Raw genomic sequence first — 57,671 nt, 5'->3', positions numbered from 1 at the left:
TTTTTAGCTTCTCAAGGTTTTCGCTTTCCTCCTTGTTGTATAATTGAGCAGTTTCATTTATTTTTTCGTTGTTGAAATCTTCTTCAGATACAAAGTTCACCAATTCTACTAAGGCATTATCTGAACCGTGGTAATTTGAGTAAGTTATGTATTTTATTATATTTAGAAGGAAATCCTCTAGGTTTGGGAGATTGAAATCAGTCTTGTGGGTAAATGCTGCAATTTTCTCCCCAAAACCCTCGTCAAACCTTCCCTTAATCAGTTCTCTGAATGTTAGTTCAGCACCGCAGAACTTATCATTGTCCCCCACAACAGCAAAATCACACATCTTTGCAACTTTTTCTACAGTTTCATTGCTCCAGTTATGATGATCCAGCCAAATTACATAGGAATCTTTATCTTTTAAATAGCTTATCAAGCTTTGATATGCAGGTATCAATGGTTCATCCAAACCAAGATCCGTTATTATCACGAACATTTTGCTTAAGTTCATCGCTTTTATCTTTTCAGTTATTGCATTTATTGTCGAACTCTTATAGTCTCCAAACATAAGATTACTGTCAGGAATGTTGAAGTAGTGTTTTATTATTGCTGCGGAGCCTATTCCATCGAAATCTTCTCTATGCGTAATGCTTATTATATGGTCCTTTCTATCGAGCATTTCCTTTACTGCTTTATCCATATTAAAATTGTCTTTGGCAAATTTCAATTCCATTATATCACCTTTAATTATTGTTAAGCTTAATTACGATTGATTCAATATAGTAACATAGGTTGTAGTCCTATCTGCACCTGTTTCCACAGTCCTAGTTTCATTTATAATTTCAAGTATGTTGGGCTTCTCATATATGCATGGTACTCCTGGATAGCACCTCGGTCCCATAGCCCCTTGCAGGGTTATTTTGTATTCTGAAAATGGCTTTAATCCCTCGAACTCTTGGGTCATCTGTATTATCGTGGTGGAGTTGCTTGTAGTTGAATTCACTTTATAACTTTCATTGGAACTGTTAAATGGATGATTTATCCCTACGGACCTCGTTATGCCCTCTCCTGAGAGGTTCAGGTCCAGAGAATAGAAGAATGTGTCTGGAGTCTTTATATAAACTATTATGTTTGCAGTTCCTTGTGTTTTATTTAACGGAATTTCATAGGATAATCCTACCAAAGCTAATACTGCTATTATAATTATTATGACTATAACGGCAATCCATATTGACTGGTTGCTTGCAGTTTTTTGGGATTTTGGCATTTGACTCATTTTAATTTATCAGTTCTGGATTAAATAATTTACCATTACCAGAATTAAAGGCATTGATTAAGAATTCTTGCTGTAAAATAAGCTTGTATTTAATTGTAATCAAAGGCAGCTAAATGGAATTGGAATATATTTACTTGATTGTCTTCATTGCGCTTATAATGCTGCTTAGGCTTAGGAGGCAAAAGAAAGGGTATAAAGCAAGCACGGCTAGGATATTCAGGTACCCTGCGATTTATATTGTGCTTTCTCTGATTCTGGTCGCCTCTGCATTTAATATAGTTATTTTTGCGGTTGCTTTGCTGGCTATATTGGTCGGCTATGCGGTTGGGACTATTTTTGGGTCTAAATCAAGCATATTCTATTCCAATGGAAAGATAATGTACAGGCGCTCAAATGAGATATTTGCAATATGGCTTGCTGCATTTGTGGCAAGGATAGTTATAGAGTTCATGCTTCCTGATGATTTAGGATTGCAGGCGCTTACCACTACAGCTTCGAGTGCTTTTTCGGGAATAGGTTTTTGGTACTCGTTGGTTGATATACTGCTTGCTTTCAGTGCAGGGATGCTTTTAGGGGAATCGATACACCTTTACAGAAAGTACAAAAATGCGAAACATGATGGAAGTGCATAACAGGTATTTGGTGCTTGGGCATAATTTGGTTTGACTTATTCCACTGTTAAAGTGTGTAGGGTTCTATGCCAACTTTTGTAAACAAAATAGGAAAGTGTAAAAGGATATCTAGTTTAGTTTACTTTAAAAAGGTAATAGTATGGCTTTTGTGGATTCGCTTGCAGTGATGCTTCTGGCAGTAGCGATGAGTGCTGCGTTTATTGCTTATTATCTTGTTGGGATAGCCAAAGGAAAAAAGATGGACAGCTTGGCAGGTCCTATATTTATGCTAGGAATTTTCGACTTCCTGAGTGGATTTTACATGAGCTTCTTCTGGCCGCTTCCTGGGGCATACAATATGCTTTTTGGAGACCCTATGCTTATGCTTGGGATCATAATGATTGCGGGAGGGTTTGCAATTTACAAGAATACTGATGGAAGGCCCATATCGTTAATAGGATTCTTTCTTGGCATTTACCTTTTTGCAGAAAGCTATGGAATGGTTGCTTACCACTTAGAGGCAGGAGCTGAACTGCTGTCAGCCCTTGGATTTTATCTTGTTTCAGGGCTTTCGGGTTTCCTGTCTCCTTTGGTTTACTTGAAGTCCAAGAATAATAATAAGAAGGCTTATTATCTCTTGGCAGCCTTGCTAGTTCTTGTGGTACTGGCAGCAATGTTCATAGGAACAGCTGCAATCATTGGGCATCTGAGTTCACCTCCTTGATTTTATGGCATCAGGTGAACTTTCTTTTCTTTTCTGCTTGATTTCTTAAGCTTATACCAAATTAGAGTACAGCTTCAAAATAGGAAAGTTACACATAGGAAATTTATAATTGAATAAGAATGCAAAGATTAACTGATATTATTTTTGGAAAGTAAAGTGCTAGGCACTTTACAGCGTATTGGAAGTTTTTCAGCGGGTAAGATTATGCTTTTTGGCTACGCGGTATATTTCCACCCCTCCAAAAAGAGGTACTCCCATACAACCTAAAAAGATGGCTGCATAAAGTAATCCCGAAGGTTCATTGGACTGGCTTATAAATGATGCAGAAATTATTACTATTACAATCCCTATGACTAGAGTAAGGAATATGCTAGAAGGACCGACAAAATAGAAAAGTATGCTATTCAAAAATGTATAGAATACAATATCTCCTACAATAGCGCCAAATATTATCATAACCACAAAACTTAAGCCACTTATCATTCCAATTTTAGAGGCCTGCATTCCCGTGCTTGAATCCTTAATCTGTCCATCCATAAGATTACCTCGAATCACTCTGTACTTTACAATAGAGCATTTAAATTACCGTCAACTTATTGCTTTATATTATTTATGATAAAAGGGGTTATAGTAATTTGGGTCTTTACACCCTAAAATACTTATTTCATATATTAACAGTATTACTTTTAGGATGTTACTTTTTGGGCTAATGCAGTCTTTATTTTTTCAAGTTGGTCATTAGATATATCTAAAACCTTTTTAAGTTCTTTACTTTTAAAATAGCTTAAAATTGTATCGATATAATTATTAGAACCCTTTCCTTTTTCCAATGACTTAAGATTAAAATAAATATAATAAACATCATGTTTGTTTTGTTTTCTTTTAAAATAGAGGATAAAATTCTTTTCAAAAAGTTTTGGTATCTGATCTTTTAATTTTGGTACTTCTTTATGTGCTTGAATTTTATTATTCAGTGGATAGAAATTTGTTTTAGTTATTAAACCAAATTTTATTACTTTTATTTTATTTTTACTTTTTGTTCTAGTTGGATCTTTAGGTTTAGGGAAGGCAGGCTTAATTTCCTCAATAGATGTATATGAATACACGTATGGTTCTTCTAAAATCAGCAAAAGAGGAGATATTTTATTAGATGGAACAAGAGTTTTGATAGTATTATATATCCAAGTAATTACGATAGGTGTTTCATCAGCTAATTTAGGCATTATTTTATTGAATATCTGGAGATCTAATAACATTTTGTCACTTAAAACTAAAATAATTTAGATATTAAAATTTAAATATCTATAATTATGACGTATTTATTAAATTAACTTATTTTACTAAACCCAATATTAAGTGAGTTGGTATTAAGTAATAGAGTTTTGAGATTTTAGATTTAAAGTGCGCCAGGGTAGGGATTTGAACCCTAAAGCCCTTTCGGGCACCGGTTGGCCTGTTTTGCATCACTAATCAGCTCTTGATGTCCTAAAAACTCAAGACCGGCGCGTTACCGGTTTCCGCCACCCTGGCAACATACCTATCTTTCAAAAAGAAAGTATTTAAATATACACTTTTTGATGAGTGAATGATATATAAAAAATTCCGTCGAATTTTTGGGTTTGGCCTTTGCAGGAAGCGTTCTGCAAAATCAGAAAACATTTTTGCCTTGGATTTTGGCAAAAAGCTTGGCACTTTGCACAGATACGAAAAAGTTGCTTTTAGTTTTTATGGGAAAAGCAGTTTGATTTATGAATATGGATGGAAGAATGCAGACGGATCCTTGATTTTGGATATGGAAAAGCAGAAAAACCTCAATATTTTAATTTCTGGGGCAAGCGGCTCTGGAAAAAGTACATTATTGAAGGACCTGCTTATACAGATGAAGGACAAGGTTCCTATATTGCTCTTGGATCCAAACGGAGAGCATAAGGAACTTGTAGAACTTCTAAATGGCACTTATAGAGATTCTGATTACAGTGGGATAAATCCGTTTGGCCTTGATGGCATTAGCGTTAATGACAGGATATCGGAATTGTTTTACCTTTTTTCAACTGTGTTAAACTTGGGTAGCCATCAATCTTATAGGCTAAATAGCATACTTAGGTATGTTTACAGAAATAAAGGTGTAGTAAATTTTGACCTTCCTGAGCTGCCCTCTACCCCTAATATGTATGATCTTTTAAAGGAGATAAATACTTTTATTGATAATTCTAGATCAAAGCCCGACTCTTACTCATTGGAAAATATGAAGAACAAATTTGAGCTGATAAATAGGCGCTCGCTAAATGATTCATCGTTTGATGTTAAATCCTTGCTTAAAGGCACCAATGGGATAAACCTTGCAAAGTTGAACAATAAAAATTTGAGATTTATATACCTGCATGAACTTTTCAGCAGAATTTACCAGCACATGCATTCTCTGGAATCGAAAGGAGGCACCAAACTGTATATTGTCATAGATGAAGCAGACACGTTGCTTGATGAAGATATTTACATGAAGGTGCTATCAAAATTCTTTGAAGAAGGGAGGAAGTATGGGTTTGGCATCATAGCTGTTACACACGAATCTTCGTCTTTGAACAAACAGATTATAGCCAATTCAAATTTAACACTGTCATTCCAGTCAAAGGAGCCCACAGAACTTAATTATCTTTCAAATATATTTTCCGGATCTATAAATGAGAAAAACAATGTTATAAAAGCGGCCTTAAGCTCACTAAATACAAACGAGTTCATAATTCATGACCCTGTTTCAAAAGGGCTTTTCAAGGTAAAGGGAAAGAGCTATAATGAAATTTCCAAGAGTATTTTTAACAGCGATTTTGCAGGTTATGCCAATTTGCTTTACAGATATGCAAAATATCCTGTGGAATTAAACTCTTTGCTCACACACCTGCCATTGGAATCAATATCCTACGGGCTTAAAAATGGTATTATAAGTAAATACCTCTATAAAGGAAAACTCTATATAATGGCCAATAAGTCAAACCTTAGCATCGAACATGAAATATCCGTAAACGAAATAATGAATTACTTAGATTTGGTCAGGGTAAGGAATTTCAAGGGAACGGGAAGGGGAAAACCGGACATAGTGGCTTATTATAATGGATTTAGGATTGCTGTAGAATATGAGACAGGCAAAAAGAATTTTGGATCTTCAAAAAGGATGATTGAAGAAAGGATAAAGCATTATTCTGCTGTAATAGTGGTAGTCCATGAAAAAAGTTACCAGTACTACAGGGATTATTTAAAACTAAATGATGTGCATGTTGTGCCCTCAAGCAATCTTCAGGCTATAGAGAGTATAATCAAATCTATTGGAGGATAGACTCTTTCCTGAAACTTTTTATTCCAAGATACATTATTATTGCATCCAATATTGCCAATATCACAATTGCAGACACGAGGAATTCGACATTAAGCACTGCCAGCCCTATTATTGATGCAAACGGGAGCACCAGAATAGGCAGTACAAGCAGTGTGCTTATCTGCTGCGCTTCTTTAACACCTTTGACGTGTGATGATACCAGAACGACAAGACCTATTGAGGCAGTTGCCAGAAACGGTGCGGTCCCAAGCATCAAAAGCCATGGTATGGTTGGTAGTATTGCAAAGTGAAAAACACTTATTGAAAAGTAATCGGTAACGGCTCCATATATTCCGAATATGGCAAGAGTCAACAATATTGTAGGCACAAAAGAGGCCAATATCTTTCCTGAAAGGAGCTCGGATTTTGAGATTGGTGTGGACAGCAATGATTCTGAAGTGCCTCTTTCCTTTTCTCCTGCAAAGCTGTCTGCCGCTATCACAGATGCTGTAAATATAGGCATTGTCAAAAATACCGGCCCTAGCACGTTGACAGAGAAGAATTCCATGAATTTTATGCTTCTTATGCTGCTTGACAGAACGGATGACGAAACCTTTATGGTTGTCGGAAGGAGCTTTGAAGTTATTGTAGGTGCCGCATACAAGGTTATGTAAAATGTCATTACTGGAAGGATTATCGCAAAGAATATAGGTATTCCGAGCATTGGCCCATATATTGATATGCTAGAGAAGGTTTCTTTTAAGTCCTTCTTCATCAACGTTAGCGCTTTGAAAAATTGCATGCTTATATATAAATTCCACATTTAAAAAATCTTTAGGTTAATTTGCAGAAAACTTCAAATCTGATAGTATATAGAGTTTAGTCAAAAACAAATACTTTTAATATTTAACATTATAATGTTATTTGGGGGTAATTAATAGGTGATAGTATGTTCGAAATAAAAATAGATGACGCAAAGTACTGGAAGAACTGCACAGACTCGATTGTCAGCTTGGTTGACGAAGGGTCATTTTACATTTCAAAAGAGGGCATCAATTTAAAGGCCATGGATCCATCTGGAATAAGTATGGTGTCATTCCAGGCCCCGAATAAGATATTTTCAAAATTTGATGTGTCCGCAAAAGCGGAAGCAAAGGCAAAATCTGCAGATTCTGATGGCGAAAAGGAAAGCAAGGACAAGGAGGAGAAGTCTTCAGGATACTATATAGGCTTGAATTTAAGCAATTTCAGCAAGCTTTTGAACAGCGCAAGGAGTGGAGAGCAGCTATCAATGAAGGATAAGGACAACAAGATGATACTGGAGTTCCTGAGCAGCAATGGACATAGGAGCTATATACTGCCAATGATAGATGTGAAGAAATCTACAGACTCGGAACCAAAGATAGAGTTTGATTCATCAATAAGCATAAAGAGCGACTATTTCAAAGGGATATTGAAAGATGCAGCACAGCTGTCAACCTATGTTGGTTTCAAGCTTGAAGAGGATACCCTTATAGTTTCCGCAAAGGGAGATGCAGGAGAGCTTGAAGAAGAATTCAAAAGCGATAATGAGCAAATACACAAGATCGACACTAAAAAACCTTCTTCAGCAACATTTAACCTTGATTACCTTAGCAGGATGATAAGCGCCTGTCCATCCAGCGAAACAATCACCTTGGAGATGAAGTCGGACCAGCCTATAAGGCTGAACTATAATATAGGGGACGCTAAAGTTTCTTACTATCTTGCTCCTTATATGGAGTGAATTTTTCATTTTTGGTGGTATGTTTTGGGAATTTACAGACGCTTATTAATGGTTGGATTGCTCGTGATAGTGTTGGCTTTCATAGTCTCCTATTTGCTTGGGGTTTACTCTAAATTTTTCGTCAATGCACATGTGGACCTTATATGGATACATGCATTGATAGTAGGTATTGCTGGAATAATAATAATAGAGATGGTAGGCAGGACCATAAAGGATAGAGTAAAGTCAAGGAACAACGAAACGAAAGTGGTCGGAGATCTTTTTGAGGTTGTTGCATATACCATACTTTTAATAGTAATACTTAATGAGCTGCAAGTCAATGTGATGGGGTTGCTGGTAGGTGCAGGATTCTTGGGCATAGTCCTTGGATTGGCAGCACAGAGCACGATAGGCAACCTTATAGCAGGATTTGAGCTTATGGCTTCGAAGCCCTTTTCCATAGGAGAGAAGGTAACAATATCAACATGGCAGTATGGCCTTATAGCACCCACATACCAGCACGATGTTATGGTCCCAGGATTTACAGGCACTGTAAGTAAAATAGGGATCATGTATACTGAGATGGTAGCGGACAACGGGACTCCTATAGTGGTGCCAAACAGCATAATGAACCAAGCGGTTATATTCAACAAGAAGAGAGTTGGCAAGATCAGGGTATTCAGCCATGTTGAAGTAGACATAAAGATAGATTACAGCAGGTTTAGGGATTACTTCAATGAAGGAGTAAGCAAAAGTACGGTCAAAAATGTTTCTATAGAGATAAAGAATATAACCCAGCTGGCATTTGGAGTTGACATATACGCGGATGGCAATTTGGATGATGAGCCCAAGATCAAAGACCAGCTCAGCGAATACGCATTGAAGGCAATATCAAGGATAATGAAAGAGGATAATGAAGCTAAGGACAAGGAAAACGCGGACAGCAAGGACAAGGCAGCAGAAGTTAAAAAATAATTTTATATTTCTTATAAGGTAGAGGTTTTATGAAGTTCATGATGTGGCATGTCGATTACTTCAAGGCAACACCTGCAGATCAAGGCAGGTCTACATTAGTTGGGGATTCAAGCAGTTTGGACGTCAAAAATGCCCTGCTTTTCTTCATAAGCTTTGAAAAAAGCGACAATGATGATTATGTCAATATTATTGACAAGGCCGTAAATGAAATACAGAGCATATCTTCGCAGCTTGGTGTCTATACACTGGTCTTGAACCCATATGCCCATATGTTTGCTGATTTGACCGACCCAGGCCACGCAATCAAAATGCTTGACCTGCTTGAAGAAAGGCTGTCCCAAAGGAATTTCAAGGTGTACAAGATGGCATTCGGCAGATTCTATGAGATAGAGCTCAAGGCCAAAGGGCACAAGCTGTCCCGCATTTCAAGAAGCATAAATTGAAATCCCAGATTGCAATTAAAGAAAGCATATATTAAATTTATAGTCCAATAATTTAATATTGCAAATTTGGTGTAGTCATGAAGTTTCTCGTATTTATAGAGCCTAAAGATTTCAAGGATGAAACCTTAAAATCAATCAAGATGTTTTTTGAGAGATGGGATGTCAATTATAAGATAAGCAGTTATACAAAGGACAGCTGCGTTGGCATGCATGGCGACGTGGTTGACATCGATTTCAATACCAACTTGGTAAATCCTGATAATTTTGACGGGTTAATACTGGTTGATGGGAAGGGCATAGACGAATACAAGCTATATGAATTCAGGCCATTGCTTGACCTTGTAATGCTCTTTAATAACTCAAACAAATGGATAATCGCTTTTGGTAATGCCGTTGGTTTGGTCGCTAGGGCAAATGTAATAAACAACAGGAAGATAGCCACTATAGAAAGCGACTCTGAAGTAACCAGGTTCGTGAAACTATTCCATGGAACGCCATCGCGTAAAGAACTGGAATTTGATGGAAATCTTATAACTATCAAGGATTCTTCAAAAAGCAATGAGCTATTTGATACCATATTGGAAAAGCTCAACATTGAATAAAAGCGTAATTACATGCACAAGCATAAAAGCTCCATAAACATCAATAAGATAGCCAATGATAGGGTTAGGATACTCTTTGACACCGCATTGTTGAATGAAGATAATCGTGATTATGCCGCTTATTGCATATCAGAGATGCGGAAGATTTCTTCTCATCATAGGATCAAGCTAAGCAGAAGTGTAAAAGACAGGTTCTGCAGAAAATGCAATAGCCTTTTAGTCCCTGGCGAGACAGCAGAGGTAAGAATTTTGAAAAAGGGTAAAGAGATATTGTACAAATGCAACCGGTGTGGGACAAAGAAACATATTATAACTGACATTAAGCAGTGATTTTGCTGAAGTCAATTATCCTGCTTTTTGCAGACTCTTCGTCTCTGCACAGAAGCATTATTCTGCTAGGCTTGTGCTCTGAAACTTCTTTATAGCCAGTTAATTCAGAAAGCTTGTGTGCATATTCCTTTATCTCTTCGTGTGAAGGCATGCTTGATAGGTTAAGGCCACGGGCTTCGTTCCTTGCACCTCCGATAAATGAAAACCCTTTCACTTCTACATAATTAGGCATCGCAAATTTAACAAGCGACGCATAACCCTCTATATTGTCCATATTGAGGCCTTTTACAAGAGTCATTCTGAACACGGTCCTGGTTTTAAGCGTTTTCAGCATTGAAAGGGTCTTCATGTACCTATCCCATGCATCAGGTATCTTAGGACGTGTTACTTTCACGTAAGTTTCCTTGTCTGGAGCTTCTACGGATATATAAAGCTGTGTTGGTAAAGGATCCATCTTTGCAATCGCTTCTGGGAGGGTCCCGTTTGTAACTAAGAATGTGCTTATGCCTTTTTTGTGGAAAGCTTTCAGGAGGCCGCTCATTTTAGGATAAAATGTGGGCTCCCCTGTAAGACTCAGAGCAACATGTCTGGGGTATCTTGATTCTTCCCACCTCTTTTTTTTCAGGTTGGTATCTGCACCTGATTTGTAGCCACTCACTATCCTAAGCTGCTCCTTTATCATTCCATCGACTATCGAATCTGGGTCGTCCCAATGGTCTACAGCATTCAGCTCATTCCAATTAACCCCTATCTCCTCTGGTATTAACCTCCAGCAGAATTTGCACCCTAAGTCGCAACCTATTGCAGGGGTGGCCTGTATGCACTGCCAGCTATGTATTCCGTAAAAGGTATATTTATAGCACAAAGTCTTTCCTTCTATCCCGTTTGCGGTATACTCGCATATTTTTACAGCGGAATGCTTTCCGACAAAATGGTACCCTTGATGTGTCATCTTTTCTTTTATAATCTGTGGCATCTCTGACATAATTATCACTTAGATAAGTCACTTAGATTTAGATATTTAATTTATAATTTTAACGGATTTTTTATTTACTTGTTCTAAAGCAATTTCCATTTTTAGGTGTTTAGATAACGCCCATTGTGCATCTGTTTTGAACTGCTTTGAATTTGGGATAAGTAGGATGAGGAATTTTATTAATGGGCCTGGAGAGATTTGAACTCTCGACCTACGGCTTTCTTATTGGTATTATAAGACCGCCGCTCTGACCAAGCTGAGCTACAAGCCCATAATATGCAGTATATTTAATGAGAAAATATTTAAATTAATTCTCTATTTTGCAATTTGCGCCAGCCGGGATTTGGACCCGGGCCTCTGGCTTTTTTCAAATTAATATGGGAAGCCAGTATCCTACCAGGCTAGATTACTAGCGCATATGTACTAACATTGCAAGAAAAATATTAAAACATTCCCGATTCAACGTATATATGAGGAATTTTCCTTCGATTCTGGTGGCAGTGCTGCATTTGACGACATTTGACTTTCCAGCTCTTTAATCATCTTTGCGGTTGCTTCAATCATTGAGTCTATTTTCTTCATGTCTATATTTAAGCTGAATTTTTTAGAAAGGACTTTCAGCACTGCTTTTGCTGCATTTGGATCCATATCTATCAATGAAGATTCTCCCATTATGCAGATGCTGTCAAGTTTTTGCATCTTTGAGAATGCAACTATTAAACCTGCAGCGCCAAATATGGTGCCTCTGGATTCACCGAATACAACACCTGCTTTCTTAAACTCCTTTATTACTTTATCTGATGAGGCATTGCCAAGCACTCTAGGTGAATCTGTATAATTTCCAGATATGTTATAACCCCCAACGGTAATTATCTCTTTTCCTTTTAACTCAGATTTGAAGAATCTTACAATTTCGTTGTTGACTGTATATTGCCCTTCTGGGGTTACTGCTTGATCTTCTCCAGTTAATATCACGATGTCATTTTTGGTCTTTGTTTTCAGTAAATAAAACCTGTTGCTTACCAATCTTACCTTTCCATTTTTTAGCATTATTACTCTTGGGGGAAGATGTGAAGAATATAGTGTTGCTATCCTCTTGCCCTTAAACTCCTTTATCATTTGGGTAGCTACAAGCTTTCCTACCGCACCTATTCCAGGCAAACCAACTATAAGTATAGGTGATTTCAGCTTTACGCCTTTTTTATATTTTATAAAAGTATTTTTCATAAGATTCACCCGAATAAATATGGTCTTTAAAGCTCGCTTATAATATCCTCCTTATCCTTCTTCACTTTTTCTTTTTCCATCTCTATGTCAAAACCTTTAAGCTCTGTTTTTATTATAGACAAGGCTTTTTTTATTTTCTCTTCTGCATTAAGGTAATTGTCCGCTTCTGCAGATATGTGATATCTTGGAGAGCTTATGTAATATATACCACACCCTGTTTTAGACTCTGCATCGGACAAAGACTGCTTGATGCTATCAATACTGCTTTTAGGGTCGTAAGTAGATAATGTCAATATGTATGATACTTTATATTCTTTCTTTTTCCTGCTTGATTGAATCAACCTTAATATTTCTTCTTGTAAAGCAACAGGTACAGAAGATCCTTTAATGGGTTCGCCGGAATCGGACAGCTTTGATAAAAATGAGGTATAGTTTGGAAACTCTTGCAATATTGAATTGATTATTTCAACTTTTCTGCCCTCCAAATTGGTCATTTTTAAGGCTTGTTGGATTATGACTTCTGAACGTTTCTCCAATGTATATTTGTTAATTTTTATTTTGGCATCTCTAGGAGTGACTTTCTTTAATGATACATCTATAGTCCCTTTTGACTTATCTATGTATATTACTTTGCAAACCACCCTTTGGTTAATATGTAAAAATTCGTGGATGTTCTTTATCCAGCCAGAAGATATTTCCCTTAAAGGAAGGAACGTTTCTAGGTTATTATATTCTAGTAGTTTGCAATAAGCACCAAAAGGGGAAATCTTAGATATCTCTCCGATAACAAGGTCTCCAAATTTTGGTGTATGCTCTTCCATCAATTATCACATCTTATATTCTAGTTTCTTTTTTGTCCGGTTTCCGAAAACTCTTTCGACAGAATAAGAGCAAACCTTGCATTTTAATATTGCCTTCTGTCTTTTTGAGACTTTCTTTACTGTGGCTTGTCCTTTTACCTTTCCAAAGTATCCCTTTCTCTTTCTTTCGCTTCTTCTAGTTCCTACACTAAGACCTCCTCTAGGTTTTTGTGTGTAGAACTTCACGGTATGTGTGGACTCTTTGTCACACTTTGGGCAGTAGGTATTGATTTCTTTTGGAACTTTCATATTATCACAATTTAAATGATAAACATAAGGCTAATTTTAAAAATAAATTGTTATAGCTTGGTTAATTAAAGCTTGGATAGCATTTGTTTTAAAATTTAACCTGGTAAAAATTTAAGTTAAAACTTATTAAACTTTACGTTATGATGCCTGTTTATATAGCTATATATATCTATAAATACTTTTTGTTAATTTGAGGTTAAATAAAGAAACTTTGTATAATAAATGGTTTTATAGATTTAGCTGCTGTACTCGCACAATGAATTTGATATAAGGAATTTAATATCGTTTTCGTTGCTTATTTTTATTATGTCGCCTTTATTCGCAGGGCCTACTTTATTTCCGGATGGTAGTAATAGCTCTGGCATATCCTGTAAAGCTTTGACTTGTTTTGCTTCACTTAGGTATTCCGGTTGCTCAATTACATTTTCCGCATCTCCTCTTTCAGTTGATGCTTCTTTTGTGTAAGGATACTCAGCGGATGCAGGGTTTTTATTCAGTGTTACGCCTTTGAGCAATGTTATTAGTTCAACATAAAGATCCTGCTCTTCTTTTGGTATAGGGTTCGGAAGGGGTTTATTATAAGCGGCGTATATAGTTATTTTTTGCTTACGCTTTTCGAATAATTTATTTAACAGTTTAAGAGAATTTGCTTTTGGGGAGCGGCCCATTTCAGGATCTTTGATTTGATTTATTAAAGAAATTGATTTATCGTAGAAATCTTTGCTTAAGGGTTGGAGCTCATTAGTCTGATCCTCCTGTACACTTAATTTCCATATAGACGAATAGTCAATTTTACCCTCCATACATAGACCCCACACTTCCGGTATTAGCTTTACTAATTATATATAATACAATTAAAAAAACAAATATAAAGATAAAATAATTTTTATCTTTTGATTGCAATTTAGTATTACAATTCTATTATTTTAAATGTTTCTTTTTTAAGCAATCAGAATACCGGAAGTGTGGGGTATTAATTTTACGAATTATTTTTATAAAAATTGTTAATTGAAAAATAGAAATGTTATAGCGAGGGATGGATTTGAACCATCGACCTCCGGGTTATGAGCCCGGCGGGCACTCCAGACTACCCTACCTCGCTTCAAAACTACAAATAGACTATTGAGTAATTATTTAATCCAAATATTTAAATGTTTCTGAAATTTGGCAAAGAACTGTCATTTCTTTACCTTTAGCCCCTCTATCTTTAGCTTGTTTTTGGCCAAATCTATAGCCTGCAGTTTGCTTATCCTTATCATTGGCCCTCCACAATTCACACATTTGAAGTCAGCCTCAAATGCCGAATCAAAATTAAATATCATCCTGTTCTCATTGTAGCAATAACTGCATACAAAATAATCATTACATTTTTCATCTATGTTCAGTTTTGTAGATGATACAGAAACCACATAATTCAGAAAATCTGGTATTTTTCTTATATTGATATACCAATAAAATGATTCCCATCCCTCTTTATTCTTCTCTCTCCTGTAATTAGTTAATCCATACGTATGTAATATATTGACGATACGCCTTACTGAATTGATTTTCATATCCAAGTCCTCAGCTATCTCGTCATCAGTCTTTGGCTTAACCAACTCTCTCACTATATCAATCGAATTTTTGCTAACTCTCTGGCTTAAATATGTAGTAACAACCTCATTACTTGCCAAATCTTGAATCACTTCTCTTATCTTTTTCTGCATGTCCGTAGTCCCATAAATACTTTCTATCATTTTAGCATCGGCAGGTTTGCTCTTCTTTGCCTCTTTTTTATCCAATCTTTTATAAGGATCCTTTACCAAAGGTAATTTATTAGACTTCTGAATTACTTTTACTTCCTTCCCTTTATTCAACACTTTATTTTTTAGTATATCTTTTTTCTTGCTTACTTGGTTAACTTTTTTTCTGTTACCTGCATTTCCTGGAACTTTGATATTGTTAGACATAGCACACACCTTATAAAAGTATTACTATTTTACTTTTTATATTATTTAAATCTTGTTAATGATTTACCTAAAATTATCCCATAATTTTATCGATTTTTACACTATTTCTATTAAAAATTATGAAACACAGAGAACAAAATTTATTGTACCTATCTATTATTTTTCAAAGAAGGGCAAACCATAAACATTAAAACAAAAAACCCTTTCAGTATCTTAATCTAAGCATATGCTATAGCCTTAAAAATAGTATAGATTTTTATATTTGTGTGTAAAATAACTAATGCTTTTTACTAATTTAGTAACTATAAGTTGTGATTTAAATGGGAGCATACAAGTATATCCGAAACACATTCATAAATGAATATAAAGTACGTTCAGATGAATATAAAAACAGGCTTGCTATATGGGGGAAAGAAAACTCTATAATGAGAGTTGACAAACCAACCAATCTTCCACGTGCAAGAGAATTAGGTTATAAAGACAAGCAAGGCTTGATAGTGGTAAGGGTAAAGGTCAAGAAAGGCAGGAAGAAAAGAGCGATGGTTGGAGGAGGGAGAAAACCTTCAAAGAACGGTAGATTCTTTTCGAGGGCAACATCAATGCAATCAATAGCAGAAGTTCGTGCGACCAAAAGATATTCGAACTGCGAAGTTCTGAATTCTTACTATGTAGGAGATACAGGTCCATATAAATTTTACGAAGTCATGTTGCTTGACAGTGGACATCCAGTAATCACAAAAGATCCTATATTCAAAGATATAGCCAAACAGAAAGGCAGGGCCGAACGCAGCCTTACAAGCAGCGGAAAGCGCCACAGGGTAAAGAGCTGAATACTCTATGGTATTTAAAAATAGCAATAAAAACAAATTCAGGTACTATGCAAGAATTACAATACCTTATGACAAATTCATAACTGAAAGCAGGGTTGAAGGCAATCTCGAAAGCTATGACCGTGCCAAAGTTAATATATCAAAAAGTGAAAATTTATTGCAGATAAATATTTCAGCCACGGACATATCCGCACTGAGAGCATCATTCAATTCAATTACAAGAGACCTTTCAGTAATAGAAGGGACTAATAAGGTGCTGCAATCCAAAGCAGCAAAATAATGTAAAAATATATAAATTTATAGTTTCAAATTGATAGAGATTAAACCATAGAGCTGTTTATCTTTACAATTTTTAAAACATTAGGCGTATAAATATGGCAGGAATGCAATTTTGGAACGGTAGAAGAGCCAGAAGACGGTTACCCAGAGTAAGGGGGCAAATAAAAACTAAAGACGACAGTCCTGCCCTTTCAAGTATGTTGGCATTTAAGGCAGGCATGGTAGGCGTAACCTTAATTGAAAATACAAAAGCAGCTTTGAATGTAGAAGCATTTAAAGGAGCTACAGTACTTGAGATACCAGATACTGAAGTCTATGGATTAAGGCTTTATAAAAAAGACCCTAAATCAAGATATGTGGTTGCAGCAGAAACTATATATGATAGCAAGATAGCAGAAAAGATTAACCTAAAAAAAGTCAAAAATGACACATCCACGATAGAAAACTTCAAAAGCAAAATAAAAGATTACCACAAGGTTTCTCTATTACTCGTTGCATATCCTAAATCAATATCAGCAGACCAAAACCACATACAAAAGTACGAAAGCTATATAATTGGCAGTTCGATAGAATCGAACTTCAATTTTGCATCAGGCCTTATAGGGAAGAAACTCCAGCCCGAAGAGGTATTTAAGGCAGGTGAATTTTTAGATCTTGCTTCTATAACCAAAGGGAAAGGATGGCAGGGAGAAATAAAGAGAAAAGGCATAAGGAGGCAATTCCACAAGGCAACAGAAAAAATCCGTCACGTAGGTACTTTAGGTGCATTCACACCTGGAAAAATACTTTACACCGTCCCAAGAGCAGGTCAGATGGGTTACAATTATAGAACAGAGAAAGATAAAGAGTTATTGAAGATAGGAGATATCTCAGTAGACAACATAAATCCAAAATCCGGATTTAAAAATTATGGTTTGATAAAAAACAAATATCTTCTGGTAAGTGGTTCAATACCCGGAACTGCAAAAAGAGAAGTCAGGGTAAGAAAATCACAGATCGGAAAGCGCAAAGGGATTAAGGAAGTAAATTTGAATTATATAAGTAGCCAAAGTTGATTTTTATGCAAGTTCCTGTTTTAGATAAAGATGGAAAGGAAGAGAAAGAGATAGATGTGCCTGAGACCTTTAGCATTAAGCTTAAGCCTTGGCTTATAAAACGTGCTGTAATATCAGAACAGACTTACACATTGCAGCCACAAGGACATTCAGTCCTAGCAGGAATACAGACAACTGCTGCATACTATGGAGCATACAGCTCTTACAGAACTGGAAGGCACATGGGAAGAGCTATAAGGCCGAGGGAAAAATTAGGAGATGGGGTACAGGGAAAGGTAAGGCGTATACCATCTTCTGTCAAAGGAAGACGTGCACACCCACATAAGATAGAGAAAAAGATAGTAGAACTTATAAACAAAAACGAATACCAGAATGCAATCTATTCAGCAATATCTGGAATCCTCAGGGAAAAGGAAATCAAATCAATTGTAATCGATGATGCAGTAGTCAAGTTGGAAAAAACTAAAGACGTAGTAGAATTTCTTTCAAAGCTTGGACTTTCAGAAAAATTCTCCGCATTACGCCCTACTAGAAGAAAAGGGCTGAGAAGACTGTCAACACAAAAGAAATACAAACATGTTGCTTTACTTGTAGTTTCGGACAAATCACCAATATTAACAGCAGCAAGAAACATACCTGGATTGGACATATCTTCAGTATCAAAGCTTACTGCAAATAAATTGGCTCCAGGAGGGGATTTGATAAAAGTTGCAATATTTAGTGAAAGCGCCATAAAAGACCTGCCAAATGCAATAGCAAAGTTTGATGTAGGAAGGCAGATGGCAGCAGATGAGGAATGATAATATGTCTATATTAATGTATCCAATAGGAACAGAAAAAGCGATAACAGAGATAAGCAAAGACAATATGATAACTTATGTAGTTGATCTGGACTCCACAAAATACGAGATAAAGAAGGAATTCGAGAAACAGTTCAATGTCAAAGTTGACAAAGTACGGGTAATAAATACCCCAAAGAACAAAAAGCATGCATTTATAAAGCTTAAAAAAGAGTTTAATGCCAGTGACGTAGCAATGAAGCTAAAACTGGTGTAAATTGATAGGTGTTAATAATGGGTAAAAAATTAAAGCAGCAAAGGAGAGGAAAAGGCAGCAGCGCTTATACAAAGCTGCCAGGAACTTTCGATATCAGCGTAAATTATCCACGCTTAAAGGACAAGGCAGCGGAAGTTGTAAATATCTTCAACCATACTGGGCATACTGCCCCACTGATGGAAATAGTATACGAAGACTTTAAGACTGGATATATGATAGCACCGGAAGGGATTAGCATAGGTGACAAGATATATCTCAACAAGGAGAATTCATTTTCATTAGGTTCAATAATGCCTCTTTCACAGATACCTGAAGGGGTGCCTATATACAATATAGAGTTTAAGCCAGGAGACGGCGGAAAGATGGTAAGAGCTGCAGGCTCATATGCATTTATATCTGGAAGGAAAGACGGCATGGTATCATTGACTCTGCCGTCAAAAGTTCACATTGAGCTCAGCGAAAATTGCCAAGCACAAATAGGTGTAATAGCAGGAGGAGGCAGGAAGGACCAGCCTTTGATGAAAGCAGGAAAGAGCCATTACATGAAGCATGCAATCAATGCCCTTTGGCCGGTAAACCGTGGAGTAAAGATGAGCCCAGTTGACCATCCTTTCGGTGGAAAGCAGCACCACAAAGGAAAGAGTAGCTTGACATCAAGAAATGCCCCACCAGGAAGAAAGGTTGGAAATTTGGCTGCAAAGCGTTCAGGAAGAAAGAAGAAGTGATTAATTGGTAGAAAGAGTAGCTTATAGAGGATTATTGTCAGAACAAGCAAAGAGTTTGACCGATGAGCAGTACTTGGAAATGCTCAATTCAAGGGAGAGAAGGTTCATAAAGAGGAATTCGATGCAGTTCAAGGAAATTATGGAACAGGTCAAAAAGCACAGGAAGAACGGCAAACCAATCCGCACCCACCTAAGGGAAGCGGTAATACTACCTTCATGGGTAGGGCTGACATTTTCCGTTTATACAGGCAAAGACTTCCAGAACCTAGAGATAACTGCCAACATGCTTGGCCACAGACTAGGAGAGTTCGCATATACAACGAAAAGAGTAGTACACTCAGCTCCAGGAGTAAGGGCAACGCGTGGAAGCAAGTTCTTGGCCCAGAAGTAAAGGTGATTTAATTGAATTTTTCATATAATGGAGATAAAAACAAGGTCGCATTCGCAGGTAGATCAGACATTAATGCAAGCTACAAAGACTTGGGTGCAGTATGCGAATCAATAAGGTACAAAAGCATACCTTATGCCCTAAAAGTCCTTAACGATGTAATAAACGAGGATAAGCCTATAAGGTTTAGGAAACACAACAAGGGCATGGGTTCAAGGCACGAGCTTGGAGGAAATAAGGGGAGATACCCCAAAAGGTGCGCAAAGATCGTGAAGAACATCTTAAGTTCAGCAGTAGCAAACGCGATAAACAAAGGTTTTGACGAAACAAAGTTGGTCGTAATACATACAAGTGCCAACAAGAACGATATTATAATGAGGACCCCCCCAAAAGGAAATCTTTCATGGGGCAGAGGAATGTATGGTTACTCTTCACTAAGGAGGTCAGATCTCGAATTTGCCAAGGTCGAAATAGGAGTGGCGAACCCAGAAGATATCGAATTGAGCAAAAAGGCGAAGGACCTAATCCACCTTTTCGGCAAGCACTCAGAAAGGCTGCCAGCGGATAACGAGAAATCCAAAAAGGCAAAGCCAAAATCAAAGAAGGCGAAGGATGAATCAAAGGACAAAGAGCCAAAAACCCCAAAACTAGCTGAGGAGAAGAAAGAAATCTCCAATGAAAAGGCTGTTGCCAATTCAACAAAACCAAATGTGAACAACAAACCTATAAAGAATACAAATCTGGGGAATGACAGATATTGATGATTAATTTGGTGCATTACAATGACTATGGAATATAAATTTATAGATGACGCCGAGATAAAACTTAACATATCAAAGTACCTCGGAAAAGAGCTTGACAAAGCAGGCTTTTCAAGAGTTGATATACAGAAGACTCCAATGATAACAAGGATATCAGTACATGTATTGAATCCAGGAAGGGTTATAGGAAGGGCGGGCAAGTCCATAAACGAATTGACAGAAGCAATAAAGAACAAATTTAACGTAAGCAACCCACAGATAAGTGTAATAGAGGTAGACAACAAGATGCTGGAGCCACTGCTGGTTGCAAAGGACCTCGCATTCAAGCTTGAAAGATCTATGAACCCAAGGAAAATCGTAGAATACACCCTTAAGAACATAATGAGCAACGGGGCAATGGGTGCGGAGATTGTCCTAAGCGGTAAGTTGGCCGCAAAAGGTGCCCGTTCACGTGTAATAAGGAAAAGCATAGGTTACATACCAAAAGCAGGCGCGGTCACTGATTTGGTAAATACCGGCCATGCAACAGCTTATCCAAAATACGGTGCAATAGGTGTTTATGTAAGGATAGTTCCACCTGGAACAATCTTCCCAGACAAAGTGAACAAGAAGTCCGTGGAAAACAATATCATATTAAGCACAGAGACTAGCGAGCCTGAGATAAAATCGGAAGCATCAGAGCAGGCCAAGGAGAACAAAGAGGAAGAATCTAAAGTGGAGACTGAAAACCCAGAAAGCGAAGGCGCGGTCACCGGAAAAGTTGAAGACTCAGATTCTGCCCAATAACAGAATCAGTTCCAATGCCTTCCTTTAAAGGCATAAAATTCCATTTAAAATTAGGTGTTTTTAAATTATGAGTGCGGTTTTAGCTATAATTGTTGCGTTTATAACTCTATTTGTACCAGGAGAGCTCTTGGCGCTTGCACTCTTGCGAAAGACCAAGCTCAACCTTGTAGATATATCTATAATAGGTTTTGTATTTGGTCTGGTGGCTACTCCAACTATGACATGGGTAGAAGCTTATCTGATACCTTATATGCATTTCTTTACATTCTCGCTCGGGCTGTTTGAAGCAAATGCGCTAGTGCTTACAATAATAGGTATAATCCTGTGCTTCTGGCAAGGCGTATTCTCTTTTTCAAAGCTTCGTGAATTCACAAAGCCAAAGGTTAGCGACAAATCCCTTTATCAATTATCCATCGAGGATATAAGGTCAAAGCTTGATTCATACGATGAAGGGAAGAAGATGGTGGAGAACCACAAGACCGACGAATCCGAATCTCTGCGCCATTATGAAGACTCATTGGAGAAGCTCGAAGGCGAAGAAAAAATAAATTTCGAGAAGGAGTTCAGGGAACGCAACTCTACAATGATGCTGGACCACAAGCAGGAAGAAATGTCCCTTCTTGAAAAACTGTCCGCGCCAAAGCAGGCAAACAACGGATCCAACCAGACAAATCTTGCAGACAAGATAAAGACTCATTGGGTATACGAGGTTCTTATACTATTGATAATCGCGTCATTTGTGATCGGGATGGAGAGCGAGGTAATAGCCCCGGTATTCTTCCAGTTTGATCCATACTACTATATGATAGGCACGGAAGCGCTGTTGACTTATGGGTATCAGCCCCAGTACACATATTTTGCTTGGCCTACAATATCCAAGGGGGTCATAACAAGGGCGCAGCCTTTGCTCCCTTATCTTGAAGCGTACTGGTACAGCTTGGCAAATTACCTCGGGCCTCATTACACTGTTCTAAACAATGCTCTGATGTCGTATACAAGCAGCTTTTATCCTCCGATAGTCGGTGCGATTCTAGTCTTTGTAATATTTATGATGCTGTACAAGGAGTACGGCAAGTACATAGCCCTTATAGGTGCATCGCTTGCAGCCACAATGCCCGTTCTTGTGACAGAGTTTACTGCAGGGCAACAGCTTACAGAGCCATGGGGCATATTCTCATTGTTCTTCTTCTTCATGGCATATCTATTGGCGGTCAAGGACAAGAATAGCGTGAGGCTCGCAATATTCGCAGGGGTGGCATTTGCATTCACGTTCCTAGGCGCGCACTACTATACCGTTGATATGGGAGTTTTGGCAGTATACATTATATTTGAAGGGATAATTGACCTTGCTGCAAGAAAAGGTATCCCAAAAGGGTTCTACAAGATGAATATAATAGTGCTTATAACGATAGCGGTGTTCCTTGCAGCATACACTCCTTACCATGCTACATTCAGCGTTAATGTGCCAAAGATACTAGGCATACCCTTAACGGTTTCAGGCCCGGCATTGGCGCTTCTGCTGGTTGCGGTGCTTGACTACGGACCAAAGCTGCTGAATAAGTACAACATACTTTTCAAGAAAATAGACAGGACCGCCTATATTGAGTGGATAATTGCGATTGCCGTGATAGCTCTTATAGCGATGGCATTCACGCCTTTGGGAAAGCCTATAATAAAAGTACTTGACATTTCTAAGAAGTTCACTAGCCCATCGTCTGCCTTATTCATGACAGTGGCAGAATATGAGCCTTCAGGTCTGCTGTACAATTTCGGCGCTGCTGGGTTCGGTCTTGTGGGATCGTCCATATTCGGAGTCCCTATAATGGTATGGCTTGTATCTGCAATATCCGTATTGCTTATACTTGTAAGCATAGCCTACAGGAGGAGTGAAACCGGAGTATTCTATCTGGCAGTAGCTTTGCCTTTGATGTACGTAGGTTTCATTGAAGTCGAATACCTTCCCCATTTTGGAATCGCGTTCATACTTCTGTTCTGCATAATGCTTGGCGAAATACTTTACCTGATAGCTTCAAAGTTCAAGCTAAAGCAGGAGATCAATATATCAAACCTATCCGACATATTCAAGGAAAACAAGACCTACGTATATTCCGTTCTTATAATAGGGCTGTTCTTTGTATCAACAATACTTGCGATAATCGCGCTTTTGATTCTCATATTCAAATACTCGTACAAGAACAAGGCAATGTACTCTTTGCTTGGGCTGTTCCTTATAATAGTTATAGCTGGGAGCCTGCTCAAAGGCTCACTATTGCAAGGCGAATCTTCATCTTTCACATCCGCAATAGTCTCGCAAGCGTATTATTCAGCGGGAAATACAACAGCAGCATGCAACAATGAAATGGGTGCGGATTTCTTCTGCAATACAGTCCCAACCTACTGGATTTCGTTTGGAAAGTGGCTGTCCGCAAATGTGGGCCCAAACGCCCCTCGTGTACTTTCATGGTGGGATTATGGTGACTGGATAAACTTCTTTGGGCATTCAAATGCAGTAATCAGGGGAGATAATGCCAATGCAACTGAAGACGAGGCTGTAGCCGCAAGCTACGTGCTTGGGCCTAAGTACGGATTCAACACAAGTGAAATGGCAAACATGATGAACACGAACCAGACAGCATACGCCGTCTTTGATCAAGGGTTAATAGACAAATGGGGCGCTTTGGACTTCTTAGGGTGCGTATACGTTAATGGGACTTCTGAGGCGTATGCGAAGGCAGCAGCTGCAGGAACAGGCCAACCATATGTACTAGGCACATCGCCATGTGAAATAGAGCACGATCCAGAGTATGTGCTTGTACCTTATGTGGTCCTTGACCCTTACTACTCATCAGGCCCTTCACTATCCGATTACTGCTCATTCTCTACAAGCAGCAACCAGTTCGCAAGGATATATACTATAACAAATCAATCAATAAATAGCCAGTATGAATGCATGAGCGAAGTACCTAATTCAAACGGTGCGGTACAGTTATACACAAGCAACGATACCCCTACAAATTCATACATAAACCTGCAGGACAATATAGGTATACAGTACCTAAACATAAGCGGAGTGGAAACCCCATTTGAGGAATATATGGCGATTTATACTCCAAACGGTCCAAACGGCACAATCACAGATGCGCCTACCCAATTCTACACATCGAATTTCTACAAAGGCTTCTTCCTCAATGAGCTTCCTGGATTCCACCAGGTATATTCTTACATAAATGACTCGAAAGGCACAAACTTGGTAAACTATACAGATCCACTTAAGGCGTTTGAGCTTAACAATTTCACGGGCAAGCTACCTCCTCAAGTCCCTAAACCATCATACGTACATAACAACTACACAATGCCTTGAACAGTTATGTAGACACTTTGGCACTAAAAGGTAAAGTTTATATTAATTAATACATTATACTAATTGTGTTAAAATGGACTACGAAGAAAGTAGGAGTTTTGATCCCAAAAAAGTCTTATACTTAATAATAGGCATTATCATAATAGGGATAGGTATTTACTTTATAGTAACTATACCAACCAAAGTGACCACAGTGCCAAGCACCACAGTGACCACATTTGCGCCAGCCAACAAGACTATAGCAGTCGAGCTGACCGACCCTCTTTCAGCACCTCCCGGCACTTCGTCATTGGTCCTTAATTATACCAATTTCTCAGTTCTCACAGAAAATGGCATCAAGGAGAACTTCTCTGCTTATGGATCAGTGAACCTGATGAACCTAAGCAACTACTCCGATGTCATTGCGGTCGTAAAAATACCCAGCAACACCTTGATAAGAAGTGTCGCCATAAATATAAAGTCGGGGTATATTGTAATTGACAACAATACCTACCCTTTAAACATAATAAATGGTTCATCGCAAATAGCTGTACTTTCCTTTATCAAAAATGACACCGGATTGATGATTAGGCTAAACCCAGGGGTAATGGAATTTTACAATGCAACAAACAACCAGACAAAGTTCGGGCTTGAGCCTTATGGGCAAGCTTTTGGATTAACCAAACACTATGCAAATTCAACGACTGCCAGGATACATATGCACATCCAAATAAATAGCAGCATACGCAGTGAATTCGGGAATTACCGGCCAAATGTAACTATAACAAGCACATACCTTGCCATAAACAACAGCAGCAATGAGACAAACTTGAGAATAACCGTAAGGAACAACAACAATTACCCAATCATTATACGCAATGTGATGCTGTATGGAAATATGCAGCTTGAGGGCATCAATTATGGAAGAATTTCACCAATGATGCCATTTAATGCCTCTTACAAAGTAAAGCCTATATTCGTGCTAGGGGCGAACAGCAGCACGAACCACACAATACCTCAAAATATGACAAGAAACAACCAGATAATTCAGGGTTTAAGCAACTTTTTGCCTAAAAATATAGCTAGCAGCATAAATGTTTCTGTCTATTCCAACCTTAAGCGCTACAACATGTCAAATCTCAGCATATCAGCAGAAGTTGCAAACGCGGAGATGTTCAGATACCAGTACCATAATGTATTGAACTTCCTTGTGCTTTCAAATGGTAGCCTTGAGCTGCCTTTCAACTACCAGTTCCCATATGCCCAAAAAGGATATGTGATAAGCCCCCACAGCAATGAAACATTCACTTATTATGGCTCTTTATCACCCATAAGAGGCATACCTTCACCAATCATAAGGGGAGCAGGTTCGGCATCGGCTAACGGATCAGGAAAGGGTTTCAACGTCTCTGGCAACTTTACAATGAGATCGAGGGTTAATGGGACTTTAATACACCTGCCATTCCACAACCCTATAATAATGCCGATAGAGGGAGAGCAGTACAAAGTAGTAGTAATGGGAGAGAACGGCGTATTTGCATCAGCAAATGTAACCGCCAGCTGATTTGGCCTAATTTCAAAAGAAGATGATTAATTTGAGAAAGGCGGACCTGACAACCTATATAAGAACTGCAGTAATGATACTCATTGTCTATCTGGTTGTGATAAAGTTCAATGCATGGGTCATAATAGTACTTTTCGCATTGGATCTTGCGTCTGACGCATTGGATGGATTCTTTGCAGTCAGCGAGGCAAGCAAGGGCAAAATAAGCCTAATTACATACATTAAAAGCGCAATCGGCAACAAGAAAGAGCATAAGAGGGTTGTCGCATATAAGCAGTCCGTTTCCAAGATAGCCCCTTATGGGCCAAGGCTAGACATTGCAGGTGACCGAGTAACAGAGTATGCATTGTGGGCAACTTTTGTATTTCTACACGTCCTCCCCCTATTTGTAATACTTATAATCATAGTAAGGCATTCATTTGCTGATGCTATGCTCGCATCCAAAGGGACATCATCAAAGATGAAATCCAAGTTCACTGAGGCACTGTTTTCTTCAAATGCAAGCAGATTTGGGATACAAGCAGTAAAGTTTGTGACCTTCTCTTACTTGATGCTTGTATGGATACTGAATTACCCAATAATAATAGGTTATATATTGACTGCAATATTGGTTACCTACATAGTGATCAGAGGAATCTCAGAAATTTATGAAGGGTTCCAGTCCTATAAATGAAAGCGCTTCTTTTTCCTCTTTTTGAAGCATATAATTAAGAGATTAGAAAGGCTTAAAAGGTTAAATTGATAATGATAACTGGTAGTAAACTAGTTGCTATTTAAATTAGATTGGATGAGTGATTATGCCTGATGATTATAGTGCAAAAGATATAATGGTATTAACCGGAGCACAAGGTATCCGTAAAAGACCTGGAATGTATATTGGCTCTACAGGGAGCGCTGGTTTTCTTCATCTATTATACGAGGTAATAGATAATTCAATAGACGAATCAATATCTGGCTACTGCAAAAATATAACCATAAAGCTGACTACTGAAGACAATACAGATGTAGCGGAGGTTTCCGATGATGGAAGAGGCATACCAGTAGATATAATGGCAGGCACGAACAAACCCGCTCTTGAAGTTATAATGACATCCCTGCATTCAGGTGCAAAATTCAACAACAAAACCTACAAGGTTTCGGGAGGGTTGCACGGTGTCGGGCTCACGGTCGTAAATGCGCTTTCAGAATACACACAAGTGACGGTAAAGAAGAACGGCAAGCTTTACAAAGAAGAATTCAGCAGGGGCTTGCCAATATCATCTTTAGAAGTATTAGGGGATACAACAGAAACAGGCACAACTATAAAGTTCAAGCCCGACAAGGAGATATTTTCGGTCGGATCGTTTGATGTCGTTTCACTTATAGATAGGCTGAGGGATGTTACCTATCTTAATCCCGGCCTAAAAATAACACTTACAGATGCTAGGGACGAAAAGGAGACAAAAACCGAATTCTTCTCTGAAAAAGGAATAACCGATTTCATGGACTACATAAGGTCAGGTAAAGAAGAGATATCAAAGCCTATATTGATAACCAAGGAAGTAAATGACACAAAGATAAGCGTGTCAATACAATATATCAAATCTTACAGTGAGGAGCTGTTATCTTTTGTAAATAACATTAAAACCCCAGAAGGAGGAATGCATGTATCCGGATTTCACTCTGCCCTGACAAGGGCAATAACCTCATATGTGCAGAAAAATGTCAAGAAGTCCAACATCAATATTGAAGGAGAGGATACTAGGGAGGGGTTAATAGGAATAATATCAATCCTAATGCAGAACCCGGAATTTGAAGGGCAGACAAAGGAAAAGCTCGGAAATACCTTTGTAAAGCAGATTGTAGAGAATGCAGTCTACACTGAATTATCATATTATTTAGAAGAAAATCCCGCGGAAGCCGCCAAAATAGTGGAAAAAGTTCTCAAAGCTTCAGAGGCTAGAGAAGCCGCTAGGAGAGCGAGGGAGTTGGCAAGAAAGAAAAGCCTATTTGAAGGCTCGGTCCTTCCTGGAAAGCTTGCAGACTGCACGGAAAATGATCCAAGCAAATCAGAAATATTCATAGTAGAAGGGGACAGCGCAGCAGGCTCCAGTAAGCAGGGAAGGGACAGGATGTACCAAGCCATAATGCCATTGAGGGGCAAAGTGTTAAATGTAGAAAAAGCATCCACCGAAAAGATATTTAACAATGCAGAGCTGCACACATTGGTAACAGCATTGGGGACTGGAATAAAGGACTCATTCAACATAGAAAACCTTCGTTATCATAAAATCATATTCCTTACAGATGCAGATGTGGATGGAAGCCATATAGAAACGCTGCTGCTTACATTTTTCTACAGGTACCTAAAGGAGGTAATAGAGAGAGGATACATATATGCGGCCCAGCCTCCACTTTACAAGATAACAATAGGCAAGGAGGTAAAATATGCTTACAACGACGAGCAAATGAACCAGATATTGAAGGAGAACAACGGCAAGGGGCTTGTCAACAGATATAAGGGATTAGGAGAAATGAATCCCGATCAGCTTTGGGAGACGACAATGAATCCAGAGAACAGAGTACTGAAGAAGATAACGATAAAAGATGCAGAACTTGCGGATTCCATATTCAATACGCTTATGGGTGCAAATGTTGAGGATAGGAGAAAATTCCTGGAAGCCCATTCCACCGAAGTTTCTTTCTTAGATGTTTGATGATTATATGAGTGAAAATATTGAAGTTCCTATAGAGAATGAGATGCAGAAGAGCTACATCGACTATGCAATGAGTGTAATAGTAGGAAGGGCCCTTCCGGATGCCAGGGATGGGTTAAAGCCTGCCCAGCGCAGGATACTGTATGCAATGTATCAGATAAACAACCTGCATGACCAACCTACTAAAAAAAGTGCAAGGATCGTAGGAGAAGTGATAGGAAAGTACCACCCGCACGGAGACGCCGCGGCATACGAGACGCTTGTCAGGATGGCACAGAATTTCTCAATGAACTACATGCTGGTTGAGGGTCAGGGAAATATGGGGTCAATAGATGGAGACCCGCCAGCAGCACAGCGTTATACAGAAGTAAGGCTGAGGAGAATTGCAGAAGACATGCTTGAGGATCTTGATAAAGACGCGGTTCCATTCGTGCCAAATTTTGACAATACCGAAAGAGAGCCTGTCGTGCTTCCTTCCAAGCTGCCAAACCTTCTTATAAATGGCTCATCAGGTATAGCAGTGGGCGTAGCGACAAACATACTCCCACATAATCTGGGAGAAGTATCGGATGCCATAATAGAATACATAAACAACAAAGATGCAACTTCAGAAGATTTGCTAAAGTTCATAAAAGGGCCCGATTTCCCCACCGGCGGAATAGTTTTTGATACCGAAGACCTAAGAAGGTCGTATCTTACAGGAAGGGGAACTGTCACCATAAGGGCTCGCTACCATATAGAGAACATAGGCAAGAGGAACGTGATTATAGTCACAGAGATACCTTATACTGTCAACAAAGCAACACTGATACAGAAGATAGGGGAATTGGTAAAGGATAAAATAATAACTTCAATATCTGCGCTCAGAGATGAAAGCGACAAGAAAGGAATACGCATATATATAGAGGTAAAGAATGATGTGGATCCCGAATTCGTGATGAACCTGCTATACAAGCATACGCAATTGCAGATTTCACTTCCTGTAATGAATATTGCAGTAATGGGAAACAGGCTGCTGACACTTAACATCAGAAATTTCATAAAGATATTTGTGGAGCATAGGATTTCTGTAGTAAGAAACAGGACCGCACACGACTTGAAGGTGGCTGAGGATAGGCTTCACATTGTAAAGGGCCTACTTATCGCAATAAGCGATATCGATTCAATAATAAACACAATAAAATCAAGTTCGGACACAAAGGCAGCAAGGGAAGCTATAATGTCCAATTTCAACCTCTCTGAAAAGCAGTCAAATGCTATATTAGATATGAAATTGAGCAAGCTTACCAATCTTGAAAAGACATCCCTTGAGGCAGAAGACAAGACACTTACGGGCAATATTGAATATTACAACAAAGTGCTATCTGATGAAAACGAAGTTTATTCAATCATTAAAGAGGAGACAGAAAGCGTAAAGAGCAGATACTCCAAGGAAAGGGCAACTTCCATAGAGCCAAATGTTAACTATGCAAACATAACCAACGAAGATCTGATAAAAGACGAAGAAAACTTGGTACTTCTCACAAAGCAGGGCTACTTGAAGAGGGTGAGCGCAAGTGAATACCGCACCCAGAGAAGGGGCGGAAAAGGAGTAAGGAGCATAGACCTTAAGGAGGGCGATTTTGTAAAGCGCAGCATAAACTGCATGTCCAAGGATTACCTGCTGTTCATAACCAGCTTAGGCAAGGTGCACTGGCTGAAAGCTTACGGAATTCCGGAAACCGGCAGATATTCGTCAGGAAAGGCAGCGGTTAACCTGGTCAATCTGGGCGAAAACGAGCAGATTGTCGAAATAATAAATACAAGAACCTTCGAGGGGAAGTTTATAATATTCATAACGGAAAAGGGGATCATAAAGAAGACCAAGTCCGAGCTTTTCTCTCATCCAAGGTCAAAAGGAATACGGGCACTGGCATTGAGGGACGGAGACAGCTTGGTTGATGTAGTGCTGTCGACAGGAGACTCTAACATCTTGATAATCACCAAGAAGGGCTTGGCGGTAAGGTTCAAAGAATCCGGATTTAGGCCTTTAGGCAGGAACGCGAGCGGTGTAATAGGAATAAGGTTGAGAGAAGGCGATTCTGTGAGGAATGTGATAACCGCTTCCGACTCAGACCTTGTATTCACCTTTACAGAGCACGGTTACGGGAAAGCCACTGTGATAAGTGAATACCGCCTGCAAAGGAGAGGCGGTGTAGGGGTCCGCAACCTAAAGGTGACGCAAAAGACCGGCGATGTAGTCATTGCGCTGTGCACCAGCTTGGACAGCCAGTTCATGCTTACCAGCATGAAAGGTGTTGCCATACAAGTAGAGGCAAAAGGCATAAGGAAAACAGGCAGGAACGCGAGCGGTGTAAGGGTGATGAAGATAGAGAAAGATGACAGCCTTGCAACTGCAATGGCAATTGAGGGCAAGGAGGATACTGGCGAGATACAGCCGAATCCTTGATAACTCTCGTATTATGCATATATAATCAAAATCCGATAAACAATACGCAAATTTTCTAATCCTGCATTGCTGGCTATCTTATATGCAAATTAATGCCAATAAGAATAATGCAGCTAGTTTAAGCCCTATTTAAAACGGCAAAGTGGACTAGGATTAGTCTGTTATGCCTCCAGGAGTAACTCTTATAATACATTCCCCATCCGGCATGTCCGGGGAGTCAACAAGCCTGACAATCCTTTTATCCTCCTTGCTTTTCCTAATGTAAAGTCTTGTCGTAGCTGCATGAGCTATCACATTGCCTCCTATAGGTGTAGTAGGGTCTCCAAAAAGTATTCCAGGATTGTCCATCACCTGGTTGGTAATGTATATTGCTGCATTGTACTTGTCCGCAAGCAATTGAAGCTTGTGTATGTGCGAGTTAAGCTTCTGCTGGCGTTCACCTAAAGCGCCTCTGCCTATGAATTCGGCCCTGAACAACGCTGTGACAGAGTCAACTATGATTAACTTTATGTTCTTTTCCACTATAAGCTTGTCGGCACGTTCAACCGTAAGAATCTGTTGGTCCGTGGTCGTGGCCCTGACAACCATGATGTTCTCCAAAGCTTTTTCCGGATCCATGCCCTTGCTTGTTGCCATAGACTCTATCCTCTCAGGCCTGAATGTTCCTTCAGTGTCTATAAACAGTACATTGCCTTCTATCCCGCCCTGTTCCTTTGGGAGCTGGGCATTTACAGATAGCTGGAATCCAATCTGTGTTTTCCCCGATGCAAACTTTCCATATATCTCCGTGATTGCCTTCGTCTCTATTCCTCCTCCTATAAGCTCATCCAAGTTCTTTGAGCTAGTCGATATTTTTCCAAGTTCCCTTCTAAAGCTGTCTACCTCGTTGCCCGTAGAATAATTTATAGTGGTAGCTTCCTGTGCCGCTGCAATGGCCTTCTTGGCAGCTTCGGGGCTTATGCCTATCAGGTCTGCCAGGTCATGCGGGGCATATACAGCTATCTTGTCCAACGAATCTATTCCTGCATTCCTAAGCTTCTCTGCAGTTGCCTCGCCAATACCTGGCAAATCATCAATTTCTCTTACGACTTTATCTTTTACCATGAAAACATCCTGACGGCAAACCGTTTTACAGTACTATTGGACAAACAAAATATATAATAGTTTAGTGAATTGAAAATTAAGATCATCAAACAAGAAATAGGTCAGCATGTTTTACCATGCTGACAAGGCGACCAGTTCTATGACCTTCCACAGTATAGAACTAGATATACTTTCAAGTTTAATATTTAAATGGTTTTCTATACCAAGATATTTAAATTTATAAAAGAAATGGAAAACTAGTAGCATTACAAATTTTGAATTTTATGAATGTACTTCTATCTGTTTTGCGATTATTGAACTAAGAATATCTAAAGTGGAGTGAATGAAGCTTAATTTTCTGACATTAACACCAAAAGCAACCGTTATTGGGTTAATTATGGGCTTGCTAATCGTATTTTTAGGGAGAGGGCTGGGACTATTCTTCTTCTTTATGATGCTATGGTTTTTGGTCCTGTCCGCGATAGTCAGTTTCATTGGAAAAAAGTACAAGCTCAAAAGGAAGCTTTTTGAGGACACTCGTGGTATAAAGAACGTTATTGCAAACGGCCTCTGGCCATTCCTGCTGGTTCTCGCCTACTACTTCCTAAGCTCAAACCAGTTTTTAAAATATGCGCTGATATTTGCATTTATAGGGAGCGTTGCGGCGATAACAGCCGATAAATTCGGCAGCGAGATAGGGGTTTTGGATGGGGAGCCGATAATGCTTCTTACATTAAAGCGCGTCAAGAAAGGCACTTCCGGCGCAGTGACATGGCTTGGGATATCCGCAGGCATTTTGGCCGCATTTCTGCAAAGTCTTGTAATGCTCCCCTGGATAGGCTATTTTGGCTCCGCAGGAATAAGCATGCTATGGCTGTTTGTTGCAGCAATACTGGGCGGGCTTGCAGGTACATTATTCGATTCAATACTAGGTTATTTTGAAGAAAATGGGAAAGGCAACAAATATACCTCCAATTTCTTTGCAAGCGTCTTCGGAAGCATAATAGCACTGACAATATTCCTGCTTTTGTTCTAATTTTCACTGAAATCCTTAAATACAAGAAAATACCAATTGGCTTATACCGGTGCATTTTATGGTTGGTGAGTCTGCTAAAAAAATATTGAAGGAAGGAGAAGCGACATTTGAAGTAAACAGATCGGGCATACGACAAAAAATCAGGTTCACAGTAAAAAAAATAAAACAGGGGAATTTGGAGTATACAGAACTGTTCTCGGAAAAACTAATAGGGTTTGCAGAGCTTCAGAGGATATCAGAAGAAGCTGGACTTCCAGTGCAAAGCCAAACGGCAAGGGCATTCCCGAAAGGGATGGGAATAAAGGATTTTCTTAACCTATAAAAAGGAAAACCATCAAACGGACTCTATTCCTATCTCATAATCCAGTCTGTCCGATATTACAGCATCCCCATCGTATACATATATTGTAAAGTTAATCTTGTGGATTCCTGGTTTAAGGTCGTCCATCGTAAATATCTTGAAATCCTTGCCCTTTACTGTCTTAGGCTCCAATATCCCTACCCTGAACCTGCCCTTATCAAGCTCCTGGTCATAAGTCAACGACAGCGGGGAATTCAAGTTGACATCAAATTCATACCAGCAGTATTTGTCAGAATTATTGGAAAGCTTAACTGTAGCCAATATCTCGTTCTTTTGCAGACTCTTCAATTTTCCAGGTGAAAATGCAATCTTTATATCTTTCTTTTCCAACCAATCACCAGTATATCGTATACGAAATGACTTTATCAACCTATTATCATTGTTTTTAAATTTATATGTATCGAAAATAAATTGCCGGCTCCTGTGCAACTTTAAATAACACTTTTATCAACGGTACCATAACCAAAGGTATTTTATATTTTAAGGGAGCAATTAAATTTATACCTTTTGAAAACAGGAAAAATAAAAGCAAGTCTTAGGTAGCCATTTTTTAATTATAAAATAGTAAAATAAAAGAGAAAGTTACGCGCTAACAGCAAACAGAAGCATAGAGGTGTTTATTTGGGTCTCAACGAATCAAAGCTTATAGAAAGTGAAATCATACTAAGAAATCTTAGGCTAACCTCAGAAGTGCTCGAGACCCGCAGGTCCATGGTAAGATGGCTTGCGATATCACTAGGAATAATAAATCCAGGAGAATCAAGGCTGAACGCAATTTATGTATTTGATGCAATACTATACTTTCAGTTCAATGAGAAATCAGACCCATCAGTAAACGACCTGTCGGAATACATAAGCAAAAACTGGAGCGCAATCAATGAAAAGACCCTCAGATACCACCTTCTGCAGTTCAGCAATTTAGGCCTTATAAGCCATTCAAAAGGAAAATACTTTTTGGTTCTTCCAGAAGACGCTAAAAAATATGATGAGTCAGAATGGCTGGGCAATTTAATAGATTTTAAGATAAACCCGATAAAGGAGAAGGTGCTTACAGTAATAAGTGAGCTAAAAAAAAGGTGATAATTTGTCAGATTCAAAATCTAAAAATAAAGATAAAAAAACCAACGAAGGTCAAAAAAGCTCAATTGCGATATGGCTTTATGCAATTGCTATCATAATAGCGGTTGCAATAATCTATGTATCATATTCATTTACACAAGCAGGATCGTATTCGGTTAAAGTTGAATTCTCACCAGTCAATTATCATGCCAATACAACCATGTATCCATTCAATACCCTAAGCGCCAAGCTCACTGTAATCAACATAGGCACAAGCAAGCTAAGCAAGCTTCCAATGCTGGTATACGTCAATGGAAATAAACTCCATTCATATGTAATAACCCTGCCGCCGAAATCCGAAGTAAACCTTTCAATAAGCTACACATTCAACAATAGCGGCAATTACACATTCGAAGCTGTAGCGGATCCTGCCAACCTACTAAACTTAAAGAACAGGGATCTGTCACATCAATCATTTGCGGTTCCTGTCGCAGTCCCAGAAAAGCCAGACCTATACGTATCAATACCAAATCTGAATATAACATCTACAAAGGAGTTTACACTTTATCCAAAAGGCATAGCATTCTCCTCAATTGAGGCCTTAAATTATAACATATCTTACTTCAAGAACTTGTTTGGGCCCGCTTATCCTGCGGTCGGCAATTCAATAACAGACCTAGCGCTTCTTGTACACATAATGAATGGCGTATACGCAAATTACAGCAGCGGAGCAAGGATATCAAGCTTGTGGATGAATGGAAATATAACTGCCCAATACTTAAATACACTATTGCGCAAAAACACCCTTTCATATTCGGCATTTAACCTATCTGGTACCGATGGAGTTTACTTCAAGTACAGCAACTTCACAAGCATATGTACCTCACAGAACAATGGTTGGGTAAAGGTATTATCTGTATACAACGCATCCGGTAACTACACGTGCAGGAATATTATATCAAGCAATTACACCCCTAAAGAAGCAAGCGTGTTGGAAGCATCCTTGAACAGCAGCAAGGCACTCATGAATTACTCAAGCGGTTTCCTTTACACAAATTCGACTTACACCGGTTTTTCAACATCTATAAATTCAAATTCAATATCCCAGATGAATCTGTTCGAAAACCCTTATGGGAATTTTGCCTCAAATATCTCCAAATACAACGTTTCTTTAAAGGATTCAAATATGACATGCAAGGGCCAGATATCAAGCAATTCCTCAGAGAACCTAGAACTGTGCTCTTACTTGATAAGCCCAGTATACCAAGCATCTGCATTTGCCAATTACAGCATGGCAGAGTCCAATGAAGTAGGCAATAGGTATATGCTTTCAATGTATTCATTTACATATACCAATTATTCGAGCAGCATAGTGCCAAATGCTGCCCACCTGATAGCAGCACTTAAGGTAAACCAATCAGTTTATCCATGGAAACCATCAGCCCAAAGCAGCTGCCAGTTATCCAATAGCACTTTAAGCTGCAGGTTTGATTCATACAATCAATCAACAAGCAAGGCAAACTTCACAATCAAGAACAATGGGGATTCCCCTGTGAAAATAACAAGTGCTGCGTGCTTTATGCCTGGCCTGGAGAAGCACTATAAAGAGGATACAACAATAAATGCAACCAAAGAAGGCAGCATAAGCGTGGAATGCAGCAGCGTATTGGTCCCGCTTGATGTTGCATACGATAATTACAACCTGACTCTAAATTACACGGAAAACGGAAAGCCCTACACTATTTCAGGCACAGCAAAAATAGCAGTACCCTACGTTGTTTGAACCATATCATTCTATTCCTTTTATTTTTATCCTGGTTCCTATCGCCCTTGTGCATATTCAGTTATTCTATTTTCTGATGAATGCCCTTTTCATCATCGTTTTAATGCTGTCCATATCGCCATGCTTGCTTAAAAACGAGTCGAATCCAAGCTTTTTAAGCAGATACAAGGCCCTGTCAATTGAACGGTTGTCCAAATTGGAATAATAACTTTGCAATCTCCTATGCATGTTTAGATCAAGGCCGTAGAGCTTTCTCCAGCTCCTTTCGTAATCAGATAAAGGCCTGCCATTCTTGAAGGCATTCACTATCGATTGCAGGGCTACATCAGCGCACGAAAGCCCGAATATCAATCCCCCTCCCGTGGTAGCTTTCGTCTGCCCTGCCGCATCCCCGACAAGCAGTACATTTCCTTTCACTGTCACCCTCCTCGCCCCTATAGGTATTACGCTTGCATACTCCGAACTGGCTTTTCTTGAATCTACAATGGCGTGGATATTGCTGTTTTTTACGAATTTTTCGAATGCCTGCTTGCTGTTGCCCTTTGTTTTTTCGCTTACCCCAAGCCCAAGCTCAATCCTGTCATTTGAATAAGGTATCAACCATCCGAACAGCCCTTTCGAGATTGCATTATCAAAAAACAACCTCACTATACTGCTTTCAGGATAATTTACATTCTCATAGACCGCCTTGTAGGTCAGCAGGAATTCCTTTATAGGGGTAAAGCCAAAAGCTTTAGCAACTGACGATGCGGGCCCATCCGCCCCAACTATTACCGTTTTTCCATCATCCAAGCTATTCAATTCCGCCTCATCCAACCTCTTGCCCAAAACTATATTCGCCCCCGCCCTCTTTGCATTTGCATAAGCCTCCTTTATTAGCAATTTCCTGTCAAGCACATAGGCTTGCGGCTTTTCCGAAACAACCTTCATCTGCTGCCTGCTTGAGTAAATAACAGCCCCGTCCAGCACATTTTTTAGTGCTCCCGAATAATCTATGCCAAGCCTGTTTACTCCAGATACAGAAAGCACCCCAGATGCCCTGTCCGCAAGATAAGACACATCCCTTTTGCCTTCATACAAAGTTACATATATATCGCTTCCAGCCAGCTTCTCCGCTAATCTCAGACCTGCCATCCCTCCGCCTATTATAGCAACATTGTCATAGGAGCCCAACTGAAAACACCTTTAAATTTTACCACTTCTCCTAAATCACTTCCCGCAATTATAATGAATAACAAATTCAAAATATAAATTAGTAGACCTTACAATTTGGTATAAAACTCCCCCTAAATAAACAGATTAAAACAAAAAAGGTATAAATAGGATTAAGTTTATAAAATATATGTGGTTTCATGGTCAAAGCTAAAAATCCCAAAAAAGTTTCAAAATCCAAGCCCGTTGCAAAAGAGAGTGTAAAGGAGCGCGGGAATTCTTCATTAGACAATCCGAAGATCAATATACAGAATATAGTTGTAAGTGCAGATCTGCATGCGACTATAGACCTTTACAGCCTGTCAAAGGACGTGAAGGCGGTAGATTACGAGCCTGAGCAGTTTCCTGGTGCTATATTCAGGGTTCCGGAATCGAAGGCGATAATACTGTTCAAGAATGGCAAGATGATATGCACAGGCTCCAAGACAGAAAAAGAGGTAAAGGAAGTCCTTGATTATGTCTCAAAAGTCGTATCCAAATTTGTCGTCTCATTGAACTGATTTCATTTTTCGTTTTTGGCTTTGTAGAGCAGTTTGTCGAATTCCTTGAAGAAATTGTTCCACGAATAATATTTTTTGACTCTTTCCCTACCTTTTTTACCCATAATCTCAACCAGCTGCGGCTCTTCTGCCAGCTTCTGCATTTTCTCTGCCATGTCAAGCTCATTGTTTATTAGAAATCCCGTCTTGTTGTTTATTACAGTCTCCTTCGGTCCCCCTTCATTTACGACTATTACAGGCTTGCCGCTTGCAGCAGCCTCAAGAGGCACCAATCCATAATCTTCATTTATAGGCGGGTACAATATCGCGGTCGCCTTGCTGTACAAGTCTACCAGGTCCTTGTCATTAACATCAGTAAGTATGCTTACCCCCCCTACGCTCTTTGCCATGTTCGAAATTTTGGAATAATACTCTTGGTAAAATGGGTCGTCAGATACCTGGCCGCTTATTATCAGCCTGTAATTGAGCCCCTTGTTCTGGCTTTTGAATATCTTGAAAGCCCTTATCGCGTAGTCCTGCCTCTTGTTCGGTGATATACGCGAGGGATAGAAGAAGTACCTGTCGTTTCCTTCGTTCTTGTACTCCTTGTAGTCAATGCCCCCATTCAGTACCACTGCGTCATTCCTTCCATAATACTTCTTTATCCTATTGTTTGTATTTTCAGAATTAGCCACTATGTACTTTATCTTGCTTACCATCCTTTTGTCTATGAACCTGATCCTGGGAACTATCACACTGTACAGGCTCCTCTTCGCAAAAGGCCTTAACGATTGCCTATAATAATAAAGATCGTAAAGATCCCTGAGGGGTGTATGGCAGTACCACAGCACCCTGCTGTTTTTATGCCTGATCCAATGGCTTGGAGCTATATGGGGATTCAGCACATCGTAATCGTCCCTGACCCTATAATTGTAAAATGAGAGCCCATAATTAAGCCCCTGTGCTGCCCTTCCATATCCAAGAAACTTATAAAAGCCTCTGCCACCTATCACTTTAATATCTAAATCATTGAACTCTTCGAAAGTGGCATCCTTCCTATATTCCGCAGTATATATCGTTGCATTGTAATGCTCGGCTATCTTGAGGACAACTCTCTCCGCGCCCCCTCTAACTGTCAGATTTGCCTGTGCCATTGCAAGTTTTATCCTCATGCTATCAGGAGGTTATAGGTTTATTGGCTTTTTCTTGTCCCCTTCAAATACCTCATCCAGGTCCAAGTTGCTGAGCTCATCTACCTTTTTCTCTATGTTCTCATCACTGTATTCGGTGAATTCAACACCGCTTATAACTACCATAACCTTAAGGGACTCCTTTGCCATGTCCTTGTCTATCCTAGCCCCCCATTTTATGAGTGCATCGGTATTTATCATGCTCGAAACTTCTTGGAATATGCTCTCAGCCTCCCTGAGTGTAAGGCTTTCTCCTCCCACCACATTTATAAGTGCCTTCTTTGCTGTTCCTAAGTCCACATCAAGCAGAGGGCTTTTTACAGCATTTTCAAGAGCAACCAATGCCCTGTTCTTCTTCCTGTCTGTCTGCTGGCTTGACTCCCCTGAGCTTATAACTGCGTATCCGGAAGATTTCAGCACCATCTTGAGGTCTGCAAAATCTATGTTGACCATCCCAGGTTTGGTAATCATCTCCACGATGCCTTTTGCTGCATTTGCCAGAACTTCATCAGATACCTTGAATGCCATATTAAGTGGCAGGTCGGGCGCAATGCTGAGGAGCTTGTCATTATGTATTATTATTGTTGTGTCAGCGGTCTTTTTCAGCTTAGCCAAACCCTCAAGAGCATTCTTCATCCTTGTCTTCCCTTCACTTGAAAATGGCAGTGTCACTATTGCAATCGTAAGAGCTCCAAGCTCTTTGGCCTCCCTTGCTATGGTGTCTATGGATCCAGTCCCTGTTCCACCTCCAAGGCCGCATGTGACAAACACCATATTTGCATCAGCAAGCATATGCTTGATCTCCTCCTTGCTCTCCTTTGCGGCTTCTTCTCCAACGGTAAAATCGCTTCCCGCACCAAGACCTTTTGTAACTTTTTTGCCCAAAAGAAGCTTCCTCTCCGCCCTGACCTTTATCAAATGCGGTGCATCGGTATTCATTGCCATCAATGTTGCGCCTTCCACACCCAAATCGTAAAGCCTGTCTATCGTATTGCTGCCGCTTCCTCCCGTACCGACGATATATATTTTAGGTTTTGAGCTCTCTATAAACTTTAAAATATCCTCATCATCTACACTTGTGAACTCTCCCATGATAATTACCTTAGTCGCCTTATGGTTATAATTGCTTAAAAAATATTAAAAAACTATGTCAGGCAAAATAACAAAAGCAGAATTCATAATTAATCAAGATTCACGATTAAAATTATAGTTAAATATAAATAATTTGAATTGCTTAAATTTAATAGATTGATAATATGCATATGAAGGAGCAATCCGCTATAGAGATGATTACAACTTATTCGTGGGCCATCTTGATAATAGCGATTGTCATAGCGATTATACTGATTTTAATAGGGTTCAAGCCCCCATCAGATTATCTTCAATCGGAATGCAATATTGACCCATTGTTACCTTGTGTCGACACATTGCTTGTCTATAACTCCACAGGACCAATGGAATATACAATAATCTTCAAGAACGATCTTGGGAGGTCTATAAATATATCATCTAACGGATTCAATTTGACAACAACAAATATAGGCAGGTCTACTGGCACAAACAATTACCTAGGCAATTGCACTCCAGAATACGTCACCAGTGGTGGGGAAGTAATGTGCAGGGTTAATATAACAGGTCCAGTAAAGGCAGCAGTAGGAACAAGCACAACAACACCTTTTAATTTTGAATACAAAATATGTTCAAGCTCCAGCAAGTGTGGAGATACAGTGTATAAAACAACAGGTTACTCGACGCAGATTGTTGCGCCAACTGGAATATCCTTCTTAGAGCTGAACTTTCAGACCTATCCAAATATAGGAAGTATAAGTGTGAACGGTGTCCCGTATGCGAGTGGCACAACACAATTTTTCATAAAAGGCGAATATTCACTCTTCGCATCTCCTCCAAGCGGATACGTATTCTATTCAAGCAATCCTGGATGGAAAAGCTCCCCTTCCTCGTTAAAAATAGGGAACCCTTATAACCAATCAACCAATTTGACAATAGAAAATAGTGGTACAATATATGCCTATTATACGTTGCCTTCTAATATACCGCCACCACCACCTAAAGATGAAAGGTATTTGAATATGTCTACCTTTCCATCGACTGCAGCAAAAACATTAACGCCAGGGGCGGGCCATGATCTGGAGAATTACAAATCTTCGTTGACAATATCAGAAGTCAACAATACGGGTTATAAGTTCGAGAACTGGACAGGGCACGGTACAATAAACTATACAGGAACAAGCACTTCAGGCACCGTGCAGATGTATACAGATATAGATGAGCAGGCAAACTACGATGTCTATCTAACAGAACTTGCTTCCCCTTCAACTGCGGATTCTTCGCTCTCACCCGGCAGCGGCTGGTATGTTCCAGGTTCTTACATAACATTGTCAGAAGTCAACAACACAGGCTATAAGTTCGAGAACTGGACTGGCTACGAGGATAGCACGTTATCAAAATTGCAAATGCAGGTTCCCGGCCAGCCATTCACCGAGCAGGCAAACTACGACGTATACTTGAACGAACTCTCATATCCTCCTTCAGGTGTCAAGGCAGGTACATTGCTTCAAGGCAGCGGCTGGTATGACCCTACATCATCAATAAATATCTCAGAGCAAACAAATTCAGGATTCCAGTTTATAAACTGGACCGGATACGAGAAGAGCACCAGCGCTTCATTCACCATGACAGTGCCATCGGTCCCATTCACCGAGCAGGCAAATTACTACAGCTGTCTGATAGAGGTTTCAAATCCAACTGGAGGTGCGAAATCGTTGCTTCCAGGTAGCGGCTGTACATATACCGATGGCGATACCATTACCATATCTGAGACAAACAACACTGGATACGAGTTTATAAACTGGACCGGATACGAGAAGAGCACCAGCGCTTCATTCCAATTGGTTGTTCCAGGTAAAGGGTTCAACGAAACGGCAAACTACGATGTCTATCTAACAGAACTTGCTTCCCCTTCAACTGCGGATTATTCGCTCTCACCAGGCAGTGGTTGGTATCTTCCAAATTCTTCAATCACATTGTCAGAAGTCAACAACACGGGCTATAAGTTCGAGAACTGGACCGGCTACGAGAAAAATTCCTCTTCATCATTCACCATGACAGTGCCATCGGTCCCATTCACCGAGCAGGCAAACTACGATGTATACTTGAACGAATTATCATCCCCTGAAGGTGGTGCACTATCATTGCTTCCAGGTAGCGGCTGGTATGACCCTACATCATCAATAACCTTGTCCGAATCTCCAAACTCTGGATACGAGTTTATAAACTGGACCGGATACGAGAAGAGCACCAGCGCTTCATTCACCATGACAGTGCCATCGGTCCCATTCACAGAAACTGCCCTCTATTATATTTACTTGAAAGTATATGTAAACCCTGTAGGAGATGGGACTGCTTCTGATGCCGGCAACTTAACAACCAATAACGAGTCCAATGCATATCCTTATGGCACTACGGTAAACATTAATGCCAATGCTTATACCAAATATGGATTTTCAGACTGGGCAGGTGTCGGCACTGGAAGTTATACAGGAGAGACAAACAAGACTTCCGTTATTATTGAATCCCCTATAATAGAAACTGCAAACTTTTACACGTTGCAATCCTGCAACAACTATATATTGTCAACATCAGACTATCCAACAACTGTTCATGGAGAATGCTATTGGACGGGAGGCGATCTATCTCTATATACTGGAGGAGGAGATTCAGATTATTCACATGTTTACGTGAACGGGAGCAACGGCGCGAATTACTTAGAAGAGAGTGGAACAAGTACCTATCTGCAGTATAATACAATGAATTCACTTCCTTTGCAAAACTACTATCTAAGCCTTACGGATGGGAGTGGTGGAGGTTCAGGGGGAAATGCCACGGCAAAGCTCAACAATACAGCGCCGTTTACCCTAAAAGTACATTCAGAGAATTCAGGAACCGCAACTGCATCTCCGGGTGGATCTACCTCTACAATAGCAACTTACTATGAGCCCGATGGCGATTCAATCCCGATATCAGAAGTTGAAAATTCGGGGTATTCATTCACGGAATGGACAGGCACCGGAAGTGGAAGTTATACAGGTGCAAGCACATCAGCTAGTGTAACAATAGATTCAAATGTAACCGAAGTTGCAAACTATAATGTAATATTGACATTAAATGTAAACCCTTCAGGAGATGGAACCGCAACTGCATCACCAGGCGGCTCTACTACATCTTCAGGAGCTTATTCAGTGGCAAGCGGTGATTCAATTTCGTTATCCGAAGACAATAATACTGTTGGATATGAATTTGTGAATTGGACCTGCAGCGGCATAAACTGCTATTCTGGCACAAGCACATCTCCTTCATTTACAATAGGGGGACCGACGACAGAAACTGCAAACTTCAAGCTTATACCAGAAACCCTTACTATTGAATCATACCCATCCGTTGGAGGAAGCACAGGCCCAAGCACAGGAACCTATACTTATAATTACGGTACCCAGGTGCCTTTGTCAGAATCAAGCAATTCTGGATACGAGTTTACTAGCTGGACAGGGACAGGTTCTGCAAGTTATACAGGCACCGATCCCTCTCCAACCATAACCATGACAAGCAAGGTTACAGAGCAGGCAAACTTTGGTGTATACTTAACCACAAATACATACCCGTCTTCCGGAGGATCCGTATCACCTAACAGCGGTTATTACGCTTATGATTCACAAGTCACTATCACAGAGTCATCAAACCCTGGATATACATTCACAGGCTGGACCTGCAATGGGGATGGATGTTCTAGTGCAGATTCATCATCCATAACAGTAACTATGGGTAATCCAATAACTGAGACTGCTAATTATGGGATAGGTTTGACAATGTCTATTTCAGACTCTAATGCAGGAAGCATATCCCCAAGCTCCGGATCATACCAAGAATTGTATGGATCACAGGTCACTATCTCAGAATCCACAAATTCAGGTTATGAGTTTACAGGCTGGACCTGCAGCGGAACAAACTGCTACGGGGGCACGGATTCCTCTTACACACTTACGATGGATAATCCAATGACAGAGCAGGCAAACTTTGATGTCTGCCTTACAATGGGAGTATCAAGCGGAAGTGGCAGTGTATCACCAGGTAGCGAATGTGTGCCGTATGGAACTAATGTGGGAATATCTGCTAGCCCGTCGACTGGTTATGAGTTTACAGGCTGGACCTGCAGCGGAACAAACTGCTATGACGGCACGGATTCCTCTTACACACTTACGATGGATAATCCAATGACAGAAGATGCAAACTTCAAGCTTATACCAGAATCTTTCACTATAAGCACAAATCCGTCTGCAGGAGGAAGTATCACCAATCCAAGTGGTGGCAGTGGCACATACACGTATAGTTATGGAAGCACTGTTTCATTTTCAGAATCTCCAAGTTCCGGTTACTCATTCACAAGCTGGACTTGCACAGGCAATGATTGCTACGGGGGCACGGATTCATCAGCAACTATAACAATAACCGGCAGTGTTACAGAGACTGCCCTTTACGATGTCTGCCTTACAATGGCAATTTCCCCTTCAAGTTCTGCAGGGAGCATATCTCCTGGCGCTGGGACTTACTGTGATTACAGTACGGGGCAGGGAGTTTCAATATCGGAATCGACTGGCCTTGGATATGAGTTTACGGGTTGGTCTGGAAGCGGTACAGGGAGCTACAGCGGATCCGCTACTTCAACGACAATATATATGGACGGCCCAATAACCGAAACCGCGGATTACGAGTCAATACCTGATTGCAATGGCTACTCTTACAGCACTGGTGCTTATCAAACATCCTATACAGGAGAATGCTATTGGACAGGTGGTAATCTCAATGAGTGGGTAGCAGGAGGAAATTCAGGGGCTGCACACGGAACACTTGTTGGGCTTTCGAATGGTGATACCTATTTTGGGCAAGGAACTAATGGTAGGTGTTATACTTTCATAGGTATAGATAATCTGCCAGAACAGAATTACGAAGTAGAATTTGGGGATGGGGCAGGAGGCGGTAGCTGTGGTAATGCAGGCGTGGAATTTAATACTGTGGCACCATTGACTGTAAGTGCCAGTGGATCAGGCAGCGTGAGCCCTTCAGGCACCAACGATTACCAAGATGGCAGTAGCCCAGGGATATCCGAATCCGCCGGTTATGGCTACTATTTTGCCGGCTGGTCCTGCAGCAATATAAACGGCAGCGGCTGCTACTCAGGTTACAATAATCCTGCATATCCAACAATTAACGGCAACATACGCGAAACTGCACACTTTAACCCCAACCCTGAATCCGATTATATATATGTAAATAAGGGAACTGGCAGCGTGAGCCCTTCAGGCACAATAGGAGAAAACTATGGTTCTAATGTAAAAATATCAGCAACTCCTGGGGGGCGCTGCGGATTTTTGGATTTGTACGCCTGGCACTTTTCTGGGTGGACAGGCAGTTATTCTAGTTCTAGCAATCCATATACATTTACACAACCAGATTATGGAATCAGTGAGGGAGCAAACTTTGTATGTAATATTTGGGGATGGGGCAGGAGGCGGTAGCTGTGGTAATGCAGGCGTGGAATTTAATACTGTGGCACCATTGACTGTAAGTGCCAGTGGATCAGGCAGCGTGAGCCCTTCAGGCACCAACGATTACCAAGATGGCAGTAGCCCAGGGATATCCGAATCCGCCGGTTATGGCTACTATTTTGCCGGCTGGTCCTGCAGCAATATAAACGGCAGCGGCTGCTACTCAGGTTACAATAATCCTGCATATCCAACAATTAACGGCAACATACGCGAAACTGCACACTTTAACCCCAACCCTGAATCCGATTATATATATGTAAATAAGGGAACTGGCAGCGTGAGCCCTTCAGGCACAATAGGAGAAAACTATGGTTCTAATGTAAAAATATCAGCAACTCCTGGGGGGCGCTGCGGATTTTTGGATTTGTACGCCTGGCACTTTTCTGGGTGGACAGGCAGTTATTCTAGTTCTAGCAATCCATATACATTTACACAACCAGATTATGGAATCAGTGAGGGAGCAAACTTTGTATGTAATTAAGGCGGATCTGGCGGGAGTTCCATGCCTGAGGTATTCTCCCTCTTAGTATTTTGAACCCGCAACCACATGGTCCGAAGCCATGCGCGCTATCCAAGTTGCGCCACAGATCCTCATAACTCTTTGTTCGCTTAAGCTTAAAATAACTACTTAATCGTAAACAAAATATAATAGAACTAGAAATTCCTGAGCTTCATCTGCCTTATTGTCTTCATAGTGCTCCATTGGGTCCTCACGTATTTAGAAAGCTCTTTGTTTGACAGATTCTCCCTAAGGTTGTCTATAGCTTTGTGGTCCGATGGGTATCCTGATCCAAGGTCTATACCTAATGAACTTGAGATCTCATCCATCGCAATGTCACGCGTCACTTTTGCTATTATGCTGGCGGCAGATACTACAGGGTACTTGACATCCGCCTTGTGCTCTGCAATGATCTTTGTGTACTTTACGCCTTTCTTAGTGCTTTGCTTCGCATTCTGCACAACGGTATTCTTGTACGAGGAAGCGCTGAACCTTATGCCAAATTTCTCCGCTATCCTGTCAGGGGAATCCAAGTACACCTTTGATACGAACGTATCATCAGATACGGAATCGAAAAGCTTTGCAAAGTGCACCGCTTCAAGTTCATTCAAAGAGATATTGCTTTTCATCGCGTTGTTTATCTCTTCCGCTTCTATGCTGTCAACTTTTATATCAAAGGCAATATCCTTTATCTGGTTGTATAGCAGATCCCTCTTTTTCCTGCTCAGCATCTTCGAGTCCCTGACACCTATCCCAGAGAGCTTAATGCTTGCGGACGACTTTATCAAAACTAAGGACAAGATCAGAGGGCCTATGAGAGGGCCCCTTCCGGCCTCGTCCCCCCCTCCGATTATAATCACGCTTACATCTCTCTTCTATCTACCATTATGTAATCGTTGACAGAGTGCACAGCAGCATAGGGGACCTTTATCTTTCCGTCATCATCTGTATCCATCTTTGTCGCTACACTGCTTTCTGGATCTGGCTCAACCAGTATTGCATTTATCTTGCCTGTGACTGGACTGAAATCTGCATCTACGAACTCCCCAAGGTCAAAACCGTCAGTTGTGATAACTTTTTTGCCGACTAACTGCCTTCCTATTATAAATTTTACCATGTTTACACCTTCCTAATAATATTATCTTACAATAAGTTTAATAATATATATTATATCGGTATCACCCAATTTGCAAAAAGTAATAATTTAAATAGTTTTTCTATGTAAAAAGTCTTATCATAACCGCAGCCGATTTAAATATAACGGGCTTTCAGGTGAAATTCAAGGGCAATCATTAAGTATTTAATCTTGATATTAATATTATGAATAAACAAGGTGTATTTATGAAAGGCGATCAAACTTTAATACTGAAGGACAAACAATCACGTATACTATTATTGCTATTGAAGGACGGGCAGCGAGACTGGAGCATAGACGCCCTGTCTAAGGAATCAAATACAACATATGTCCATACATGCAATTTCGTATTGGAATGCGAAAGGCAGAACCTAGTTGTCGGAGAGAAGCATGGAAAGAACAAAATAGTAAAACTTACTGAAAAAGGAAGCAAGATAGCCGAATCCATAAGCAATATATACAACTTATTGGACTACAGAAAAGAAGAGGCATTGGATAATGGCAAGGGGCCAGAATCCAGTCTATGAACAAACCTAATTTTATAATTCATACCCTTATTATAGGGTGAAGCCCGTTCAAGCCTATCTTTGCAAGCAAAGCATCGGGATTATCATAGTAATCTTGCACTACTTGGCTTATGCTCTTTATGTCCCTTATACCCAACCTGTTAAGCTGCATCAATATCTGCATTCTTACATTTTCCTCTGCCAATATATCGGGAGGAGGTACACCTACCGCTTTTGCAAGCCTATCCCTGTATGTTACACTCGGCAATATAGGAGATGACGTATGAGACTTATAATCATATTTATAAAGGTCTGAAAGCAGTATCTTTGTCTCTATGCCTGATATCTCCGACATTTGTATTATTTTTCTTATCGGTTTGCCATTTATATAGACCTGTGAGAGTACCATAAGGGCATCTATTGTAGGTATGACACCCTGCGGCACATTCATCGGAGAATTCTCAAGCCTGTCTATGATATCCCTGGATGAGGTTGCATGTATAGTTCCGAGGCATATGTTTCCTACATTCATTGCGGTAATCATGTCATTTGCTTCCGGACCTCTTACCTCCCCTATTATCATCATGTCTGGCCTCATCCTCAAAGAATTTTTCACAAGCTCCCTCATTGGCATATCCTGGCTAGTTTCAAGGTTTACGACATTATTTGCCATGGAGGTATCAAGCTCGTACGTCTCCTCCATAGTTATGACCCTTTCATTAGGCCTTATAAACGAGAAAAGCGAATTCAGCAAGCTCGTCTTTCCTGAAGAAGGCATGCCTGCTATCAATATGTTTGCAGGCTTTACCTTTAAGCCGTCCATATAAAGCCATAACCTAGCCGCAATGCTGTAATCAAACTCTCCAAAATTTACTAGGTCAAGCACACTCAGAGTGTGCTTTTTAAAATTTCTTATTGTGATATCATATCCCCTAGGCGAGCTTATTATGTTCGCTCTGCTGCCATTCTCCATATGAACGTCTATTATGTTGCCATTCGCCTCTTCATTTGTGGAATAAAGCCTTATTTTCTTTACAAATCTCGCAAGTTCGACTTTAGTCTTGAACTTGTAATCCATGTTCACCGATCTACCTCCTGAAAAATAAGCAAAGATCCCTATTGTGTTGTTTACTGCTATATCCTCTATATCATCGTTTGTAACAAGCTCCTCTATCTTTCCTATATATGTTATGTCATCGTAGATTTTCTTTATCAATTCATCCGATATGTCCGGCTTTACAGATTTTGCAGCCCCCTCAACAAGCCCAAATTTTTCACTCTGCTTGTCTATATTAGAGAATTTACCTATAAGCATCTCAAGTATCTTGTCCTCTATTAAGGTTTCATCTGCGGTAAGCCGGTTCTCCATTGCATCCGATTTTTTATCATCATCATTTTTCAATTCAGAATCGCCTTCTTGGGCCAACTGGTCTTCTTTGCCTTTGTCCAAATTATTATTTTCATTATTGTCATTGTCCATATTCCCGCCTTAAAGTTATTTGTCCAAGCCTTAACTCGACCTCATTATACCCCGATTAAAGTGCATCTGCATACGTTAGTCATTAATCATTTGCACATCAACAAACAATCAGAAATAATAGGGATTATAAGCTTATAAATATATTTATTAAGAGAGAGCAAGAAGGTAAATAGCTATAAAATGTGAATTTCTAATAACATGTAAAATCAGGTCAAGTCATAGAATCAAGTATTATATTAGGGTCATAACTTGCTATATCTGTATATCCCTCCCCAACACCAAACATCATTATAGGTATCCCTGTTTCACGGGAAACCGAGATCGCATTTCCACCTTTTGCGTCACAGTCCAATTTCGTAAGCACAAGCCCATCTATCTTTATATGGTTGTTAAACTCCTTTATCCTGTCAGCAAGGTCGCTGCCTGCGACACTTTCAGCAACGAACAAAGTAAGGTTTGGCTTGCTTATCCTCGCAATCTTCTCCAGCTCGCTTATCAGGTTCTTATTCGTTTCCTGCCTTCCTGATGTGTCTACAAGAACGCAATCTGTTGAATGCGCCCTTGCGTATGCAATCGCATCGAAAGCTATGCTGGCAGGATCTGCACCATAACGGCCTTTTATTATTGGAACACCTACCATCTTAGCATGATAATCCAGCTGCTCTATAGCAGCTGCCCTAAACGTATCGCTTGCGGAAAGCACTACAGATCTGCCTTTCAGCTTTAGATTATAAGCAATCTTGGCTATGGTCGTTGTCTTGCCAGTGCCATTGAATCCCAGGAACATAACAGTAAAAGGTTTGACTCCCGATTCCACTTTCGCCGATATATAATCAATCATGTCAAACTTCTCCTTGCCTATTATATCTGATACAGCATTTCTTAGAGAACCCATAAGCTGCTGGTCAAGGTTATTCTTGCCAAATTCCTTCTCCCTAAGTTCACCTTCAAGCTTACTTACTATGTCTTCCGTAGTATAAAAAGATACATCAGATTGCAGCAGTATCATTCGGACCTGCTCTGTGAACGAAGAAATATCAGAATCTCTCAATTTTACCTTTTTTGAAAGCAGTGATTTTGCTTTTGTTATGCCTGATAATTTAACCTTATTCTTGTTTTCCTCAGTCTCTTTTTTTTCTTTAAGATTAGTATTGTCTTTAATTTTAGGATCGCTGTATGTTATCTCTTCGTTGATGATGCCTTCATCCACGACCACACTTTCATTCTCAGAAGGAACTTCTCCTTTGTCATATTCGTCCTTCTCCTTTGTGGAGAATGCCTTTATGGTTTCAGACAGCCTCTTTTTAAGGGAATCAAACATAATGTTCATCTATAGTTCTGTGATGCAGACTGGTATTCCAAGCGCACTATATTCTCCTCAACTTCATCCTTTGCTTTCATTATCTGGGAAATAATCCCCTGCTCTTTCTTTGCCGACATGCTTAAAAATGATTTGGCATCATCCAATCCTTTCTCAACATAATATCCTCCGCCAACATGTACAAGGATGCTACCCATGTCTCCAGCCTCAGCTTCAAAGTAAAACCCTTCACCCATTGGATATAGCACTTTATTTTTTGCAAGCTTTTCAGTTTTATTAAGCGACTCAAGAACCTGCCCAAGCTTCTCAAGCCTGCTAAGTTCCAGGTCTATTGCCTTGGAAAGCTCTTCATACCGAGATTGGTATGCCTGCCTTAAGTAATTGATTGTTTCATAATCGTAATTTCCAACGCTTTCACTGGCCACAATATCGCCGCTTAATTCTCCTTTGCATCTTTCATAGGCTTTGCAGCATCGATTACAATTTGGCCTTTATGGAGACCCTGCTTTGAGCAGAGGCTTACCATCGCGACATCTTTTGCATGTTTCTCGCTCTTTCCCTCTACGTTGATATCGAATCCAACGCTGTCCTTGCCTTTTCTTATCCTGCCTTTTACATTATACATCATTTAACCACTTATAATATGTGCATCTTTTTCTAATACGCAAGCGTTAGCCTCCTATGTTAAGAAGAGAAAGAAAACTAAACAACTGCTCTTGCTGATATATTATGAAACAATAAAATTATTATAAATTGAGTATTTATTGTTTGAATCATTTGACAAAATTAGGGGGATTTCCATCTACCTAATTTTAGGATCCTTGCATTTAAAGGTATATCAAAGTCAATGTATAAATATTAATTATTGGTAATTAACATTAGATATTTTCAGAGTGAGCATATGGCAGACAATGACGATAAACTAAAGAGTATTTACTCACAGAACTATAGTGATTTGCAGGTCGATAAGAAAGACAATCCCAATATAAAAGATAAGAAGAATAGCCCCAAAAGCTACAATGTAATAGTGCCTATTGCAATTGTAATACTACTTCTAATCGTGGGAATATATGCATTGTCTGCGTATTCAAAGCCTGCTGCAACCCCTAATACTAATAGTTTTGTATACAAGCAGCTTTCACAGAAAAACCTGCCTGCATCAAATATATATGCAATATCAAAGAACATATCGAGCACAATAAATGCAACGAATGAAATAAACGCATCTTATACTGGAAATCTAACGCTTGTAGCCAAATTGGGCAATTTTCCATATGACTTTGCACTGCCATTAAACGTATCTTTTAAAAAATACGGGAATGACAGCATTTTAAGTTTCGGAGTAAATACAAACTCACTTGGGGTCGGATTGCTAAGTGGAATTGTGTCTGGAAATGGGAACCTTGCATTTGCTTATGCAAAGATTAATGGGTCTGATTATTACTGCAGAAGGATAGAGGAAAACTTTACTGTCAACCAGTCATTTGTTGGAAAAGAGGTATGCACTAAGGTCAATTCTGTGTCAACCAACCCAATAAATTCTTCAATAACAAAGCAGTTTCTCGGAAACATAGACAACAAGATCCAATTTTACAACAACACTGTAAATATTTCCAAATGCAATAATATGCAGGGATATATTTTCACAACCAATTTCAAGCTTAAGAATATTTCAAACAGCAAGTTTGGGACGACCTTGGGTAATAGTTCTGTAATTACCGGATTGATGTCAACCTGCTTAGTACCATCAAAATCCGATATGCCCGCATTCATCAATCTGAATGCAACAATATTAGGAAGCAGCAAATCGCCTATCCTATCGCTGATAAATAATTTGTCTTTTGGAATTTTGCTGAACCTAAATGCGAGCAAGCTTTCAAATAACATGACCAAATCAGAAGTCGACAAGCTTCCTGGAGAGCTGGTGAATGCCTCGGAATTGAACATTGCCCCAAGCGCATATAACTCAAGCGACATGAATCTGAATATAAGCGTTCTATCACGCATAAATAATGGGACCAATAGCACTGCAGGCGATAACATAACGTTTGTAACCTCCGCATTAAGCCACAGGTATTACCTATCAAAGTACCTAAGCGGACAGGTTCAGATAGAATCAGCTTCAGGAAATAGCGGTTTTGTTCATGTCACCTTGACCGGAAGCAATGGAAAGGTGTACTTCTCAAATGGGACGAACAACTGGTGCATGGGTGACCCTGACATAAACACTATAAGCCTGCCTCCAATGCAGTATAACCTTACTATAAGCGTGGGAAGAGGAGGCGGCGAATGTGGGAATGCCGAGGTAGTGATAAGCAAGCAGTAATTTTTGCTTAAAAATTAGTAATTGTTATTTGATTTTTATTTGTCTGAACCTGCCGAACAAAGGATTAATCCTCTATATCCAGCCCTTGCCTAATTCTTTCCAATTCATATCCCGTTGTGGATTCCCCTGATATTACTCCATTGGAATTTGCGGTGGCAGCAAGGCCTACGCTCAAAGATCCAAAATTAGCTGTGCTCCTAACCGATTTGAAGCCGGTCATAGAGTCTATCATATCCTTCTCTTCGTCCGTGATATTGTTATTCACAACCAATCCCCGATTTGTAAGAAGGTTGTTGGCTCCCAAGGTCTTGAAGCTGCCTGTTGTTATCCTTGCAGTTTCGACATCAAACACATCCTCTATGATCCTTGCATTGCTTATGTTGTAATCCGGATTTATAAACGCAATCTTGTCATTCACAAGTATATTGTTGCCTAGTGCATTCATATCGGTGTCAAGCACGCCTATATTGATTCCCAAGCCCATGCTCTTTATAGCTTCTATCTCTATATCCGAAGTTGTGGCTGGAAATATAATCCCTTTGGAATTTGCCTTGGCGAAAATGCCTATGAGGTCGGAACCCATAATAGACGTCCTTATTGCCTTTACCCTTAGCACTTCCTCAACTTCGCTGACCTTTTTGTCAGGCACATCTCCTCCAATGAATGCATACTTATCAGTAGAGACTACAAATGCTCCTATGTAATCGCTCCCAACTATTGAATATTTAATTGCCGGCATGTTTTATACCTCCTTGTTCAAAAGGAGCTAGGAATAGTCACTCTTTGCTCTTGCTTTCCTTTTTAGAGTCCTTACTGCTTTCCTTAGGTTCCTTTTCCTTTGGCTTTTCAGCCTTCTTCTCATTTACTTTTTCTGCGGAAGGCTTCTTGTCTGCATTTTCCTTCTTCTTGCCCTCCTCAGCCGGCTTGCTACTGTCTGTTATAGTTGCTGTAAACGGTGATGCAGTAACTATGCCACTGCCATCGATATCAAGTTTCATCTTTACAGGCAGTGCAGTCTTTGAGTATACTTTGAATATTGCTTCATTAAGTTTTTTGTCTATTTTTACGTTCTCTATCTCAGTCCCTGTATAATGCGCTATCCTTTCGCGTATGTACCTGACAGCCCTGTTCCTGCGTTTACCTCTTGGCTGCCTATTTATATAGTTCCTGATATTAACAGTCAATAATCTATTTGCCATCCAAATCAACCTTGCTCCTTATCTTAGTGTGCCTCCAGTCCCTGGCGAACTTGTTGCTCTCAAGCCTTCTCTTTGTCCTTATAGTTGCCAATACTGGGATTCTCCTCTTCTGCTTTAGGAATTTTCCCAATCTTCTTTTCTTAGTAATATCCTTTTTAGACATACAAATCCCTTATTTTTATTTTATTTATGCTTTATGTTTATCTTTGGGTCTGGCCTGCTCGTAAGCCTCTCAAGCAGGCTTCTCAACTGTGAATCACTTATCCTGCCCTTTATTTGGTTTGCCTGGACCAGCTGGATTAGGAGGTTTGCGAACTGCATATAAAGGTCTCCATTCGAAGCCTTTATGTTCATCATTCTTTCATATGCATCTGGATCCAAAAGTTGTCTCATCAGCGACTTTATCTTCTCCTCTTCCTGTGCCTTTCTGTAAAGTTTCTCCATAGCCTTCTGGTAGTATCTGTTGTCATCCTGCCCTTGGTTCTCTTCAGGCATCTAATTCACTTCTTTATCTCTCCACTAAGCTTGTCCATGAATGAAGCTCCTTCGGGGGTTATAACCCTTCCTGCAGGGGTGTTCTTTACAAGTTTCGCTTTTTCAAGCTCCTGCAAAAGATCTCTTATTATGCTTCCACTGGCCCTTACGCTGTGTTTTCTGTGTACTGTATGGGATTTTGCATTTCCATACTTCGTCCTTAGCCTTGATACTCCTATAGGTCCGTTAATGTAAACCTGCCTAAGTATGGATGCAGCCCTGATATACCAGAAGTCAGGGTCCGATGGGGGCCTTTCCCTTCCGGCACCGCTCTTGACAAAATTAATGTAATCTGGCTTGCTTATCTTGTCCTTAAGTTTGGCTGAAGCTACTTTTACCAGTTCTCCCGGCTTAACATCATATAAATTCGTCATAATACCTCCTTAGAATAAAGTAAATATAAATATCTGTTTTCCATGTAAAATATTTAACTCTTTGTATAATATCCCTGCATATTATGAAGTTCAACTCTTAAATGCAGGTTCACTGAAAGCAAACACTAAAACTGGTTCCCTATCTAAATGGTTGGCCTGGCATCAAGAGGATATTATCATTTCCTTTATCTCATGAACTACATGCATGGATCGGGGGTCTTGGCAAAATCAAAAATAAAAAAGACAGGCCCTGATGGTACTGAAATAAACCTTCTCCCATATCACTGTAAGCGCTCTACCAATAAAAATAAAAAAATGGAAAACTCAATTCTCTGAATTCTTCCTGAATTCCGCATATTTCACTGCGGCCGCCATCACTTTTGCAGCCATTTCAGGCGAACTGTATACAGGTATTCCCGATTGTTCTATAATCTTCTTGTGCATTTCGGTGTAGCTGCCCCCTTCGCTTATCACAATCATTGGCTTTTTGCACACTGCCGCGTAATTGCCTATTGCTTGTGCAACCCTTGAGTCAGCCCCCGGAGTTTGGAACAACGCTATTATTGCGACTATATCTACGTTGTCATCGTTTACAACTGTTTTTATCGCTTCATTGAACCTTCCATAATCCGCGTCTCCGCCTATATCCAAAGGGGTCCTTATGTTGACTATTGGAGGCATGACTTTCCTTAGGTACTCCTTTGACGAATCCGTGAGGTCCGCCAGAGCAAGACCGTTTCTATAAATGGAATCGGTTGCCAATACTCCCGTTCCTCCTCCGTTTGTTATAAGCCCTACCCTGTTTCCAGTTGGCAATGGCTGCTTGTCAAACATCTTTGCCATGCCCATCATCTCGTCAAGGTCGTTTGACTGTATGAATCCCGCCTGCTCAAATATCGCTTCGTAGATCTGGTAATTCCCCGCCATAGATGCTGTATGCGAATGTGCTGCCTTTGACCCTGCAGCTGTTGCGCCACCCTTTGCTATTATTACAGGCTTCTTCTTTCCTATCCTCTTTGCCACATCTATGAAATCCTTGGACTTCTTAGCGCCCTCCAAGTAGACTATCAGGACGTTTGTGTCATCGTCATCAGCCAAGTAATTTAGGATATCGGTTTCATCTATCACAGAAGCATTTCCATAAGAGACGAATTTTGAAAGGCCTATGCTTTCTCCACCTATCAAGTCAAGTATTGTCCCTGCAACAGACCCACTCTGTGACACAAATCCAAGGCTTCCAGCTTCAGGCCTGTCAAACTTGTAGGAAGGCAGGAACAAAGTGTCTACTCCCGTCCTCAAATCCATAACTCCGACACAGTTCGGTCCAAGAACAGGAAGGTTGTATTTCTTTGCGGTGCTTACCAATTTCTCTTCAAGCTCTGAATTGCCTACTTCAGCATATCCAGCTGTGACAACCACAACGCTTTTCACCTTTGCCCTTCCGCATTCGTCCAATACATTAGGCGTAATAGGAGCAGGCACTGCTATCACTGCAGTGTCAACCTGTTCCGGAACGTCCAGTATGCTCTTGTAAGCTTTCAAGCCCAATATCGAATCCTCTTTTAAGTTTATCGGATAAAGCTTTCCCTTGTATTTCAGATCAAGATAATTCTTCAATATTGAATAACCTACCTTATCAGGATCGGGCGAAGCGCCTATTATCGCAACGCTCTTTGGATTCATCATAATACCTATGCTTTTAGACATCTCATTTTCCATATCACTCACCAAGTATAAATCTCAGGTCAACCGCATCATAAGTTCCATCATGCAATATTATTGGGTTAAGGTCAAGTTCGGAGATGTTTTGGTTTTCCATCAGCATCTTTGAGACGTTTATGATCAAACCCTTTACCATATCCCTTGACTCTTTGTCAGGCGCAATGATGTTCTTCGATTTCAACGAATCTATCATGCTGTAAGCATCATAATCCGTTAGGGGGCACACTCTAAGCGATACATCCTTAAAGGTTTCCACGTATATGCCTCCGAATCCAAGCAGCACCGCCTTGCCAAATTGAGGATCGGTATTCCCTCCTATGATTATCTCGGTGCCTCCTTTTATCATCTTTTGGGCAAGTATCTTGTAAGGCTTGAGCTCCTGTGCCTTGCTGTAAAGATCATCATAAGCGGCCTTTATATCTTCAGGCTTTGACAGATCAAGCTTTACCACACCACTCTTTGTCTTGTGCAAAGCCTTATCCGAAAGCACCTTCATCACTATCGGATCGCCGTTCGAAAAGCTTACCGCGTCATCTGCGCTTTCCACGTATTTCGATCCAACCACATT

Annotated in this window: 61 protein-coding genes and 5 tRNA genes (2 of these 66 running past the window's edge); 32 read left to right on the top strand and 34 right to left on the bottom strand. The window is 40.0% G+C overall.

Annotated features, from left to right (window positions below; translation table 11 throughout):
• Together Mia14_RS04835 and Mia14_RS04830 are read right to left on the bottom strand one after the other, a co-directional pair.
• Positions 1-715, bottom strand: the 5' portion of a protein-coding gene (locus Mia14_RS04835; protein ID WP_088820555.1) for a DHH family phosphoesterase. 326 nt of this gene lie to the left of the window's left edge; the window shows 715 of its 1,041 coding nt (coding positions 1-715); its start codon is at positions 713-715; the stop codon falls past the left edge of the window.
• Positions 716-745: 30 nt separating this feature from the next.
• Complete coding sequence (locus Mia14_RS04830; RefSeq protein WP_088820554.1) at positions 746-1,249, bottom strand: hypothetical protein; 504 nt, start codon at positions 1,247-1,249, stop codon at positions 746-748.
• Positions 1,250-1,371: 122 nt separating this feature from the next.
• Here Mia14_RS04830 and Mia14_RS04825 point away from each other — a divergent pair, with 122 nt between their 5' ends.
• Positions 1,372-1,890: a CcdC protein domain-containing protein gene (locus tag Mia14_RS04825; RefSeq protein ID WP_088820553.1), complete on the top strand. Its 519-nt coding sequence runs from the start codon at positions 1,372-1,374 to the stop codon at positions 1,888-1,890.
• A gap of 139 nt (positions 1,891-2,029) precedes the next feature.
• Positions 2,030-2,593 (top strand): DUF981 family protein, encoded by a 564-nt coding sequence (locus Mia14_RS04820; RefSeq protein WP_088820552.1) that lies wholly within the window; start codon positions 2,030-2,032, stop codon positions 2,591-2,593.
• Between the two features lie 189 nt (positions 2,594-2,782).
• Here Mia14_RS04820 and Mia14_RS04815 read toward each other — a convergent pair whose 3' ends face one another.
• The 3 genes from Mia14_RS04815 to Mia14_RS04805 all read right to left on the bottom strand — a co-directional run bounded on the left by Mia14_RS04815 (position 2,783) and on the right by Mia14_RS04805 (position 4,123).
• Positions 2,783-3,130, bottom strand: coding sequence for a hypothetical protein (locus Mia14_RS04815; protein WP_088820551.1), 348 nt, complete (start codon positions 3,128-3,130; stop codon positions 2,783-2,785).
• Positions 3,131-3,279: 149 nt separating this feature from the next.
• Positions 3,280-3,849, bottom strand: a complete 570-nt coding sequence (locus Mia14_RS04810; RefSeq protein ID WP_088820550.1) for a hypothetical protein — start codon at positions 3,847-3,849, stop codon at positions 3,280-3,282.
• A gap of 148 nt (positions 3,850-3,997) precedes the next feature.
• Positions 3,998-4,123 (bottom strand) — tRNA-Ser (locus Mia14_RS04805).
• A gap of 55 nt (positions 4,124-4,178) precedes the next feature.
• On the opposite strand from Mia14_RS04805, the gene Mia14_RS04800 reads away from it, so the two are divergent.
• Positions 4,179-5,921: an ATP-binding protein gene (locus Mia14_RS04800; RefSeq protein WP_088820549.1), complete on the top strand. Its 1,743-nt coding sequence runs from the start codon at positions 4,179-4,181 to the stop codon at positions 5,919-5,921.
• Here Mia14_RS04800 and Mia14_RS04795 read toward each other — a convergent pair.
• The gene (locus Mia14_RS04795) at positions 5,908-6,675 is read right to left on the bottom strand and encodes an ABC transporter permease subunit (protein WP_157891476.1); all 768 of its coding nucleotides are present in this window, start codon (positions 6,673-6,675) and stop codon (positions 5,908-5,910) included. The two genes, Mia14_RS04800 and Mia14_RS04795, sit on opposite strands and share 14 nt — an antisense overlap.
• Before the next feature lie 174 nt (positions 6,676-6,849).
• On the opposite strand from Mia14_RS04795, the gene Mia14_RS04790 reads away from it, so the two are divergent.
• The 5 genes from Mia14_RS04790 (at position 6,850) to Mia14_RS04770 (ending at position 9,994) form a co-directional block, all read left to right on the top strand.
• Positions 6,850-7,665 carry a beta clamp domain-containing protein gene (locus Mia14_RS04790; RefSeq protein ID WP_088820547.1) on the top strand — a complete coding sequence of 272 codons (816 nt, stop codon included), beginning with the start codon at positions 6,850-6,852 and terminating at the stop codon, positions 7,663-7,665.
• A 48-nt stretch (positions 7,666-7,713) separates the two neighbouring features.
• Entirely contained in the window at positions 7,714-8,619 is a 906-nt protein-coding gene (locus Mia14_RS04785; protein WP_088820546.1) for a mechanosensitive ion channel family protein, read from the top strand.
• Between the two features lie 29 nt (positions 8,620-8,648).
• On the top strand, positions 8,649-9,062 hold the full coding sequence (locus Mia14_RS04780; RefSeq protein ID WP_088820545.1) for a threonyl-tRNA synthetase editing domain-containing protein: 414 nt from the start codon (positions 8,649-8,651) through the stop codon (positions 9,060-9,062).
• Between the two features lie 77 nt (positions 9,063-9,139).
• Positions 9,140-9,664, top strand: coding sequence for a DJ-1/PfpI family protein (locus tag Mia14_RS04775; RefSeq protein WP_088820544.1), 525 nt, complete (start codon positions 9,140-9,142; stop codon positions 9,662-9,664).
• Positions 9,665-9,676: 12 nt separating this feature from the next.
• Positions 9,677-9,994, top strand: a complete 318-nt coding sequence (locus Mia14_RS04770) for a ribonuclease P protein component 4 (RefSeq protein ID WP_088820543.1) — start codon at positions 9,677-9,679, stop codon at positions 9,992-9,994.
• Here Mia14_RS04770 and twy1 read toward each other — a convergent pair.
• The 9 genes from twy1 to Mia14_RS04725 form a co-directional block, all read right to left on the bottom strand.
• A complete protein-coding gene (twy1, locus tag Mia14_RS04765; RefSeq protein WP_088820542.1) occupies positions 9,984-10,979 on the bottom strand; it encodes a 4-demethylwyosine synthase TYW1 in 996 nt (331 codons plus the stop codon). The two genes, Mia14_RS04770 and twy1, sit on opposite strands and share 11 nt — an antisense overlap.
• Before the next feature lie 174 nt (positions 10,980-11,153).
• Positions 11,154-11,241 (bottom strand) — tRNA-Ile (locus Mia14_RS04760).
• Between the two features lie 57 nt (positions 11,242-11,298).
• Positions 11,299-11,386 (bottom strand) — tRNA-Gly (locus Mia14_RS04755).
• Positions 11,387-11,429: 43 nt separating this feature from the next.
• The gene (locus Mia14_RS04750) at positions 11,430-12,197 is read right to left on the bottom strand and encodes a proteasome assembly chaperone family protein (protein ID WP_088820541.1); all 768 of its coding nucleotides are present in this window, start codon (positions 12,195-12,197) and stop codon (positions 11,430-11,432) included.
• A 26-nt stretch (positions 12,198-12,223) separates the two neighbouring features.
• On the bottom strand, positions 12,224-13,018 hold the full coding sequence (locus Mia14_RS04745; RefSeq protein ID WP_124216926.1) for a translation initiation factor IF-2 subunit alpha: 795 nt from the start codon (positions 13,016-13,018) through the stop codon (positions 12,224-12,226).
• Between the two features lie 6 nt (positions 13,019-13,024).
• Complete coding sequence (locus tag Mia14_RS04740) at positions 13,025-13,306, bottom strand: 50S ribosomal protein L44e (RefSeq protein WP_088820539.1); 282 nt, start codon at positions 13,304-13,306, stop codon at positions 13,025-13,027.
• Positions 13,307-13,542: 236 nt separating this feature from the next.
• Positions 13,543-14,109, bottom strand: coding sequence for a DNA replication complex GINS family protein (locus tag Mia14_RS04735; RefSeq protein WP_088820538.1), 567 nt, complete (start codon positions 14,107-14,109; stop codon positions 13,543-13,545).
• Positions 14,110-14,333: 224 nt separating this feature from the next.
• Positions 14,334-14,408: transfer RNA gene (locus Mia14_RS04730), tRNA-Met, on the bottom strand.
• Between the two features lie 76 nt (positions 14,409-14,484).
• Complete coding sequence (locus tag Mia14_RS04725; RefSeq protein WP_088820537.1) at positions 14,485-15,255, bottom strand: hypothetical protein; 771 nt, start codon at positions 15,253-15,255, stop codon at positions 14,485-14,487.
• A 320-nt stretch (positions 15,256-15,575) separates the two neighbouring features.
• Between Mia14_RS04725 and Mia14_RS04720 the strand changes: the two genes are divergently transcribed.
• From Mia14_RS04720 to gyrA, 14 genes are all read left to right on the top strand, one after another.
• A complete protein-coding gene (locus Mia14_RS04720; protein ID WP_088820536.1) occupies positions 15,576-16,085 on the top strand; it encodes a 50S ribosomal protein L15e in 510 nt (169 codons plus the stop codon).
• A gap of 7 nt (positions 16,086-16,092) precedes the next feature.
• Positions 16,093-16,365 carry a KEOPS complex subunit Pcc1 gene (locus Mia14_RS04715; protein WP_088820535.1) on the top strand — a complete coding sequence of 91 codons (273 nt, stop codon included), beginning with the start codon at positions 16,093-16,095 and terminating at the stop codon, positions 16,363-16,365.
• A gap of 94 nt (positions 16,366-16,459) precedes the next feature.
• A complete protein-coding gene (rplC, locus tag Mia14_RS04710; RefSeq protein WP_088820534.1) occupies positions 16,460-17,419 on the top strand; it encodes a 50S ribosomal protein L3 in 960 nt (319 codons plus the stop codon).
• 5 nt (positions 17,420-17,424) lie between these two features.
• On the top strand, positions 17,425-18,219 hold the full coding sequence (locus tag Mia14_RS04705; protein ID WP_088820533.1) for an uL4 family ribosomal protein: 795 nt from the start codon (positions 17,425-17,427) through the stop codon (positions 18,217-18,219).
• A 4-nt stretch (positions 18,220-18,223) separates the two neighbouring features.
• Positions 18,224-18,475: a 50S ribosomal protein L23 gene (locus Mia14_RS04700; protein WP_232780218.1), complete on the top strand. Its 252-nt coding sequence runs from the start codon at positions 18,224-18,226 to the stop codon at positions 18,473-18,475.
• 17 nt (positions 18,476-18,492) lie between these two features.
• The gene (locus Mia14_RS04695; RefSeq protein ID WP_088820532.1) at positions 18,493-19,200 is read left to right on the top strand and encodes a 50S ribosomal protein L2; all 708 of its coding nucleotides are present in this window, start codon (positions 18,493-18,495) and stop codon (positions 19,198-19,200) included.
• A gap of 4 nt (positions 19,201-19,204) precedes the next feature.
• A complete protein-coding gene (locus Mia14_RS04690) occupies positions 19,205-19,591 on the top strand; it encodes a ribosomal protein S19 family protein (RefSeq protein WP_088820531.1) in 387 nt (128 codons plus the stop codon).
• 11 nt (positions 19,592-19,602) lie between these two features.
• Positions 19,603-20,349 carry a 50S ribosomal protein L22 gene (gene rplV, locus Mia14_RS04685; protein WP_088820530.1) on the top strand — a complete coding sequence of 249 codons (747 nt, stop codon included), beginning with the start codon at positions 19,603-19,605 and terminating at the stop codon, positions 20,347-20,349.
• Positions 20,350-20,370: 21 nt separating this feature from the next.
• Positions 20,371-21,135: a 30S ribosomal protein S3 gene (locus Mia14_RS04680; protein WP_088820529.1), complete on the top strand. Its 765-nt coding sequence runs from the start codon at positions 20,371-20,373 to the stop codon at positions 21,133-21,135.
• Positions 21,136-21,202: 67 nt separating this feature from the next.
• Positions 21,203-24,496, top strand: a complete 3,294-nt coding sequence (locus Mia14_RS04675; RefSeq protein ID WP_088820528.1) for a hypothetical protein — start codon at positions 21,203-21,205, stop codon at positions 24,494-24,496.
• Positions 24,497-24,569: 73 nt separating this feature from the next.
• Positions 24,570-26,039, top strand: coding sequence for a hypothetical protein (locus Mia14_RS04670; RefSeq protein WP_088820527.1), 1,470 nt, complete (start codon positions 24,570-24,572; stop codon positions 26,037-26,039).
• Positions 26,040-26,070: 31 nt separating this feature from the next.
• On the top strand, positions 26,071-26,712 hold the full coding sequence (locus Mia14_RS04665) for a hypothetical protein (protein WP_088820526.1): 642 nt from the start codon (positions 26,071-26,073) through the stop codon (positions 26,710-26,712).
• Between the two features lie 118 nt (positions 26,713-26,830).
• Complete coding sequence (locus Mia14_RS04660; RefSeq protein ID WP_088820525.1) at positions 26,831-28,735, top strand: DNA gyrase/topoisomerase IV subunit B; 1,905 nt, start codon at positions 26,831-26,833, stop codon at positions 28,733-28,735.
• Between the two features lie 7 nt (positions 28,736-28,742).
• A complete protein-coding gene (gyrA, locus tag Mia14_RS04655; protein ID WP_157891475.1) occupies positions 28,743-31,184 on the top strand; it encodes a DNA gyrase subunit A in 2,442 nt (813 codons plus the stop codon).
• Between the two features lie 153 nt (positions 31,185-31,337).
• On the opposite strand, the gene radA is transcribed toward gyrA, so the two are convergent.
• Positions 31,338-32,288 (bottom strand): DNA repair and recombination protein RadA, encoded by a 951-nt coding sequence (gene radA, locus Mia14_RS04650; protein WP_088820523.1) that lies wholly within the window; start codon positions 32,286-32,288, stop codon positions 31,338-31,340.
• Positions 32,289-32,610: 322 nt separating this feature from the next.
• Between radA and Mia14_RS04645 the strand changes: the two genes are divergently transcribed.
• Both Mia14_RS04645 and Mia14_RS04640 read left to right on the top strand, forming a co-directional pair.
• Positions 32,611-33,303, top strand: coding sequence for a DUF92 domain-containing protein (locus Mia14_RS04645; protein WP_088820522.1), 693 nt, complete (start codon positions 32,611-32,613; stop codon positions 33,301-33,303).
• 58 nt (positions 33,304-33,361) lie between these two features.
• Positions 33,362-33,625 carry a hypothetical protein gene (locus tag Mia14_RS04640; RefSeq protein WP_088820521.1) on the top strand — a complete coding sequence of 88 codons (264 nt, stop codon included), beginning with the start codon at positions 33,362-33,364 and terminating at the stop codon, positions 33,623-33,625.
• A gap of 12 nt (positions 33,626-33,637) precedes the next feature.
• Here the strand turns inward: Mia14_RS04640 and Mia14_RS04635 are convergent, their stop codons facing one another.
• Positions 33,638-33,994 carry a hypothetical protein gene (locus Mia14_RS04635; RefSeq protein ID WP_088820520.1) on the bottom strand — a complete coding sequence of 119 codons (357 nt, stop codon included), beginning with the start codon at positions 33,992-33,994 and terminating at the stop codon, positions 33,638-33,640.
• A 291-nt stretch (positions 33,995-34,285) separates the two neighbouring features.
• On the opposite strand from Mia14_RS04635, the gene Mia14_RS04630 reads away from it, so the two are divergent.
• Both Mia14_RS04630 and Mia14_RS04625 read left to right on the top strand, forming a co-directional pair.
• A complete protein-coding gene (locus tag Mia14_RS04630; RefSeq protein WP_088820519.1) occupies positions 34,286-34,744 on the top strand; it encodes a hypothetical protein in 459 nt (152 codons plus the stop codon).
• Positions 34,745-34,748: 4 nt separating this feature from the next.
• Positions 34,749-36,506 carry a CARDB domain-containing protein gene (locus Mia14_RS04625; RefSeq protein WP_088820518.1) on the top strand — a complete coding sequence of 586 codons (1,758 nt, stop codon included), beginning with the start codon at positions 34,749-34,751 and terminating at the stop codon, positions 36,504-36,506.
• A 66-nt stretch (positions 36,507-36,572) separates the two neighbouring features.
• Here the strand turns inward: Mia14_RS04625 and Mia14_RS04620 are convergent, their stop codons facing one another.
• Positions 36,573-37,679, bottom strand: a complete 1,107-nt coding sequence (locus Mia14_RS04620; RefSeq protein ID WP_088820517.1) for an FAD-dependent monooxygenase — start codon at positions 37,677-37,679, stop codon at positions 36,573-36,575.
• Between the two features lie 179 nt (positions 37,680-37,858).
• Here Mia14_RS04620 and Mia14_RS04615 point away from each other — a divergent pair, with 179 nt between their 5' ends.
• Positions 37,859-38,218 (top strand): TATA-box-binding protein, encoded by a 360-nt coding sequence (locus tag Mia14_RS04615; protein WP_088820516.1) that lies wholly within the window; start codon positions 37,859-37,861, stop codon positions 38,216-38,218.
• Between the two features lie 2 nt (positions 38,219-38,220).
• On the opposite strand, the gene Mia14_RS04610 is transcribed toward Mia14_RS04615, so the two are convergent.
• Entirely contained in the window at positions 38,221-39,369 is a 1,149-nt protein-coding gene (locus Mia14_RS04610) for a glycosyltransferase (RefSeq protein WP_088820515.1), read from the bottom strand.
• A gap of 12 nt (positions 39,370-39,381) precedes the next feature.
• Positions 39,382-40,479 carry a cell division protein FtsZ gene (gene ftsZ / locus Mia14_RS04605; protein ID WP_088820514.1) on the bottom strand — a complete coding sequence of 366 codons (1,098 nt, stop codon included), beginning with the start codon at positions 40,477-40,479 and terminating at the stop codon, positions 39,382-39,384.
• A 164-nt stretch (positions 40,480-40,643) separates the two neighbouring features.
• Here ftsZ and Mia14_RS04600 point away from each other — a divergent pair, with 164 nt between their 5' ends.
• The gene (locus Mia14_RS04600; protein ID WP_124216925.1) at positions 40,644-45,977 is read left to right on the top strand and encodes an InlB B-repeat-containing protein; all 5,334 of its coding nucleotides are present in this window, start codon (positions 40,644-40,646) and stop codon (positions 45,975-45,977) included.
• On the top strand, positions 45,940-46,488 hold the full coding sequence (locus Mia14_RS04595) for an InlB B-repeat-containing protein (protein WP_088820512.1): 549 nt from the start codon (positions 45,940-45,942) through the stop codon (positions 46,486-46,488). The genes Mia14_RS04600 and Mia14_RS04595 overlap by 38 nt, the downstream gene beginning before the upstream one ends.
• A gap of 2 nt (positions 46,489-46,490) precedes the next feature.
• Here Mia14_RS04595 and Mia14_RS05170 read toward each other — a convergent pair.
• From Mia14_RS05170 to Mia14_RS04585, 3 genes are all read right to left on the bottom strand, one after another.
• A tRNA-Arg gene (locus tag Mia14_RS05170) sits at positions 46,491-46,598 on the bottom strand.
• Between the two features lie 63 nt (positions 46,599-46,661).
• Entirely contained in the window at positions 46,662-47,366 is a 705-nt protein-coding gene (gene rnhB / locus Mia14_RS04590; RefSeq protein WP_088820511.1) for a ribonuclease HII, read from the bottom strand.
• Positions 47,367-47,368: 2 nt separating this feature from the next.
• Positions 47,369-47,623, bottom strand: coding sequence for a PRC-barrel domain-containing protein (locus tag Mia14_RS04585; protein WP_088820510.1), 255 nt, complete (start codon positions 47,621-47,623; stop codon positions 47,369-47,371).
• A 224-nt stretch (positions 47,624-47,847) separates the two neighbouring features.
• Here Mia14_RS04585 and Mia14_RS04580 point away from each other — a divergent pair, with 224 nt between their 5' ends.
• Positions 47,848-48,168, top strand: a complete 321-nt coding sequence (locus Mia14_RS04580) for a hypothetical protein (protein WP_088820509.1) — start codon at positions 47,848-47,850, stop codon at positions 48,166-48,168.
• Positions 48,169-48,187: 19 nt separating this feature from the next.
• Here the strand turns inward: Mia14_RS04580 and Mia14_RS04575 are convergent, their stop codons facing one another.
• The 4 genes from Mia14_RS04575 to Mia14_RS04560 all read right to left on the bottom strand — a co-directional run bounded on the left by Mia14_RS04575 (position 48,188) and on the right by Mia14_RS04560 (position 51,576).
• Complete coding sequence (locus Mia14_RS04575) at positions 48,188-49,627, bottom strand: ATPase, T2SS/T4P/T4SS family (RefSeq protein WP_088820508.1); 1,440 nt, start codon at positions 49,625-49,627, stop codon at positions 48,188-48,190.
• Between the two features lie 211 nt (positions 49,628-49,838).
• A complete protein-coding gene (gene ftsY / locus Mia14_RS04570) occupies positions 49,839-50,948 on the bottom strand; it encodes a signal recognition particle-docking protein FtsY (protein ID WP_157891474.1) in 1,110 nt (369 codons plus the stop codon).
• Positions 50,949-50,953: 5 nt separating this feature from the next.
• Positions 50,954-51,373 carry a prefoldin subunit alpha gene (gene pfdA / locus Mia14_RS04565; protein ID WP_157891473.1) on the bottom strand — a complete coding sequence of 140 codons (420 nt, stop codon included), beginning with the start codon at positions 51,371-51,373 and terminating at the stop codon, positions 50,954-50,956.
• An 11-nt stretch (positions 51,374-51,384) separates the two neighbouring features.
• Positions 51,385-51,576, bottom strand: coding sequence for a hypothetical protein (locus tag Mia14_RS04560; RefSeq protein ID WP_088820505.1), 192 nt, complete (start codon positions 51,574-51,576; stop codon positions 51,385-51,387).
• Positions 51,577-51,849: 273 nt separating this feature from the next.
• On the opposite strand from Mia14_RS04560, the gene Mia14_RS04555 reads away from it, so the two are divergent.
• The gene (locus Mia14_RS04555; RefSeq protein WP_088820504.1) at positions 51,850-53,274 is read left to right on the top strand and encodes a hypothetical protein; all 1,425 of its coding nucleotides are present in this window, start codon (positions 51,850-51,852) and stop codon (positions 53,272-53,274) included.
• Positions 53,275-53,338: 64 nt separating this feature from the next.
• Here the strand turns inward: Mia14_RS04555 and Mia14_RS04550 are convergent, their stop codons facing one another.
• The 5 genes from Mia14_RS04550 to Mia14_RS04530 are packed head-to-tail and all read right to left on the bottom strand — an operon-like array spanning position 53,339 to position 55,381.
• A complete protein-coding gene (locus Mia14_RS04550; RefSeq protein WP_088820503.1) occupies positions 53,339-54,013 on the bottom strand; it encodes a translation initiation factor IF-6 in 675 nt (224 codons plus the stop codon).
• 37 nt (positions 54,014-54,050) lie between these two features.
• A complete protein-coding gene (locus Mia14_RS04545; RefSeq protein ID WP_088820502.1) occupies positions 54,051-54,473 on the bottom strand; it encodes a hypothetical protein in 423 nt (140 codons plus the stop codon).
• On the bottom strand, positions 54,463-54,636 hold the full coding sequence (locus tag Mia14_RS04540) for a 50S ribosomal protein L39e (protein WP_088820501.1): 174 nt from the start codon (positions 54,634-54,636) through the stop codon (positions 54,463-54,465). Before Mia14_RS04540 ends, Mia14_RS04545 begins: the two co-directional genes overlap by 11 nt.
• A gap of 20 nt (positions 54,637-54,656) precedes the next feature.
• On the bottom strand, positions 54,657-54,968 hold the full coding sequence (locus tag Mia14_RS04535; protein WP_088820500.1) for a DNA-binding protein: 312 nt from the start codon (positions 54,966-54,968) through the stop codon (positions 54,657-54,659).
• A gap of 5 nt (positions 54,969-54,973) precedes the next feature.
• A complete protein-coding gene (locus Mia14_RS04530) occupies positions 54,974-55,381 on the bottom strand; it encodes a 30S ribosomal protein S19e (RefSeq protein WP_088820499.1) in 408 nt (135 codons plus the stop codon).
• Positions 55,382-55,528: 147 nt separating this feature from the next.
• Between Mia14_RS04530 and Mia14_RS04525 the strand changes: the two genes are divergently transcribed.
• Positions 55,529-55,717: a hypothetical protein gene (locus Mia14_RS04525; RefSeq protein WP_088820498.1), complete on the top strand. Its 189-nt coding sequence runs from the start codon at positions 55,529-55,531 to the stop codon at positions 55,715-55,717.
• Here the strand turns inward: Mia14_RS04525 and Mia14_RS04520 are convergent.
• Together Mia14_RS04520 and Mia14_RS04515 are read right to left on the bottom strand one after the other, a co-directional pair.
• Complete coding sequence (locus Mia14_RS04520; RefSeq protein ID WP_088820497.1) at positions 55,706-57,100, bottom strand: acetate--CoA ligase family protein; 1,395 nt, start codon at positions 57,098-57,100, stop codon at positions 55,706-55,708. The two genes, Mia14_RS04525 and Mia14_RS04520, sit on opposite strands and share 12 nt — an antisense overlap.
• Position 57,101: 1 nt before the next feature.
• Positions 57,102-57,671, bottom strand: partial view of an acetate--CoA ligase family protein gene (locus tag Mia14_RS04515; RefSeq protein ID WP_088820496.1) — the 3' portion only. Its footprint extends 69 nt past the window's final position; only the last 570 of its 639 coding nucleotides appear in the window; the start codon falls outside the window, past its right edge; the stop codon is at positions 57,102-57,104.

This window comes from Candidatus Mancarchaeum acidiphilum (assembly GCF_002214165.1).
In the GTDB taxonomy this organism is placed as follows: domain Archaea; phylum Micrarchaeota; class Micrarchaeia; order Micrarchaeales; family Micrarchaeaceae; genus Mancarchaeum; species Mancarchaeum acidiphilum.
This window is presented reverse-complemented; position numbering and strand designations above follow the sequence as displayed.

Bases quoted from the DNA above. Each gene is read 5' to 3' on its own strand.
- Mia14_RS04830 (WP_088820554.1), bottom strand. From the start codon at position 1,249: ATGCCAAAATCCCAAAAAACTGCAAGCAACCAGTCAATATGGATTGCC.
- Mia14_RS04825 (WP_088820553.1), top strand. From the start codon at position 1,372: ATGGAATTGGAATATATTTACTTGATTGTCTTCATTGCGCTTATAATG.
- Mia14_RS04820 (WP_088820552.1), top strand. From the start codon at position 2,030: ATGGCTTTTGTGGATTCGCTTGCAGTGATGCTTCTGGCAGTAGCGATG.
- Mia14_RS04815 (WP_088820551.1), bottom strand. From the start codon at position 3,130: ATGGATGGACAGATTAAGGATTCAAGCACGGGAATGCAGGCCTCTAAA.
- Mia14_RS04810 (WP_088820550.1), bottom strand. From the start codon at position 3,849: ATGTTATTAGATCTCCAGATATTCAATAAAATAATGCCTAAATTAGCT.
- Mia14_RS04800 (WP_088820549.1), top strand. From the start codon at position 4,179: ATGATATATAAAAAATTCCGTCGAATTTTTGGGTTTGGCCTTTGCAGG.
- Mia14_RS04795 (WP_157891476.1), bottom strand. From the start codon at position 6,675: ATGAAGAAGGACTTAAAAGAAACCTTCTCTAGCATATCAATATATGGG.
- Mia14_RS04790 (WP_088820547.1), top strand. From the start codon at position 6,850: ATGTTCGAAATAAAAATAGATGACGCAAAGTACTGGAAGAACTGCACA.
- Mia14_RS04785 (WP_088820546.1), top strand. From the start codon at position 7,714: ATGGTTGGATTGCTCGTGATAGTGTTGGCTTTCATAGTCTCCTATTTG.
- Mia14_RS04780 (WP_088820545.1), top strand. From the start codon at position 8,649: ATGAAGTTCATGATGTGGCATGTCGATTACTTCAAGGCAACACCTGCA.
- Mia14_RS04775 (WP_088820544.1), top strand. From the start codon at position 9,140: ATGAAGTTTCTCGTATTTATAGAGCCTAAAGATTTCAAGGATGAAACC.
- Mia14_RS04770 (WP_088820543.1), top strand. From the start codon at position 9,677: ATGCACAAGCATAAAAGCTCCATAAACATCAATAAGATAGCCAATGAT.
- twy1 (WP_088820542.1), bottom strand. From the start codon at position 10,979: ATGTCAGAGATGCCACAGATTATAAAAGAAAAGATGACACATCAAGGG.
- Mia14_RS04750 (WP_088820541.1), bottom strand. From the start codon at position 12,197: ATGAAAAATACTTTTATAAAATATAAAAAAGGCGTAAAGCTGAAATCA.
- Mia14_RS04745 (WP_124216926.1), bottom strand. From the start codon at position 13,018: ATGGAAGAGCATACACCAAAATTTGGAGACCTTGTTATCGGAGAGATA.
- Mia14_RS04740 (WP_088820539.1), bottom strand. From the start codon at position 13,306: ATGAAAGTTCCAAAAGAAATCAATACCTACTGCCCAAAGTGTGACAAA.
- Mia14_RS04735 (WP_088820538.1), bottom strand. From the start codon at position 14,109: ATGGAGGGTAAAATTGACTATTCGTCTATATGGAAATTAAGTGTACAG.
- Mia14_RS04725 (WP_088820537.1), bottom strand. From the start codon at position 15,255: ATGTCTAACAATATCAAAGTTCCAGGAAATGCAGGTAACAGAAAAAAA.
- Mia14_RS04720 (WP_088820536.1), top strand. From the start codon at position 15,576: ATGGGAGCATACAAGTATATCCGAAACACATTCATAAATGAATATAAA.
- Mia14_RS04715 (WP_088820535.1), top strand. From the start codon at position 16,093: ATGGTATTTAAAAATAGCAATAAAAACAAATTCAGGTACTATGCAAGA.
- rplC (WP_088820534.1), top strand. From the start codon at position 16,460: ATGGCAGGAATGCAATTTTGGAACGGTAGAAGAGCCAGAAGACGGTTA.
- Mia14_RS04705 (WP_088820533.1), top strand. From the start codon at position 17,425: ATGCAAGTTCCTGTTTTAGATAAAGATGGAAAGGAAGAGAAAGAGATA.
- Mia14_RS04700 (WP_232780218.1), top strand. From the start codon at position 18,224: ATGTCTATATTAATGTATCCAATAGGAACAGAAAAAGCGATAACAGAG.
- Mia14_RS04695 (WP_088820532.1), top strand. From the start codon at position 18,493: ATGGGTAAAAAATTAAAGCAGCAAAGGAGAGGAAAAGGCAGCAGCGCT.
- Mia14_RS04680 (WP_088820529.1), top strand. From the start codon at position 20,371: ATGACTATGGAATATAAATTTATAGATGACGCCGAGATAAAACTTAAC.
- Mia14_RS04675 (WP_088820528.1), top strand. From the start codon at position 21,203: ATGAGTGCGGTTTTAGCTATAATTGTTGCGTTTATAACTCTATTTGTA.
- Mia14_RS04670 (WP_088820527.1), top strand. From the start codon at position 24,570: ATGGACTACGAAGAAAGTAGGAGTTTTGATCCCAAAAAAGTCTTATAC.
- gyrA (WP_157891475.1), top strand. From the start codon at position 28,743: ATGAGTGAAAATATTGAAGTTCCTATAGAGAATGAGATGCAGAAGAGC.
- radA (WP_088820523.1), bottom strand. From the start codon at position 32,288: ATGGTAAAAGATAAAGTCGTAAGAGAAATTGATGATTTGCCAGGTATT.
- Mia14_RS04645 (WP_088820522.1), top strand. From the start codon at position 32,611: ATGAAGCTTAATTTTCTGACATTAACACCAAAAGCAACCGTTATTGGG.
- Mia14_RS04640 (WP_088820521.1), top strand. From the start codon at position 33,362: ATGGTTGGTGAGTCTGCTAAAAAAATATTGAAGGAAGGAGAAGCGACA.
- Mia14_RS04615 (WP_088820516.1), top strand. From the start codon at position 37,859: ATGGTCAAAGCTAAAAATCCCAAAAAAGTTTCAAAATCCAAGCCCGTT.
- Mia14_RS04610 (WP_088820515.1), bottom strand. From the start codon at position 39,369: ATGAGGATAAAACTTGCAATGGCACAGGCAAATCTGACAGTTAGAGGG.
- ftsZ (WP_088820514.1), bottom strand. From the start codon at position 40,479: ATGGGAGAGTTCACAAGTGTAGATGATGAGGATATTTTAAAGTTTATA.
- Mia14_RS04600 (WP_124216925.1), top strand. From the start codon at position 40,644: ATGCATATGAAGGAGCAATCCGCTATAGAGATGATTACAACTTATTCG.
- Mia14_RS04585 (WP_088820510.1), bottom strand. From the start codon at position 47,623: ATGGTAAAATTTATAATAGGAAGGCAGTTAGTCGGCAAAAAAGTTATC.
- Mia14_RS04580 (WP_088820509.1), top strand. From the start codon at position 47,848: ATGAAAGGCGATCAAACTTTAATACTGAAGGACAAACAATCACGTATA.
- Mia14_RS04575 (WP_088820508.1), bottom strand. From the start codon at position 49,627: ATGGACAATGACAATAATGAAAATAATAATTTGGACAAAGGCAAAGAA.
- ftsY (WP_157891474.1), bottom strand. From the start codon at position 50,948: ATGTTTGATTCCCTTAAAAAGAGGCTGTCTGAAACCATAAAGGCATTC.
- Mia14_RS04560 (WP_088820505.1), bottom strand. From the start codon at position 51,576: ATGATGTATAATGTAAAAGGCAGGATAAGAAAAGGCAAGGACAGCGTT.
- Mia14_RS04555 (WP_088820504.1), top strand. From the start codon at position 51,850: ATGGCAGACAATGACGATAAACTAAAGAGTATTTACTCACAGAACTAT.
- Mia14_RS04550 (WP_088820503.1), bottom strand. From the start codon at position 54,013: ATGCCGGCAATTAAATATTCAATAGTTGGGAGCGATTACATAGGAGCA.
- Mia14_RS04545 (WP_088820502.1), bottom strand. From the start codon at position 54,473: ATGGCAAATAGATTATTGACTGTTAATATCAGGAACTATATAAATAGG.
- Mia14_RS04540 (WP_088820501.1), bottom strand. From the start codon at position 54,636: ATGTCTAAAAAGGATATTACTAAGAAAAGAAGATTGGGAAAATTCCTA.
- Mia14_RS04535 (WP_088820500.1), bottom strand. From the start codon at position 54,968: ATGCCTGAAGAGAACCAAGGGCAGGATGACAACAGATACTACCAGAAG.
- Mia14_RS04530 (WP_088820499.1), bottom strand. From the start codon at position 55,381: ATGACGAATTTATATGATGTTAAGCCGGGAGAACTGGTAAAAGTAGCT.
- Mia14_RS04525 (WP_088820498.1), top strand. From the start codon at position 55,529: ATGGTTGGCCTGGCATCAAGAGGATATTATCATTTCCTTTATCTCATG.
- Mia14_RS04520 (WP_088820497.1), bottom strand. From the start codon at position 57,100: ATGGAAAATGAGATGTCTAAAAGCATAGGTATTATGATGAATCCAAAG.